Annotated in this window: 57 protein-coding genes and 2 pseudogenes (2 of these 59 cut by a window edge); 11 read left to right on the top strand and 48 right to left on the bottom strand. The window is 41.6% G+C overall.

Annotated elements, in window-relative coordinates; translation table 11 throughout:
- From AC1DVK_RS06045 to AC1DVK_RS06010, 8 genes and pseudogenes are all read right to left on the bottom strand, one after another.
- On the bottom strand, positions 1-1,036 hold the 5' portion of the coding sequence (locus AC1DVK_RS06045; protein ID WP_477626044.1) for an aldehyde dehydrogenase family protein. The gene continues 437 nt to the left of window position 1, outside the view; only the first 1,036 of its 1,473 coding nucleotides appear in the window; its start codon is at positions 1,034-1,036; its stop codon lies off the left edge, out of view.
- Positions 1,033-1,185, bottom strand: coding sequence for a hypothetical protein (locus AC1DVK_RS06040; protein ID WP_410860406.1), 153 nt, complete (start codon positions 1,183-1,185; stop codon positions 1,033-1,035). The genes AC1DVK_RS06045 and AC1DVK_RS06040 overlap by 4 nt, the downstream gene beginning before the upstream one ends.
- Positions 1,186-1,529: 344 nt before the next feature.
- The gene (locus AC1DVK_RS06035) at positions 1,530-2,690 is read right to left on the bottom strand and encodes a M20 family metallopeptidase (protein ID WP_477626043.1); all 1,161 of its coding nucleotides are present in this window, start codon (positions 2,688-2,690) and stop codon (positions 1,530-1,532) included.
- A gap of 75 nt (positions 2,691-2,765) precedes the next feature.
- Complete coding sequence (locus AC1DVK_RS06030; protein ID WP_477626042.1) at positions 2,766-3,095, bottom strand: hypothetical protein; 330 nt, start codon at positions 3,093-3,095, stop codon at positions 2,766-2,768.
- A 99-nt stretch (positions 3,096-3,194) separates the two neighbouring features.
- Positions 3,195-4,868, bottom strand: a complete 1,674-nt coding sequence (locus tag AC1DVK_RS06025; protein ID WP_477626041.1) for a thiamine pyrophosphate-binding protein — start codon at positions 4,866-4,868, stop codon at positions 3,195-3,197.
- 471 nt (positions 4,869-5,339) lie between these two features.
- Positions 5,340-6,389, bottom strand: coding sequence for an aromatic ring-hydroxylating oxygenase subunit alpha (locus AC1DVK_RS06020; protein WP_410860400.1), 1,050 nt, complete (start codon positions 6,387-6,389; stop codon positions 5,340-5,342).
- A gap of 141 nt (positions 6,390-6,530) precedes the next feature.
- A pseudogene (locus AC1DVK_RS06015) lies at positions 6,531-6,814 on the bottom strand (ferredoxin).
- A gap of 27 nt (positions 6,815-6,841) precedes the next feature.
- Positions 6,842-7,867, bottom strand: coding sequence for an NAD(P)/FAD-dependent oxidoreductase (locus AC1DVK_RS06010; RefSeq protein WP_410860398.1), 1,026 nt, complete (start codon positions 7,865-7,867; stop codon positions 6,842-6,844).
- A gap of 286 nt (positions 7,868-8,153) precedes the next feature.
- Here AC1DVK_RS06010 and AC1DVK_RS06005 point away from each other — a divergent pair, with 286 nt between their 5' ends.
- Positions 8,154-9,524 carry a sigma-54 interaction domain-containing protein gene (locus AC1DVK_RS06005; protein WP_410860397.1) on the top strand — a complete coding sequence of 457 codons (1,371 nt, stop codon included), beginning with the start codon at positions 8,154-8,156 and terminating at the stop codon, positions 9,522-9,524.
- A gap of 144 nt (positions 9,525-9,668) precedes the next feature.
- Complete coding sequence (locus AC1DVK_RS06000) at positions 9,669-9,746, top strand: helix-turn-helix domain-containing protein (RefSeq protein ID WP_252432727.1); 78 nt, start codon at positions 9,669-9,671, stop codon at positions 9,744-9,746.
- 72 nt (positions 9,747-9,818) lie between these two features.
- Here the strand turns inward: AC1DVK_RS06000 and AC1DVK_RS05995 are convergent.
- A pseudogene (locus AC1DVK_RS05995) lies at positions 9,819-10,471 on the bottom strand (IS6 family transposase).
- A 112-nt stretch (positions 10,472-10,583) separates the two neighbouring features.
- Here AC1DVK_RS05995 and AC1DVK_RS05990 point away from each other — a divergent pair.
- On the top strand, positions 10,584-11,009 hold the full coding sequence (locus tag AC1DVK_RS05990; protein WP_477626040.1) for an Ohr family peroxiredoxin: 426 nt from the start codon (positions 10,584-10,586) through the stop codon (positions 11,007-11,009).
- Between the two features lie 42 nt (positions 11,010-11,051).
- On the opposite strand, the gene AC1DVK_RS05985 is transcribed toward AC1DVK_RS05990, so the two are convergent.
- Positions 11,052-11,480 carry a MarR family transcriptional regulator gene (locus AC1DVK_RS05985; protein WP_089361454.1) on the bottom strand — a complete coding sequence of 143 codons (429 nt, stop codon included), beginning with the start codon at positions 11,478-11,480 and terminating at the stop codon, positions 11,052-11,054.
- A 164-nt stretch (positions 11,481-11,644) separates the two neighbouring features.
- A complete protein-coding gene (locus AC1DVK_RS05980) occupies positions 11,645-11,905 on the bottom strand; it encodes a YqkE family protein (RefSeq protein WP_477626039.1) in 261 nt (86 codons plus the stop codon).
- Between the two features lie 132 nt (positions 11,906-12,037).
- On the opposite strand from AC1DVK_RS05980, the gene AC1DVK_RS05975 reads away from it, so the two are divergent.
- Positions 12,038-12,937, top strand: coding sequence for an alpha/beta hydrolase (locus AC1DVK_RS05975; RefSeq protein WP_477626038.1), 900 nt, complete (start codon positions 12,038-12,040; stop codon positions 12,935-12,937).
- Positions 12,938-12,977: 40 nt separating this feature from the next.
- Here AC1DVK_RS05975 and AC1DVK_RS05970 read toward each other — a convergent pair whose 3' ends face one another.
- The 3 genes from AC1DVK_RS05970 to AC1DVK_RS05960 form a co-directional block, all read right to left on the bottom strand.
- On the bottom strand, positions 12,978-13,301 hold the full coding sequence (locus AC1DVK_RS05970) for an iron-sulfur cluster biosynthesis family protein (protein ID WP_089361456.1): 324 nt from the start codon (positions 13,299-13,301) through the stop codon (positions 12,978-12,980).
- Between the two features lie 204 nt (positions 13,302-13,505).
- A complete protein-coding gene (locus AC1DVK_RS05965) occupies positions 13,506-13,838 on the bottom strand; it encodes a YolD-like family protein (protein ID WP_477626037.1) in 333 nt (110 codons plus the stop codon).
- Between the two features lie 26 nt (positions 13,839-13,864).
- Positions 13,865-15,124 carry a Y-family DNA polymerase gene (locus AC1DVK_RS05960; RefSeq protein WP_410860393.1) on the bottom strand — a complete coding sequence of 420 codons (1,260 nt, stop codon included), beginning with the start codon at positions 15,122-15,124 and terminating at the stop codon, positions 13,865-13,867.
- A 413-nt stretch (positions 15,125-15,537) separates the two neighbouring features.
- Here AC1DVK_RS05960 and AC1DVK_RS05955 point away from each other — a divergent pair, with 413 nt between their 5' ends.
- Complete coding sequence (locus AC1DVK_RS05955; RefSeq protein ID WP_410860392.1) at positions 15,538-16,197, top strand: C40 family peptidase; 660 nt, start codon at positions 15,538-15,540, stop codon at positions 16,195-16,197.
- A gap of 93 nt (positions 16,198-16,290) precedes the next feature.
- Here the strand turns inward: AC1DVK_RS05955 and AC1DVK_RS05950 are convergent, their stop codons facing one another.
- From AC1DVK_RS05950 to AC1DVK_RS05940, 3 genes are all read right to left on the bottom strand, one after another.
- On the bottom strand, positions 16,291-16,818 hold the full coding sequence (locus AC1DVK_RS05950; protein ID WP_477626036.1) for a hypothetical protein: 528 nt from the start codon (positions 16,816-16,818) through the stop codon (positions 16,291-16,293).
- Between the two features lie 156 nt (positions 16,819-16,974).
- Complete coding sequence (locus AC1DVK_RS05945; protein ID WP_061463956.1) at positions 16,975-17,790, bottom strand: SDR family NAD(P)-dependent oxidoreductase; 816 nt, start codon at positions 17,788-17,790, stop codon at positions 16,975-16,977.
- Positions 17,790-18,758: an MBL fold metallo-hydrolase gene (locus AC1DVK_RS05940; protein ID WP_061463957.1), complete on the bottom strand. Its 969-nt coding sequence runs from the start codon at positions 18,756-18,758 to the stop codon at positions 17,790-17,792. Before AC1DVK_RS05940 ends, AC1DVK_RS05945 begins: the two co-directional genes overlap by 1 nt.
- 520 nt (positions 18,759-19,278) lie before the next feature.
- On the opposite strand from AC1DVK_RS05940, the gene proC reads away from it, so the two are divergent.
- Positions 19,279-20,124, top strand: a complete 846-nt coding sequence (gene proC / locus AC1DVK_RS05935; protein ID WP_061463958.1) for a pyrroline-5-carboxylate reductase — start codon at positions 19,279-19,281, stop codon at positions 20,122-20,124.
- 141 nt (positions 20,125-20,265) lie between these two features.
- Here proC and AC1DVK_RS05930 read toward each other — a convergent pair whose 3' ends face one another.
- Positions 20,266-20,697: a VOC family protein gene (locus AC1DVK_RS05930; RefSeq protein WP_410860390.1), complete on the bottom strand. Its 432-nt coding sequence runs from the start codon at positions 20,695-20,697 to the stop codon at positions 20,266-20,268.
- Positions 20,698-20,983: 286 nt separating this feature from the next.
- On the opposite strand from AC1DVK_RS05930, the gene AC1DVK_RS05925 reads away from it, so the two are divergent.
- Positions 20,984-21,538, top strand: coding sequence for a MerR family transcriptional regulator (locus AC1DVK_RS05925; protein WP_089361463.1), 555 nt, complete (start codon positions 20,984-20,986; stop codon positions 21,536-21,538).
- 174 nt (positions 21,539-21,712) lie between these two features.
- On the opposite strand, the gene AC1DVK_RS05920 is transcribed toward AC1DVK_RS05925, so the two are convergent.
- From AC1DVK_RS05920 to rnz, 5 genes are all read right to left on the bottom strand, one after another.
- Positions 21,713-22,507: an ABC transporter ATP-binding protein gene (locus AC1DVK_RS05920; RefSeq protein WP_061463961.1), complete on the bottom strand. Its 795-nt coding sequence runs from the start codon at positions 22,505-22,507 to the stop codon at positions 21,713-21,715.
- Positions 22,482-23,513 (bottom strand): ABC transporter permease, encoded by a 1,032-nt coding sequence (locus AC1DVK_RS05915; RefSeq protein ID WP_089361464.1) that lies wholly within the window; start codon positions 23,511-23,513, stop codon positions 22,482-22,484. The genes AC1DVK_RS05920 and AC1DVK_RS05915 overlap by 26 nt, the downstream gene beginning before the upstream one ends.
- A gap of 32 nt (positions 23,514-23,545) precedes the next feature.
- On the bottom strand, positions 23,546-24,541 hold the full coding sequence (locus AC1DVK_RS05910) for an ABC transporter substrate-binding protein (RefSeq protein WP_061463963.1): 996 nt from the start codon (positions 24,539-24,541) through the stop codon (positions 23,546-23,548).
- Positions 24,542-24,747: 206 nt separating this feature from the next.
- Positions 24,748-25,566 (bottom strand): squalene/phytoene synthase family protein, encoded by an 819-nt coding sequence (locus AC1DVK_RS05905; RefSeq protein WP_477626035.1) that lies wholly within the window; start codon positions 25,564-25,566, stop codon positions 24,748-24,750.
- Positions 25,567-25,638: 72 nt separating this feature from the next.
- A complete protein-coding gene (rnz, locus tag AC1DVK_RS05900) occupies positions 25,639-26,571 on the bottom strand; it encodes a ribonuclease Z (RefSeq protein ID WP_477626034.1) in 933 nt (310 codons plus the stop codon).
- Between the two features lie 230 nt (positions 26,572-26,801).
- Here rnz and zwf point away from each other — a divergent pair, with 230 nt between their 5' ends.
- A complete protein-coding gene (zwf, locus tag AC1DVK_RS05895; protein ID WP_318686025.1) occupies positions 26,802-28,301 on the top strand; it encodes a glucose-6-phosphate dehydrogenase in 1,500 nt (499 codons plus the stop codon).
- A 50-nt stretch (positions 28,302-28,351) separates the two neighbouring features.
- On the opposite strand, the gene AC1DVK_RS05890 is transcribed toward zwf, so the two are convergent.
- The gene (locus AC1DVK_RS05890; RefSeq protein ID WP_155727338.1) at positions 28,352-28,513 is read right to left on the bottom strand and encodes a hypothetical protein; all 162 of its coding nucleotides are present in this window, start codon (positions 28,511-28,513) and stop codon (positions 28,352-28,354) included.
- 303 nt (positions 28,514-28,816) lie between these two features.
- Here AC1DVK_RS05890 and AC1DVK_RS05885 point away from each other — a divergent pair, with 303 nt between their 5' ends.
- Entirely contained in the window at positions 28,817-28,990 is a 174-nt protein-coding gene (locus AC1DVK_RS05885; RefSeq protein ID WP_089361468.1) for an asparagine synthase, read from the top strand.
- Positions 28,991-29,045: 55 nt separating this feature from the next.
- Here AC1DVK_RS05885 and gndA read toward each other — a convergent pair whose 3' ends face one another.
- The 5 genes from gndA to mce all read right to left on the bottom strand — a co-directional run bounded on the left by gndA (position 29,046) and on the right by mce (position 35,674).
- Positions 29,046-30,458: an NADP-dependent phosphogluconate dehydrogenase gene (gndA, locus tag AC1DVK_RS05880; protein ID WP_477626033.1), complete on the bottom strand. Its 1,413-nt coding sequence runs from the start codon at positions 30,456-30,458 to the stop codon at positions 29,046-29,048.
- Between the two features lie 41 nt (positions 30,459-30,499).
- Complete coding sequence (locus AC1DVK_RS05875) at positions 30,500-31,774, bottom strand: DNA polymerase IV (RefSeq protein ID WP_410860386.1); 1,275 nt, start codon at positions 31,772-31,774, stop codon at positions 30,500-30,502.
- Positions 31,775-32,355: 581 nt separating this feature from the next.
- On the bottom strand, positions 32,356-33,477 hold the full coding sequence (locus tag AC1DVK_RS05870; protein WP_477626032.1) for a tripeptidase T: 1,122 nt from the start codon (positions 33,475-33,477) through the stop codon (positions 32,356-32,358).
- A gap of 227 nt (positions 33,478-33,704) precedes the next feature.
- Complete coding sequence (locus AC1DVK_RS05865; RefSeq protein ID WP_410860385.1) at positions 33,705-35,255, bottom strand: acyl-CoA carboxylase subunit beta; 1,551 nt, start codon at positions 35,253-35,255, stop codon at positions 33,705-33,707.
- A complete protein-coding gene (gene mce / locus AC1DVK_RS05860; protein WP_089361472.1) occupies positions 35,252-35,674 on the bottom strand; it encodes a methylmalonyl-CoA epimerase in 423 nt (140 codons plus the stop codon). Before mce ends, AC1DVK_RS05865 begins: the two co-directional genes overlap by 4 nt.
- 170 nt (positions 35,675-35,844) lie before the next feature.
- On the opposite strand from mce, the gene prli42 reads away from it, so the two are divergent.
- Positions 35,845-35,940, top strand: coding sequence for a stressosome-associated protein Prli42 (prli42, locus tag AC1DVK_RS05855; protein WP_155727341.1), 96 nt, complete (start codon positions 35,845-35,847; stop codon positions 35,938-35,940).
- Between the two features lie 43 nt (positions 35,941-35,983).
- On the opposite strand, the gene AC1DVK_RS05850 is transcribed toward prli42, so the two are convergent.
- The 16 genes from AC1DVK_RS05850 to AC1DVK_RS05775 form a co-directional block, all read right to left on the bottom strand.
- Entirely contained in the window at positions 35,984-36,499 is a 516-nt protein-coding gene (locus tag AC1DVK_RS05850) for a L,D-transpeptidase (RefSeq protein WP_061463972.1), read from the bottom strand.
- 31 nt (positions 36,500-36,530) lie between these two features.
- Positions 36,531-37,520, bottom strand: a complete 990-nt coding sequence (locus AC1DVK_RS05845; protein ID WP_477626031.1) for an aromatic acid exporter family protein — start codon at positions 37,518-37,520, stop codon at positions 36,531-36,533.
- Positions 37,521-37,713: 193 nt separating this feature from the next.
- The gene (locus AC1DVK_RS05840; RefSeq protein WP_061463974.1) at positions 37,714-38,436 is read right to left on the bottom strand and encodes an amino acid ABC transporter ATP-binding protein; all 723 of its coding nucleotides are present in this window, start codon (positions 38,434-38,436) and stop codon (positions 37,714-37,716) included.
- Entirely contained in the window at positions 38,429-39,088 is a 660-nt protein-coding gene (locus tag AC1DVK_RS05835; protein WP_061466139.1) for an amino acid ABC transporter permease, read from the bottom strand. The genes AC1DVK_RS05840 and AC1DVK_RS05835 overlap by 8 nt, the downstream gene beginning before the upstream one ends.
- Before the next feature lie 129 nt (positions 39,089-39,217).
- Positions 39,218-40,021 (bottom strand): transporter substrate-binding domain-containing protein, encoded by an 804-nt coding sequence (locus AC1DVK_RS05830; RefSeq protein WP_176431790.1) that lies wholly within the window; start codon positions 40,019-40,021, stop codon positions 39,218-39,220.
- A 327-nt stretch (positions 40,022-40,348) separates the two neighbouring features.
- Entirely contained in the window at positions 40,349-40,786 is a 438-nt protein-coding gene (locus tag AC1DVK_RS05825; RefSeq protein WP_477626030.1) for a BrxA/BrxB family bacilliredoxin, read from the bottom strand.
- Between the two features lie 208 nt (positions 40,787-40,994).
- The gene (gene meaB, locus AC1DVK_RS05820; protein WP_477626029.1) at positions 40,995-42,122 is read right to left on the bottom strand and encodes a methylmalonyl Co-A mutase-associated GTPase MeaB; all 1,128 of its coding nucleotides are present in this window, start codon (positions 42,120-42,122) and stop codon (positions 40,995-40,997) included.
- Positions 42,122-44,314 carry a methylmalonyl-CoA mutase gene (gene scpA / locus AC1DVK_RS05815; protein ID WP_410860384.1) on the bottom strand — a complete coding sequence of 731 codons (2,193 nt, stop codon included), beginning with the start codon at positions 44,312-44,314 and terminating at the stop codon, positions 42,122-42,124. Before scpA ends, meaB begins: the two co-directional genes overlap by 1 nt.
- A 1-nt stretch (position 44,315) precedes the next feature.
- The gene (locus AC1DVK_RS05810) at positions 44,316-46,148 is read right to left on the bottom strand and encodes a methylmalonyl-CoA mutase family protein (RefSeq protein ID WP_477626028.1); all 1,833 of its coding nucleotides are present in this window, start codon (positions 46,146-46,148) and stop codon (positions 44,316-44,318) included.
- A 7-nt stretch (positions 46,149-46,155) separates the two neighbouring features.
- Positions 46,156-46,284, bottom strand: coding sequence for a hypothetical protein (locus AC1DVK_RS05805; protein ID WP_289320083.1), 129 nt, complete (start codon positions 46,282-46,284; stop codon positions 46,156-46,158).
- A 254-nt stretch (positions 46,285-46,538) separates the two neighbouring features.
- Positions 46,539-47,825, bottom strand: coding sequence for a dihydrolipoamide acetyltransferase family protein (locus AC1DVK_RS05800; protein WP_284470254.1), 1,287 nt, complete (start codon positions 47,823-47,825; stop codon positions 46,539-46,541).
- A 26-nt stretch (positions 47,826-47,851) separates the two neighbouring features.
- The gene (locus AC1DVK_RS05795; protein WP_477626027.1) at positions 47,852-48,835 is read right to left on the bottom strand and encodes an alpha-ketoacid dehydrogenase subunit beta; all 984 of its coding nucleotides are present in this window, start codon (positions 48,833-48,835) and stop codon (positions 47,852-47,854) included.
- Positions 48,836-48,847: 12 nt separating this feature from the next.
- Positions 48,848-49,843 (bottom strand): thiamine pyrophosphate-dependent dehydrogenase E1 component subunit alpha, encoded by a 996-nt coding sequence (locus tag AC1DVK_RS05790; RefSeq protein ID WP_061463983.1) that lies wholly within the window; start codon positions 49,841-49,843, stop codon positions 48,848-48,850.
- 23 nt (positions 49,844-49,866) lie between these two features.
- Positions 49,867-51,288 carry a dihydrolipoyl dehydrogenase gene (gene lpdA, locus AC1DVK_RS05785; protein ID WP_125160628.1) on the bottom strand — a complete coding sequence of 474 codons (1,422 nt, stop codon included), beginning with the start codon at positions 51,286-51,288 and terminating at the stop codon, positions 49,867-49,869.
- A 128-nt stretch (positions 51,289-51,416) separates the two neighbouring features.
- On the bottom strand, positions 51,417-52,514 hold the full coding sequence (gene bcd, locus AC1DVK_RS05780) for a branched-chain amino acid dehydrogenase (protein ID WP_061463985.1): 1,098 nt from the start codon (positions 52,512-52,514) through the stop codon (positions 51,417-51,419).
- A 371-nt stretch (positions 52,515-52,885) separates the two neighbouring features.
- The gene (locus tag AC1DVK_RS05775) at positions 52,886-54,943 is read right to left on the bottom strand and encodes a sigma 54-interacting transcriptional regulator (RefSeq protein WP_410860380.1); all 2,058 of its coding nucleotides are present in this window, start codon (positions 54,941-54,943) and stop codon (positions 52,886-52,888) included.
- 203 nt (positions 54,944-55,146) lie between these two features.
- Here AC1DVK_RS05775 and AC1DVK_RS05770 point away from each other — a divergent pair, with 203 nt between their 5' ends.
- The gene (locus AC1DVK_RS05770) at positions 55,147-55,383 is read left to right on the top strand and encodes a DUF2627 domain-containing protein (RefSeq protein WP_061463986.1); all 237 of its coding nucleotides are present in this window, start codon (positions 55,147-55,149) and stop codon (positions 55,381-55,383) included.
- A 57-nt stretch (positions 55,384-55,440) separates the two neighbouring features.
- Here AC1DVK_RS05770 and AC1DVK_RS05765 read toward each other — a convergent pair whose 3' ends face one another.
- From AC1DVK_RS05765 to spo0A, 3 genes are all read right to left on the bottom strand, one after another.
- Positions 55,441-56,175, bottom strand: coding sequence for a glycerophosphodiester phosphodiesterase (locus tag AC1DVK_RS05765; protein WP_477626026.1), 735 nt, complete (start codon positions 56,173-56,175; stop codon positions 55,441-55,443).
- A 151-nt stretch (positions 56,176-56,326) separates the two neighbouring features.
- Positions 56,327-56,467: a hypothetical protein gene (locus AC1DVK_RS05760; RefSeq protein WP_410860378.1), complete on the bottom strand. Its 141-nt coding sequence runs from the start codon at positions 56,465-56,467 to the stop codon at positions 56,327-56,329.
- 568 nt (positions 56,468-57,035) lie between these two features.
- On the bottom strand, positions 57,036-57,671 hold the 3' portion of the coding sequence (gene spo0A, locus AC1DVK_RS05755; RefSeq protein ID WP_061463989.1) for a sporulation transcription factor Spo0A. It continues 156 nt past the right edge of the window; the window shows 636 of its 792 coding nt (coding positions 157-792); its start codon lies off the right edge, out of view — the gene reads right to left on this strand; it ends in the stop codon at positions 57,036-57,038.

The following is a 57,671-nucleotide window of genomic DNA, read 5'->3' as shown; positions in this document are numbered from 1 at the left end:
CTTCTACTTTTCCAATCCGAATGTAGTCTAGTATGCTCTCGAAGTGCTTTTCGCTGACAATGGCTCCCATCTGGGATTGCTTGTCATTTCCGGGACCAACTCTTATCCCTTTTGCTTTTTCTACATACTTTTCCACAAATTCATCATAAATCCCCTCTTGGACAAGAATGCGGCTTCCCGAAGAGCAAACTTGCCCAGAACCCATGAAAATGCCAAATAAGGAGTAATCGACGGCTGTTTCCAAATCTGCATCATCAAAGATAATGTTCGGAGATTTTCCTCCCAGCTCAAGGGACACTTTTTTCATATTGCCTGTTGCGGCCTGCATGATATGGCGACCGACCCCTGTGCTTCCAGTAAAGGAAACAACGTCCACATCATCGCTTTCAGCAATCGTCTGGCCAACAACCGATCCAGATCCCATAAGGAGGTTAGCTACTCCCTTTGGTAAATCGGACTCATCAATCAGCTCAAACACTTTTACCGCTGTCATCGGAGTAATTTCTGCCGGTTTTAAAAGAATGCTATTACCTGCTGCCAAAGCTGGAGCAATCTTCCAAACACTCATCAATAAAGGGAAATTCCAAGGAACAATCAATCCCGCAACGCCTATCGGTTCCTTTACGATCAATGTCTGCATATCCCCGGAGGTTTCATACGTTTGGCCATTAGGCATATTAAGTAGACCTGCATAATAACGAAATGTACTAGCGGCCTCTTCAGCATCCGACCGTGCTTCTCTTCTCGTTTTTCCGTTATTTTGTACTTCCAACTCTGTTAACTCATCAATGTTTTCCTGCAATTTATCAGCAATCTGAAGTAAAACCGCCGCTCTTTCTTGCGGAGAACGGTCAGACCAGACACCACTTTCAAATGTTCTCTTCGCTATTTTGATTGTTTCTTCTGTTTCTTCTTTTGTTGCTTTCGCGGCTCTAGCAATGACTTCCTGTGTAGCAGGATTAATGATATTAAGTTTTTCCGGGTCACTTGATTCTACCCATTGCCCATTTATATATTGTTTCAATTCTTTTGTCATAACTTTGCTTCCTCCCCACTTGTCAGCTTCCAGTCTAGCAAATGCGAAATCAAGACTGTGTTGCTGATGATGACAGTCATACACCCTTGATTTGCAGCACTTAAATAATTCAATCCTGCGATTCCGAGCAACAAATTCAATCTGGCCAATTATATCCACACTCTACAACATAGCCGCATTCCGGAAAGTGATCCATTTACAGTGCTTTAACAATTCACACCACTGTTTTCTACAGTTTTTTCAATGATAATTTATGCAAATTTCATGCCAACTTCATTCTTCAATAAAAGCTGATAATGATAAGCTTTCATTCATAAGGTTGAGTACGCTCATACTCAAAGAGGCTCTTTTAAACTCACCTGGTAGTAATCGATGACCTTGGTTGGCTTATTGCAATCAAATGTAAGCGCTCTATTAAAATAATAAACACTACACAATCTTTTGATAGGCTTGCTGGAGATAGCTATTCTTATCACGATCAAAAGCGAAAAAACTATTTACTCTTTTTAAATTCTTTCTTAATATTTTCCAATAAGTTTTTATCTGTAAAAACATCGTATCCCGTATAAGCTAATGCTAGTGCACCATTAACAAGTGCTCGACTGCCTTCTTCTGATACTGTTCTATCAGCAAATTCCTGGGTATGTAATACTAACTCTGTATCATTCAATCCAATAAATGGATGAATTGCTGGTACGACACGACTTACATTTCCCATATCAATAGATGCATTACTATGTTCAGCAGTTAGAACCGGTTGAACGATGATTTCTTGTAAATTTTTAGTGAAAGCTTGGGATAGATATTGATTTGTAACCATATTATCGTAGCTTATTTGATAATTTGATATTTCAAGCTCAGAACCTGTCATAAGGGCAGCACCATTTGCGATATTTTTTATTTTTTTTACAATTTCATCTAATGTGGAACGTTGTTTTGCTCTAATATAAAATTGAGCGACTGCTAAATATGGAACAATATTCGCGGCTTGACCACCCTCAGAAATAATCCCGTGCACACGAACATCTGTCGGCAAATGCTCTCGAAGTGCATTTATACCATTAAAAAGTTGGATAACACTATCCAGTGCATTAATTCCATGTTCAGGAGCCGTTGCTGCATGTGATGCTTTTCCTTTATATTTGAATTGAAGTGCATCTACCGCCAAAGTTGTTCCACTTTCAACGGATACATTATTAGGATGGAGAATCATCGCAACATCTACACTTTCGAATACTCCTTCTTGACTCATCGGAACTTTGGCACCATTCGTTTCCTCTGCCGGAGTACCTAATACGACAACACTTCCTCCTACTTCACTTATCAGCTTGCTAAGAATAATACCAGCGCCCACACTCATCGTGCCGATCAAATTATGTCCGCACCCATGGCCAATTTCAGGCAAAGCATCATATTCTGCTAAAAAGGCTATTGTAGGACCATCTTTTTCACCTTTAAATTCAGCTTTAAAAGAAGTTGGACGGTCAACCAATCCTGTTTCAATCCGAAAATCGTGTTCAGACAATAAGTTTGTCAGTAGTTGCATTGATTCAAATTCCTTGTCACCGAGTTCAGGGTTTCTGTACATCTGATCACTGATTTCCCATAATTTTGACTTTATTTTATCTAATTCATGTTTAAGTGTATCTTTCACTATTAACATCACCTTCCTTATATTTCAGATTATGTTTTCTAAATATATTGTTTGTTACAAGAATACTCCCGCTTCCTAAAATGGTCCATAATTGATCAATTGGGCTATTATTAAGAAAATTACTCCGATACTCACTATGAGAAGGAAATAAGGAAAAACCCATCTAATCCATGTTACATACGGAATACCCGCAATAGTTAAGAATAACCCGATTGCATTCAACGCTGGCGGGAGGATTCCAGGTAATCCCATCCATAGAAAAAGAGCGAGTTCCGCAATTCCTTGAGCAACTCCTACATTATATGGGTTGGTAATACCTGTTAGGAACCCAGCCATCGCTCCAAGACATACCATTGCATAACCAGTCATTGCATCGTAACCAAGCGCAATTGCCATCGGAATCATAATTCCAATATGGTAAATTGATGGCCATATTACTTCATATGGCCATCCAATCTATCTAACTTTTAATAGACACATAGGCTCTGGTTAATCAGCTAAAACTTATCCGTGATTGGGACGGAAAGATGCGATGTATTCCTCCGAATCTTTGTATTCCAATACTCCTACTGCTTCTACATCTACTACAACCATATAAGGTTTCTTGCTTGCGATTGCATTCGCTAACCCTTCCTTGAACTCATCGACCGAGCGTACTTTCTCTGATTCGAAGCCCATAGATTTTGCCATCATGACGAAGTCTGGGTTTTTCAAGTCTACAGCTGTACGTCTGCCATAAGCTGCTTCTTGGTAGTATCTTAAGATTCCATATCCGCCATCGTCGAATAATAGAACGATAATCGGCGTATCTTCTTGAATCGCAGTGATCATCTCACCAGCATTCACCATGAATCCGCCGTCTCCTGCAATAAGAACGACAGGCTTTTCTGGTTGACCAATTTGGGCACCGATTGCCATTGGCAAGCCTTGTCCGATACCTCCGCCGGTCATGTAGAGGTAATTTCTTGGTTCATAAATGTCGAACAATTTATTTCCCCAAGTGTATCCAGGAATGGTTACGTCAGTCACCAAGATCGTATTCTCAGGCAGCTGTTCACGCATGATATCTGCAACTTCTCCGTAAGGCCCAATTTGGCTACGAAGGTCATCACGAACTGCTTGACGGGCAGACTTCACTTCATCTACAAAAGCTGCATCTGGATTAATCTCCTTATTTTTTAAAGCACTGTTAATCTCGTGTAAAACTGCTTTGGCATCTCCTACCAGTGTATACAATGTATCAAAATTGCGGTTAAATGCATTTGGATTCAAATCGATATTAATGTGATTTTCAGGTACTGGGAGCGTCCAGCTATACGTTTCACTACCGCGGAAACGGACCCCGATACTAATGAGTAAATCTGATTTTTTCAATAGTTCCTCCATTTGAGGTGTAACCGCAAAGTTGCCGATGCAAAGCGGATGATTTTCAGGGATAGACCCTTTTCCGGATTCACTTGTAACGACAGCAGGCTGAATTAGATCTACCAACGCTTGGAGTTCCTCGGATGCTCCCGAAGCAATAACTCCATTTCCTGCCCAGATGACCGGTCTTTTTGCAGTGGCAATTTTTTCAACCACATCAGCTGGAATGTTGATTTTCACTTCTGGATTTTGAACGGTTTCCACATCGATCAATTGATTTTGCGGAATAATTTGCGCTTGGAAATTTGTTGGAATGGAAATAGTTACCGGCCCTGTAGGAACAGACAGTGCCTCTTTGATCGCTTTGCGCATAAAGGGTGTGATTTGCTTTGGACGCTTCAACAAATAAGCTGTTTTGTTCGCGCCCTCCATCATTTTTAACTGGTCTTTAGCTTCGTGGATATAACGTTGATCCGTTCCAATATAATTAGAATCCGCTTCCCCCGTAATGTGCAATAACGGAGTCCCGGAGTTCCATGTTTCTGTCAATGAACCTGCACCGTTCCCTGCCCCAGCACCAGTACTTGTTAATACAACGCCCAATTTTCCTGTAGCACGCGCATAGGCATCAGCCATGTTGACCGCTCCACTTTCACCGCGGGAAGTGACCATGCGGATGCTTCCTTCACGCAGCATCGCGTCATAAATCGGCATATTGTGGATACTAACGATCCCGTATACTACGTCCACTTCTGCTTGTACAAGCTCTTTTACGATTGCATCTGCAACTGTGAATTCTGTTTGATTGTTCATGGTAATATCCTCCCAAAATGTCTAATAGTATTTCTAAGAAGCTTACTCCGTTAGTTTAAAGGAAAATCCAATCCGGTTACTCCATCCTGAATTCTCCGGTTTAAATAACAAATCCCCACTGTCTTACGGAGATTTCCCTTAAAGCCTTCTCCTTCAATCCCTGAAACAAATGGTCCTCTTCCTGACTCCTTCAACTTTTTCATTTTTTTTGTACTAAACTTACGTCATATGTAATGACAAAGTTAATGACCAAAATGACTAAACCTGTATCGAAGTCCTTGATTTATGCCCAAAGCTTCTAAATAATGTGACCATTGTCGTATCAGTAACGATGAGCACCCCTGAAGGCATTCTTGCCATTCGGAGTGCTTAAGCTTTGTGCCCCTGGTACCTGAAGACGGATAATCACTTATTCCTGAGATTTTTTGCTTTCTTTAAAAAAGAAGGAGTTCCGCTATCTAGTTCCTTCTTTCACTCACCATTGATGGCGTTTTCATAAAGGCCGTGGAAAAATTTGATTGCATACTCAGTCGGAGAATAAACTCCGTATTTGAAGGCATTCGTGTGGAAACCTTTTTGCAATAACTCCACAAGGTCGAAATCTTCTTTTCTGACCTGATCCACGAATCGAATCAGTTCTTTCTGCTCCTCATTAATTTCATCTGATTTAAAGTAGTAGCTATAGATAGCCAGCGATTTATCCGGAGTCAGCGGCAAAATTTGGCTTGTCGTCATATTTCCGGCTTCTCCAGGATAGATGCTCACCATCAAGTTCGGCCATACCCAATAGAAATTGGCGTGCTCCTCTTGATCTTCATTTGTTTTGTTGGTCAGTTTGGAATATTGACATGAAAAATTGTCATACAAATCAATGTGGTAATTTTTCATATCGAAGGTTTTTGAAAACTCAGGGTGTGCAATCGTACAATGGTCACACTCCAAGTAGTTATCAACAACCGCTTTCCAGTTGGCATCAATGACTCTTTGTGTTACGCGAACTTTTTTCAAGGAATCCAAGAACGTGTATTTTTCCAAGTTGGCCATCAATTCTCCATATGTTTCCGCCATCGGCCTTGCCTCTGGGTTCAAATTTATGAAGATCAATGACTGGAATACTTCAAGCTTCACTTGTGTCATGCAGCTATGGTTGCCTAATTCATTTGTATCAAAGTTTGGTGCCCTATTCAATTTTCCGTTCAATTGAAATGTCCAGCCGTGATAAGAACACATGAAAACCTTTTTATTCCCTTGTTCACTTTTTTCCACTTTCGATCCTCTATGAGGACAAATATTGTAAAAAGCATTCAATTCATTATTTTTATCTCTGCTGATGATTAATGGCTGATCTGCTATATCAAAAGTGAAGAAGTCTCCAACTTTTTCCACTTGGCTTGTATGTCCGGCTAAAATCCAGTTGTTTTGGAAGATTTTTTTCTTTTCCTCTTCAAATATTTGCGGGTTCACATAATTACCGTATGGAAGAGTGTGTTCCAAGGTCTGATTTGTTGGTAACTTTTTCATTTTTTCCATTCCCCCTTCTATCATTCAAATCCCTGAAAATGTTTTCTCCTAAAATTCATTGCAAATTTCATGCCAACTACTTTTTTATATAAAAGCCGATATTGACGAGGTTTTAAAAAATGAAAGCGAGTTCATTAGCGTTCAGAGTGTGTACCTAAACTCACTCACTGGCACTAAACTGCTTCGTCTTTTAAAGAAGCTGCAAAACGGTTCTTCTTCCACTTTGATTGAGTTTGTAGGGCAGCCATCGCAGGCATCCTCCAATCATCAACAAGATCTTCCGAGACTGGCATGGTTCCTTCATTAAAATTCAAAAGGCTAAAAGAAATTCCTCTTTCATCATAATCAAGGATATCAGGAGCCACTGCCCCGCAGGCTCCGCATCCAATGCAAGTATCCCGGTCTACTTTTACATATAATGCCATCGATAGCCCCTCCTGTTAAAAATTACTTTAAACTAATGATTTTTCTTTCTTCGTTTCTTTTTCTTCCATTAATGTTGTACTGTGCACCGTATGCAATTTAGTTTTCGGATCCAAATACACTTTTGCGTTGCTGACAGCAATTGGTGCTTCGCCAAAACCGGTCGCTATCAATTTCACTTTTCCTTCATATGTGCAAATGTCACCAACTGCATAAATACCTTCTATGTTCGTTTCCATTTTGGAATTCACTGCAATCGAGTTTTTCTCGAATTCCAATCCCCAATCTTTAATTGGTCCAAGTGAAGAAATAAAGCCGTAATTTACGAGTACATCGTCAACATCCATTTCGATTGTTTCGTCATATTTCGCATGTTTGACTATCACTTTTTCTACTTCCTCATCTCCGACAAGTTCAACCGGAACATATGGAGTCAATATCTCCACCTTCGACCGATTTAATAAATCTACACTGTGCTCATGGGCACGGAATTGATCTCTGCGGTGAACGATGGTTACTTTTTCTGTGATCGGCTCCAACATCAACACCCAGTCAACTGCCGAATCTCCTCCGCCAAACACGGACACTTTTTTGCCTTCAAACTGCGCTAAGTTTTGAACGGAATAATGTAGATTCGTTTCTTCGAATTTGTCTTCCCCTTCAAGCTTCAGCTTGCGTGGTTGGAAAGCACCGTTTCCTGCGGTAATAATGATTGTTTTCGAATAGTGAACTTCCTTATCTGTTTCAATGGTGAAAATGCCTTCTTTATCTTTTTCCACATGCTCAACCGATTGTCCGAGACAGGTTTGAACTTCGAACTGATTCATTTGTTCAACCAGGTTGTTGATGAGTTCTTGTGCCTTCACTTTTGGGAATCCAGCAACATCATAAATAAACTTCTCGGGATAAAGAGCCGATAATTGCCCACCTAACTGTGGTAAACTCTCAATAATTTTCACGGTTGCTTGGCGCATGCCTGCATAAAAAGCAGTGTATAATCCCGCCGGCCCTCCGCCAATAATGGTAATATCTACAACCTCACGATGGTCTCCCATTTAAGTGCCCTCCTTCATCTATTTACAGTTCAAAATATTTCAACTATTATTAAGTGCAAAGTAATAAGATTCTATCGGCATAACGAATCATTATATGTAAGCGCACACACAACCTCCCACTCTTATTACTGTACTCTATAATACTTGCAATAACCGTGCCAACTTTTAAAGAGCGGCGAAACCACATGTTGATTCACTAAATCGCCCAACATTCATTTTTTTTGAACGTTCTTGTACTCAATTGAGTTCTCTCAAACTCACATTATGTTTTTCAGGAGGTCACAACATGATTCTATCCAACTTTTTAACCAATTTCGATTTGGATATGGAAACGCTTATTAAAATTTTGGATTATTCTTCTGATGAAATTTTTGTTTTGGATAAGAATATGAAAATTATTTATGTAAATGATGCCTGTAAGAAGCATTACGGTTTAAATAAGGAAGAAGTTATAGGGAAATCAAGCTTGGAATTAGTCGATAAAGGCTATTGGTATCCCTCAATTTTTCCCGATATATTGGAAAGAAAAGAGCCGATTATGATTAAACAAACCACTGTCCTCGGTGCAGAGCTGCTCACTTCTGCTATCCCTATTTTAAATGAAAAGAAGGAAGTGGAATTGGTTGTTACAACCGCAAGGGAATTACAAAGCTATAAAATGCTGAAGGTAAAAGAAAAGGATTCAGATCAAAGTAAAGAAACGGAAGACCCATTCGCCAGCATCATCACTAATAATGAAAAAATGAAAAATGTACTGAAGTTTGCCAAGAAGGTAGCGGCTGCAAACTCTACTATATTAATTCTTGGTGAGTCCGGAACAGGTAAAAGCGTTTTGGCCCAATATGTCCACGAAAACGGTAGCAGAAAGAACGGTCCCTTTTTAACAATCAACTGTGCAGCCATTCCAGCCGAATTAATGGAGTCCGAGCTTTTTGGCTATACACCAGGAGCTTTTACCAATGCAAACCGATCCGGAAAAAAAGGGCTACTAGAAAGTGTTGATGGAGGTACACTATTTCTTGATGAAATTGGGGACATGCCTTTATCTCTTCAGGCCAAAATACTGCAAGTCATACAAGAGAAAAAATTCATTCCTATTGGTGGAAATAAAGAAAAGGTGGTGGATATCCGTATTATTGCCGCGACCAATAAAGACTTGAACGAAATGGTGGCAAATAAAACGTTTCGGGAGGATTTATATTACAGGCTGAATGTAGTGGATATCACAATGCTTCCCCTTCGAGAACGACAGGAAGATATCAGCCCACTCACTTATTATTTCTTATATAAATTTAACCGAAAAAATGAAATGAACAAATTAATTTCGAAAGATTGCCTCCAATGGCTGACCTATTATGCCTGGCCCGGAAACGTAAGGCAATTAGAAAACCTCATTGAAAGGCTTGTCATTACAAGCGATGAGGTCATCGGTATCGATGACCTACCCGAAGGAATTTATAACCATAACCAGCAGAAGATTGGAAAAAACGCCTCCACTTCCCTCAATGAGGCTATAGAATTGGCAAAAAAGGAGATGGTTCTTACATCTTACAAACTGAATCGAAGCTCCAGGCGCGTCGCCAAGGATTTACAAATCAGCCAAACACATGCAGCCAAATTGATCAGAGAGTATTGTCAGGACTTGCAAGAGGATTGAACAGCCAGGCGGATGTTACGAAGCTTAGCTTGTTGTCTGGGGTAATGAAATATAAGCTACGGATACGATTCAAAAGCACTCGGCTTCCTTAACTTCGTGGAGATTTAATTTCTAAAACATTTTTATTTATTGGATTTAGTTTCGATGATCCAAATTAAAGACGTCGCAGAAAAATGGGGTTTATCTCGAACAACGATTTATCGGTATTTAGAAAAACAGTAAAATGAAGAAATCCGGTTCTGGTGCAAAAAAACAATAGAGACATAGAAGATACATGGCTTGTTTAATGCCAGATTATGATGCAATTCCAAACAACTTATGTATGAATTTGACTTCATTTTGGACAGACTTCACCCGTTGGTAAAGTTGTCCTTTTTTCATCATATGCATCGCTTCAATGCCACTCAATATAGAAGTGCTGTTTCATACGACTTGAATCCAAACATAGAACGCACACGTTTCTTAATGAAACGATGATTTTGTTCCACTATATTGTTAAGGTACCATATTGGTCTGATTTTAACGCCTTCAGGCATCATCTTTTCCTTTTTAACTGCTCAATGGCTAAAGGATACGCTCGATTTTTATCAACCGTAACGACATGTGGTGTTGTAGAATGACAAACAGCCAAGGCTTTTTTGAAAAAGCGCTTGGCTGCTTTGGTATCTCTTGATTTACTTAAATAAAGGTCAATTGTATTTCCTTCAGAATCCACAGCACGATATAGATACATCCATTGGCCTTAGACTTTGATACGTTTCATCGACTCTCCAGGAGTCATTTGTTGGCTTAAGATGACTCCATACTCTTTCATCTAATTCAGGCCCGTATTGATGAACCCAACACATACTGGTTGTGTGAGCCATGGATAAGCCGTGTTCCTCCATCATTTCCATCAAATCACGAAAACTAAGGCTGTACCGTAGGTACCATCTAACCGTTTCCAAATCACTTTAACTTCATACCAACGTTTTTAACTTTTTCATTGGACATCCCAAAATTAATATTGTACAATTCAGTTGCACACAATTTAAAGGTAAAAAGATAGGAGAAAAAATGATGACAAAAACATTATTTACAACGTCTGTAACAGTTGATGGCGGAAGAGAAGGAACGGCAATTTCTGCTGACGGCAACTTCACGGTTGATATTGCGATGCCTGGAACACCTAGGGCTAAACAAATGCCTGAAGCATCTAATCCGGAACAGCTTTTTGCAGCTGGATATGCTGCATGTTTTGATAGTGCTTTACAATCAGTTGGTAAAATCGAACGCGTTTCTTTCGATTCCAAAGTCACTGCAAGCGTCAGTCTTTTGATGGGTGAGATGCATCAGTACAGCTTGGCTGTAACTTTGGCTGTGAAGGGATCCGGGATTGATAAAGAGACATTTGAGACCCTTGTTCATAAAGCACATCAAATGTGTCCTTATTCAAAAGCAATCAATGGCAATGTGGACGTCGCCTTTGAAATAGATGTAGATTAAAATCCGACAAAAAGACGCTTGGGGTTACCAAGCGTCTTTTTGCTACAATTCCTGTAATGTTTTCAATAGTTGGATCAGCGAAGCTTTCAAATCTTCAACCACCCTCTTATCCTCACCCGATATAGCCGAAATGCGATCGGGAATGAAACAGGCCTCTTCCTGTAAACCAAGTCCCTTTTCCGTCAACTTAATCATGACAGACCGTTCATCTTCAATGGAACGTTCACGGACAATCAAGCCATTCTGCTCCATTCGTTTCAACATGGGGGTAAGCGTTCCTGAGTCGAGGGCAAGCAGCTCCCCTAGCTTTTTTACTGTAAGTGTATCCTGTTCCCATAGTAGAAGAAGAACGAGATATTGAGGATATGTCACTTCGAGTTTATCAAGCAGAGGTTTATATTTCTTCGTCATTTCCCTTGAACTTGCATAAAGAAGGAAACATAATTGATTTTCCAACATTTTACTTTCCATCACATCACCAGCTAGTAGTAGTCCATCCGATATGAATGCATATCGAACTTACCTTAAATATAATCGTTATGCTTTATAAAATAAAGGAATATCAGTAAGGGATGTTCCCCTATCCGTTTAAAATGGTTCTTCCTGTGGATCGGCTACACTGCCCCCTTTTTTCTTTATTTATAGTTCTTCCAGTTCATATCGCTTTCACCCAATAGCTCCTCGAATGATTTGTTCTTCTCCCGCTGCTTTCTTTCTTCGCGTTTTCTTTCTTCCTCTGCTGCCCTTTTCTCCTGTTCAGCCTCATTCAGTTCCTTTTGCTTTTGACGAAGCTGGGACATGATATCTTGATTGATCATATCACCAAGTTTCAATGATGATGAATCTTTATCTTGGTTTTTGCTTTGATTTTGTTTTCGCGGCTGTTTCTTTTTCATCCTTAAAACCTCCTGGCCATTTATTTGAAATTATTATATCACGACTGCCGTTTTCCTCGTTATGGTTTTCAAACAGTGTTTTCCCATTTCCCTCATGGTAAAATAAAGAAAATCAACCGAGGAGGACCCTTCATGAAAAAATGGTGGTTTGCAATAGCTGGAATCCTAACCTATATCATCGGCGTCGGCATTTATTTTTCCAATCGGATCATGTACATGAAAAAGAAGGAAACCGATTATATCCAGAATCGTGAAATCATGGCTAAACGCCTGATCAGGGAGGATTTTGATAATCTGCCTAAAACGGAAATTTGGGTACCCTCACCATCCGGATATTCCTTGAAATGCTTGTTCATCGAACCGCATGAAACCAATAAATGGGTGGTCATTTCTCATGGTGTGACGGAAAACAAAGTCAATTCGATTAAGTACATGAATATTTTTCTTAAGCGCGGCTTCAACGCCGTCATTTACGACCACCGGCGGCACGGGGATTCTGGTGGCAAGACGAGCAGTTATGGACATTATGAAAAATTCGACCTGAAGGCCGTAATCGATGAATTGAAAAGACGTAAAGGTTCCGATCTTCATATTGGCATTCATGGAGAATCCATGGGAGCCGTAACCCTGCTTTTATATGCCGGAATGCTTGAAGATGGTGCTGATTTTTACATTGCCGACTGTCCATTTTCAAATTTCGAGGATCAGATCAAACACCAGCTCAAGCTTGAAATCCCATTTCCCTCTTGGACCGTGTTTCCGCTTGGGCGTACGTTCATCAAACTCCGTGATGGATATTGGACAAATGAAGTGTCCCCCATCGATTATATGAAAAACATCCGAAACCCTGTGCTCTTCATCCATAGTGAAAACGACAGCTTCATTCCCGCTTCCATGACAGCGGAATTATATGCAGCAAAAGAGGGCCCAAAGCAGCTGTACATCGCTAAAAAAGGGGCCCACGCTCAATCTTATAATGAAAATCCAAAAGAATATGAAGATCAAATCGATCAGTTTCTCAAACTTGTCTGAACAGAAAAAGAGAGGGTATCCACGATTCCCTCTTTTCTAGTTAGATTTTATTAAAATAGCTCATCCTCGGATTTAAGATTTGATTCGGACTTTTTAATTGAAAGCTGTTCGCTTCCGGAACAAAGTCTATTTTCATGACTTCATCCAGAAAAATCATTTTTGATTTCTCAACATATAGGGGAATTCCGTTCGTTTCCGCTTTTTCGGTACCTTCTTCAGGTTCGTTGACCAGCCATAGCGCGGTCACACCACTTACCACGCAGCCACAGCCATCAGTATCATATTTCAACTGTAAATATCCTTCTTTTCCCTGAACCTTATCGGCTATTTTCTCAGCGGCTCTTTCCGTCCATTCAATATACATGATCCATGCCTCCCGATATCTTTGCATTCCCCTATTATAAACGATAAAAATGTTTCTGTTAATGATACTGCTTCCTTCTGCAAGATCGCCCAGATTATCTTTTGCCCCGATGATCCCCTTTCACCAAGAAGAAAATACATTAAAAAGAACCGATATCGTTTCGAATATGAAAGGCTGTCCCTTGGGGAACAGCCCTTCCGCTCATCATTCCATTATCCTTACATCCGCTATATCGGAAAGCTTGATATAGTGAGCCTGCTGAAAGCGATCGACGATATGAAGCTTTTGGGTGAGCTCATTATAATAATGGATCCTGCCGATTAACAGCTGATACCGTTTTCCTTCATAATGAGCGATCGTGACATCCTTTCTTTCCTCCATCGCTTCCCCCATTACCACATTCATTTCTTCCAGTTGCTGCTCATCAAGGATGCGCTTCGTTTCATGGCCATCCTCCACCACCCAATCCCGGAGCATCTTCACATGCTCCGGCAACATCATCGATGTCCATTTGATACGGCCGCGATCACGAATCATTCTTTTCCCTCCCTTCAAAGTCGACCTTACGCCTTATGCCCACCAAGCAGCCTGCTTCGGTAAACGGCTGTACCCGCTTCCGTATACGAAACTGCACGCAATAACGATTTGGGTCCATATTTATGGCGGATTCGATCAACCGTGTAACTCAATTCCCGCTTTTTCCAGCGCGAAGCATCAAATAAAGTCAGCTGCATTTCGTTATCATCCACAATATTCGAGAGTGTGACCGCTATGCTCCGAACCGTTTTTTGCTTATAGTTCTCATGAAAAAGCTCCAGGCAAACTTTATATAACTCCATCGTAATGTTAGTCGGTTCACTAATCGAACGCGAACGATGGAAGCCTCCGCCAAACTCATCCTTGCTGTAACCAATGCTTAAGCTGACCGTCCTTCCTGCCTTGCGGTGGGTGCGTGCCCTTCTTCCAACCTCTTCGCAAATTTCCAGCATGACCTGCTTGACCTCATGCTCCTCCTTATAATCCCTTAGCAGGATTTGACTTTTGCCAAAGCTGACTTGCCCTTCGATGATTGTTGCCCCCATATCCGATAAATCGATTCCCCACGCATGGTGGTAAAGCTGATTGCCCATAATTCCGAACTTCGCTTCAAGTAATTCAAGATCATAATTGGCAAGCTGCCCGACCGTGAATATGCCCATTCCATGAAGGGTTTTTTCTACGCGCCTGCCGATTCCCCACATTTCACGAAGCGGGGCAATCGGCCAAAGTTTGTTCGGCACATCCTCATACTTCCATTCCGCAATCCCTTTATGCTTGGCTTCCAAATCAAGGCAAAGTTTTGCCATAAGCATGTTCGGACCAATTCCAATGGCACAGGGGAGCTGTAATTCCCGTTCGATTTCATCTTTTATCTTTTCAGCTATCACCTGGGCATCTCCCCATAAAGAAGCGGCACCATCGACTTTCACAAAACTTTCGTCCACACTATACACGTGAATCGCTTCTTTGGGCACATAACGGTTGAACAAGCGGGTGATTTCCGTCGAGACCCTTAAATAGGTCGCCATTTTGGGTTCAACGACGACAATCCTTGGATCATTCGGAATCTCAAACCTCCGCGAACCTGTCTTGATGCCAAATTCCTTCTTCATCTTTGGGGAAGCCGCAAGCACAACGCTCCCCGTCCTCTTCAAATCACCAACCACCGCCAGATAACAATCGAGTGGGTCCAGACCAAGCATAACCGCTGAACAGCTTGCATAAAAACTTTTCATATCGATACACATAATTGATTGTTTCGGCATTGACCCATAGTCCATCATTTCTTCACCCTAACAAGAATATACGTTCGCTTTTATTATATTCATAACTTTAACCGAATATACGTTCTTGTTCAATGGAAGTTTTCATACAATTTTCTACTTTTTAATGCAATTTCCTTTAAAAATATAACAAACCCTAAAAATGGATTAAATAACAATTTTAAACTGATTATCCATATAGTTTTTTAAAAACAGATCAATTAGGATCTTGAATAATCTCGAATGAATCAAAAGGCTTAGTTTTTTAAATCCCCCTCACTGCTTTCAACAGTCTTTCGTCCCTTTAATTTCAGTCTTACTACTCATTTTTTGTAATGAAACTGTAACCAAAATTATGTCTAATTGTCATAATGGTATTGTAGGATAATATTGTTAAGAATAAAAGAGAGATAGATAGAGAGGAAATGAACATTATGAAGAAATGGATCGCTTCAGCTGCTGTTGCATCTGCCATGATGCTAACCCCACTGCAAGCCTTTGCAAATATCGGAGATCAAACCCTCAGACCCGGAATGACACATAGCGATGTCAAACAACTACAACAACTTTTAAAAACCAAAGGTTATTTCACATATTCAGGTTCACTGACTACATATTACGGCACGTATTCCACATCTGCAGTAAAAAAATTCCAAAAAGCTAAAGGATTAACTGCCGACGGAATTGCTGGCCGAGGCACATTTAATGCGCTTGGTGTTTATAATGTCAATAATACAAGCCTAATCAGCTATGCAAAAACCTTAATCGGCAAACCCTACAAATGGGGCGGGACAACACCAACTGGATTCGACTGTTCAGGCTACATTTATTATGTATTCCAGAAATCACAAGGAATTACCTTACCACGTACAACATCATTGCTCTATTCAAATACAGGGTTAAAAGTATCTTCACCATCTAAAGGTGATCTTGTATTCTTTGATACTTCTTCTGGAAGAACAGGAGTATCACATGTTGGGATCTATATCGGAAATGGTCAATTCATTAGTGCTACATCTTCAAAAGGAATAGCCATCGCGGATATGGATAATACTTATTGGAAACCAAGATATTTAGGTGCGAAAACTTTATAAAATCCAGGACGTGAGCTCATTCTTGTGAGCGGATTCCCATAAAATAACCGGACAGAATTCATAAATGATTCAGTCCGGTTTTATTCATTTCTTTTATTTTATATATAGTATTTCATCCGTTAAATCCTCAACTGTCACCATGAATGAAAAATCTAAGTTGGAACGATTCATCATTTCGATATTATATACATGTTCTGAGGGCAAATGGCTGACCTCGAGAATCATGAATCGCTGACTTTCCGCTTTGCTGACATGATCGAGGGCAGCAGTGACCGCCCTTTGTTCGGCTAAGCTTTTTGCATCCGTCAAAACAAGAATCAATTCCGCTTCCGCTTTCCCAGGAAATGTTTTCTTGACCCCGCCCCGGTGCCATGGTTTCACTTTCATCCCGATTTCCRGGTCAGCATAATCGAGATCATTCCCATGTTGATCTTGAATATATGTATCATTGGTCACCTTGTAGTACGTCCCTTTAATCAAAATCCGTTTATCGTCAAGATCCGTAATGAAACCTTTTTCCCCCTTATCAATGGCCTCATGCATATTCCTATCAGAAGATTGACAGCTAGCCAGAATAAAGGCAACAATTATATATATATAAAGGTTTACGATCATCTTCATGAAAATCCCTCCTAAAAAATAGACGGTTTTCCCAATGAAACAGTTACCAATTTATTCAAATTTTTTTCAAACAAAGGGGGAATGTCATTAGACATTCCCCTTTTGTTTTATCTATTGCTGACCTTATTCGCCTTGTAGCGCTATAGAAAGTCTGGCCTACTTTTTGAAGAATGCTTTTTTCCCTAAAGATTCGGTTATCTTTGGAAACATGTTATACCATTTCCCAGCTAAATTCATCCAGCCAGGGAGATTGATTTCCCTCTTATTGGTCAGCATCGCTGCTACGATTTTGGTCGCGACATCTTCAGGGTTAAGCATGAATTTTTCAACATTCTTTAAATATGTCCCTGATTCATCCGCAATGTTAAAGAAATTCGTTTCTATGGGCCCAGGATTGACGGTGGTCACAAAAACATGATCTTCCATTAGCTCGAGCCGAAGTGCGTTTGAATAGCCAAGAACTGCGAACTTGGTCGAAGAATACAATGTTGATTTAGGAGTGGCAATTTTACCGGCCTGTGAAGCGATATTGATGATATGCCCCGATTTTCTCCGCTTCATATACGGAAGAACCAGCTTTGTGCAGGCCATTAATCCAATGACGTTAACAGCAAACATTGCTTTCGTTTCATTTAATTCCGTATCCTGGGCTTCTTTAAACGTGCCGAAACCGGCATTATTGACCAATACATCCACTTCACCTATTTGTTCATGGATGTCATTGAATACCCTTGTCACCTGATCAGTATCTGCAACGTCAAGCTTATAGGCATATGCGTCAATCCCATATTGGTTGATTAGTTCATTCTTTAGCTGTTGTAATTTATCCAGGCTTCTGGCCAAGAGGACGAGACGGCCTCCCTGCTTTGCACTTTGGATTGCAACTTCCTTGCCAATCCCTCCGGAAGCACCGGTAATAACAATAACTTTCCCTTGTAACTTATTCAAAAAAGTGAGCCTCCTTGAGAACATTAAGCGATTGAATACAGAATGACCCCTGATTGGATTTCTGTTTCGACTTCACCCAAATCTTCTAAATAATCCAGCTGACCAACCGTTTCCGAAAGTGTCAGGCCCACTTCCTGAAGGTAAACTTTCGGAAAAAGCTGCTGACACACTTCAAAGACCGATAAAGGTTTATCTTGAAGCATGCTTTTCACCTGCATGGCCCGGTTATGCTGCCGCTCGAATCTATATTGAATCAAGTCAGCAACCGCATCTCCTTCCACTTCAGTTCCATGTCCAGAGTATACAGTGGATATGGAAAAATCCAATAATTTCTGAAGTGATGCATTATATTGCAGTAACGGACGAGGCCTCTTACCGCCCAGAAGTAAAGGCGGTTCCATTAAAGGATTAGGTGAAATCTTAGCAAGCAAGTGATCACCCGCGATCATGACACCGTCACTTTCCCTGTAAAAGGATAAATGGCTTTGCGCATGCCCTGGAGTCTCGATCGCTTTCCAGCCTGGAAGACCAGGAAGCTCATCCCCCTCAGCCAAATATCCATGCAGCTTCCGTTGACTAAGGAAGCTGATTTCATCGCGGTTATGGATCAGTTTATTTTTCAGCTCTTCTGCCACTCCAAACTTCGTGGCATAATCAAGAAAAAAACGATTATGGGTTTCAAGGAACTCATCACTGATAGTCAGCCAGCGCTGATTGTTTTTATGTCCATAAACAGGGATATCCTTTTCAAAGAAATCGAGTGCACCTGCATGATCAGGATGATGATGGGTTAAAATGATTTGTTCGATATCAGTCAATTCCAGACCCAAATCACCAAGTCCATTAGTCAAGGCTTCCTTTGATCGTTTTGTTTTAACTCCAGTATCAATTAGCGTTAAAGCATCCCCTTTAACAACATAAACATTTACATCGCCCACTGCAAATGGCGTGGGCAATGCAAGTTTTGCGATATCTCCATTCCAATTCGCCATAATCTTTTCCACCTTAGAAATTATATTTATATAAATCTTTTTATACGCTAGACAGAATTTTTAGTACACTTATCAATAAAATGTAGGTATAATTACCATTTTACATGTATTTTTAATCACTGTCATTATTTTCACATAATTCATGTCTATTTTTTGTCGTTCATGCATATATTATCATTGACAGATTACTGATATATCCTTCATAATCACAAGTAATTAAAGACGGATGGCTTTGATTAAGGCCAAGTAAATTTATTGATGGCGTAAAGAGAGTGAAGCTCGGAATGTGCTGAAAGGCTTCATCGCCCCCTCATTATTGAACCTACCTTATGAGCCTTCAGGAAAACCTGACGTAATTCCCGCGTTAGAGGAATCAAGTGCAGCTTTTCTGTTTATTTGTTATGGAAAAGTTGAACAAAGGTGGTACCACGGAAGCTAGACCTTTCGTCCTTTATTGGATGAGGGGTCTTTTTGTTTTTAAAAAAAGACCGAAAATTTAAAAGAAAAAGGAGCGAGAAATATGAAAAAAATCGCATTTATCGGGGCTGGATCAATGGCAGAAGCCATCATTTCGGGGCTGGTGACTCAACAGGTAATTGATCCAGCAAATATTTTTGTAACAAATAAATCCAATGATGACCGGTTAAATTATTTAAAGAAAGAATACGGTGTAACTGCCACAAGATCGCTGCAGCAATTAGTACAGAATGCAAACCTTGTCGTACTGGCGGTGAAACCGAAAGATATTTTAGAAACGATGCAATCAATAAAAGAATACATTCGCGAGGAAATGCTGTTCATTTCCGTGGTGGCCGGGGTTCATACAACAAGTTTGGAAGGAGTCGCCAACAAACAGTTCTCAATCGTCCGAGCCATGCCTAATACATCGGCAGCTGTAGGAAAATCAGCAACTGCCCTTGCGGCTAATGGTCACACGAAAGAAGCGCAATTACAAACGGCGATTACCCTTTTTGAAACGGTAGGAACCGTAGCTGTCGTTGGCGAAGCCCAGCTAGATGCGGTAACAGGCTTATCAGGAAGCGGGCCGGCTTATATATATTACTTGGTCGAAGCATTGGAAAAATCAGCAGAAAAAATAGGTCTCGATTCCGAAACCGCGAAGCAATTGATTCTCCAGACACTGATGGGTGCGGCCGATATGTTACAGAAATCACCTAAAACGCCTGCCGTGCTAAGAAAGGAAGTAACTTCACCAGGCGGAACGACTGAAGCAGGTCTGAAAGCACTTCAAGCACATCAAGTGCAAGAAGCATTCATTGCCTGTGTACAAGAGGCGACTGAGCAATCGAGGAGAATGGGCAATCAAATAAGTAAAGAACTTGCCAAGCATGTAGTTTCACAGTAAAAGGCACATGATGATTACCAGCTGTTGCCTAGCCACTCCCGTATAGGCAGTGGCTAGGCAACAGCCCTTTTTATGATCCAACTCCTGAAGGCATAAGGAAGGCCCATGCCTTTTGATTTTCCAGCCCTTCCGAAGTGCGCGTTACTTTATAATGAGCATATCCGTTTCATCAAAACTCCAATCCTTCGAATACGCAACCTCCCAATAGTAACCATCGGGGTCTGAAAAATATCCGCTGTATCCTCCCCAAATAACATCTTGAGGTGATTTCTCGATCGTTCCCCCGGCCTTTTCAGCCTTGTTGATCACTTCATCCACTTCTTCTATTGATTTAGCATTATAAGCGAGCGTAAGCCCCGGGAAACCATGTTTCTTAGGCGGTGCTTTCTCATTAATGTCCTTTGCTAGCTCCTCTAAAGGATACAAAGCAAGTTTCGTTCCTGCATTATTAAAAAAAACGATTGCTGGTTCTTCCTCTTTTATCGATGTGCAAAATCCCAACCCATCCCGATAAAACCTTAAGGATTCATTGATATCCTTAACACCTAAAGTTATAAGGTTAATTCTGTTCATACTATTCCTCCTTTTTTCTTCTTCAAAGGGTAATTCGACATATGAATCATTTTCCCTTTATAGTTTGATTGACCATCAAGCCACACCATCACAAATGCTTCTTCTTAAATCTCCTAACAAGGCATACCATTTGCCAAAACCGGCTCCAAGAGTATTCCTTCTCGGATCGGTCCTCATGCAAATTACGTAGGAAATCCACTTTCTTTGCCGAATGAATACTTGTTTTGTCATCTGTAAAGGAATTGCCTCATACTTATCGAATTCAACAACAAAAGGGGGAATCTCGATGAATACAAGTGCAGTTGCCCGGTTACTGAATGTTTCCCATAGTACGATTCAACGCTGGGTCACCCAATTGAACATGGAGGTAGAACGGAATCAGCTTGGCCACTATCAGTTTTCAGATGAAGACATTGCATTATTGAGAAAAATCCAAGATCAGCTGAACGAGGGCATCATTCTCCAAAAGGTCAGTATATCAGAGAAAAAGATTAGAAAAGCAACCGTCCAGAAACACTCCGAAACGAATAAAGAACATGATCAACTGATAGAACGAGTCGTCAGGCTTGAAAATGGACTGAAAACAAAAGCGGACGATGTTGTATCCTATCAACTTTTACAGCACAGAAGTGAAATGGAAGAAATGCACAAGCTCGTTAAAAAGCTCGAAGCTCGTATCGAAGCGTTAGAAACACCAATTGTCCAGCCATTTGATTATTTCCTCGCGGCTGAAGAAGCTGCTGCCACTAAAAAGACGAAAAAAAGGCCATTCATAAAAATGATTTTTGGAAATAACAGAAGGAATGATAGTTCATCATGGAGCACAGCAGACAGCGATTAACATCGATTATATTCAAGATCGTTAATGAGCACCCCACCATAACCATTTTTCCTAGGCTCAAGTACTTCTTCGACATTCGTGCAGTGAATAGAGACCTGATCTGATTAATTACCCCAAAAATAAAAAGGCCAGGACCCAAGATTTATCTCACCTGGGTCGGGCCTTTTCATCATCTTAAATCAACACTGCACGGTCATTGAGCATTTTTTCGCCTTTGATGCGCTGGAATTCGTTAAGCAGTTTTTCAACGGTTAGCTTCTGCTTTTCAGCGCCTCTAGCTTCAAAAATGATCTGTCCCTTATCCATCATGATCAAGGAATTTCCAAGATCGATGGCCTGCTGCATATTATGGGTCACCATCAACGTCGTTAACTGGTTCTTTTCAACGATTTCCTTCGTCAGATTTGTCACAAGCTCTGCCCTGGAAGGATCGAGTGCTGCTGTATGTTCATCAAGAAGCAGGATTTTAGGATCGGTGAAGGTCGCCATCAGCAATGAAAGTGCCTGGCGCTCCCCACCTGATAATAACCCCACTTTTGCAGTCATCCGATTTTCCAAGCCTAAATGAAGGGTACCCAAACATTCTTTAAAAAGCTCTTTCCGTTTTTTTGTCACCCCGAAGCCCAAACCTCTTCTGTTGGTTCTGCCATATGCAATCGCCATATTTTCTTCAATCGTCATATGTGGTGCCGTCCCCAGCATCGGATCCTGAAAAACGCGGCCAATCATTTTAGCACGGGCATGTTCCTCAATGGCCGATACGTTTTCCCCATCAATGATGACTTCACCGGCATCAGGGAGAATCTTGCCGGATATCATGTTCATCAGCGTCGATTTACCTGCTCCATTACTCCCGATGACTGTTACAAATTCGCCTTTAGTCATCTGCAGTTCAAGATTCCCAAGGGCTAGCTTTTCATCTGGTGTCCCTTCATTGAAGACCTTATAAATCTGATTTAACTGAAGCATATCCTTCTCCCCCTTTCGATGAAGTACCACCATGGCGCATCTGTATTTCTTTGAGCCGCCTTTTCTTTCGGCTTTTTTCCTTTTGTTTATCGGTAATTTTCGGAATGACAAGTGCCCCGACCACAATAAGTGCCGTAATTAATTTAACATCACCTGTATTAAGGAAATCTACGCGGAGTGCCAAAGTTACGACGATTCGGTAAATGATCGCTCCTCCAATGACCGCAAGTGTCGCACGTGCAATCGTTTTTGAGCCAAATAATGCTTCGCCAATTATAACGGATGCCAATCCGATGACGATGATTCCAATCCCCATACCAATATCGCTAAACCCGTTATATTGGGCAACCAAGGATCCCGAGAAAGCCACAAGTGCATTTCCGATTGCAAGTCCCAGGATTTTCATGTTTCCTGTATGGGCGGAAAAACTCTTGACCATTGCTTCATTATCACCCGTCGCACGTAAAGCAAGACCGATTTCCGTTTTTAAAAAAGCTGACATTCCAGCTTGAATGATTAAAGCCACAATCAACATAACAATTAGTATGGCCCACGTTTTGGGCAAGCTATCACCGAGGCCCACGATCGTTAAAAGACCATTCAAGACATTGTCCACCCCTGTGCCAGCCCAGGCATCCTGAATATTCGTGATGATGGTTGTTTGGGAAAGCAACGGAATGTTGGATGCACCCATGATCCTTAGGTTGATGGAGTAAAGTGCGATCATCATTAAGATACCTGCAAGGAGTGGATTGATTTTCCCTTTCGTATGAAGGAAACCCGTTATTGTGCCAGCAATGAACCCGGCAACCATTGCACTCAACGTGGCTATGATCGGCGAGAAACCGTTAACGATCATAATGGCGGCAACAGAGGCCCCTGTCACAAAACTGCCTTCCACTGTCATATCCGGGAAGTCGAGAATCCTGAATGTTAAATAGACACCGAGTGCCATGATCGCATAAATCATTCCCGACTCAAAAGAGTTGAATAAGGCTGAGAACATATTTTTCTTCCTTCCCCGAACAAAAGCAGAGTTTATTTTACAAACTCAGCATCCGCTTTCCATTCTTCTTTTATTTCAACACCCATATCTTTTGCTGCCTTTTCATTGATGACCAATTTTAGTTTTTGTGGATATTGAACCGGGATATCTCCGGGTTTTTTGCCATCCTTCAGGATTTCAACCGCTTTTTGCCCCGCTTCATAACCAATATCATAGTAACTGAAGCCATAGGCTGCAAAACCACCCGCATTCACGGAATCCAGCTCGCCAACAAACAAAGGGATATCTTTATCATCTGCCACAGAAATGACCGATTCCAGTGCCGAAACAACTGTATTATCAGTAAAGATATAGAAAGCATCCGCTTTTCCGATTAATGATTCCGCTGCCTGTTTAACATCTGCAGAAGTTGAGACAGATGCCTCCACAACTTTCAATCCCGCTTTTTTCGCTTCCGCTTTCACATTTTTTATTTGGACGACGGAATTTTGCTCCCCTGTATTATAAACGGTTCCAATTGTCTTGGCGCCAAGTTCATCTGCTAGGAATTTCATTGACTTGGCAATTGCTTCAGGATGGGAATCCGTCGTACCCGTCACATTTCCGCCTGGCTTATCCAAAGATGTAACAAGCTCCGCCGCAACAGGATCGGTAACCGATGTAAAAACGATTGGAATATCCTTGGTCGCATTTAAAGCGCTTAGGGCACTAGGAGTGGAATTCGCAAAAATCAAATCCACTTTATCCCCAACAAAGTTATTGGCGATCGTTTGACTGTTATTTTGGTCACCCTGTGCAATTTGAAGATCATATTTGGCATTGATGTCGCTATCCTTCAATGCCGCCTGGAATCCTTTATATGCCTGATCCAGGGAATCATGCTGTACGAATTGTGATACCCCAATGTTGAAGGTATCCTTTCCGCCTTCATCCTTCGCCGCATCTTTTTCCTTGTCATTTCCACACCCAGCCAATAATAACCCTGCGACCAATGTCATAGCTGCAGTTGAATATAATTTCTTTTTCATATTTTCCCCCGCCTTTTTTCTTATTTAAGACTATGTCTTTCTAACGAAGCCAGCATTTTCGCTTTTATGTCCTAAATTATAATCGTTTAGTCCCAATTATCCAATATATATTTTAACTTTTTAGAATTTTTCGAGTTTTTAATGTAAAACATCAAAAAAAGCTGCTGTGAAAGGTATGATGACTTTCACAGCAGCTTAATGGAATATCAGTGTTCGACTACTTGATTAACAATTTCGGTAACTGTAGCACGATCAATTTTTTCTTTGCCTTCTTTTAAGGCCTTCAATGTGGCTTTTGTCAATTCCAAAGGTATTTTACAGAATTGGATGATCTCTTTCGTTTCAATTTCCCCAATGTACGCATCGGCTAATGCAAGATTATGTTCCGTATGGGCAAGCATCTCATCGAAACCCCAGCCATCCGGATAAAAGTTCACACCACGTTCTGCATCCTCCTCACGGTTACGCAGGATATTGACCGTTTGGAGTCCACGGCCAAATGCGATGGCAAGTTCACGGTCCGTTTCCGTTCCATCGTACCAGTTCCACATATCGGACAGCATGACGCCAACTAAACCCGCAACATAATATGTGTAATCATCGAGCTCTTCTTCATTATGAATTTGCCAGTCCTTAGTAACCCATTTTGCCATGCCTTCGGCCATTTCCTTTGTCGACTCCAAGACTTTGGCTTTTGCACCGGGAGGACAAAATTGAATCCAGTCCGAAAGAAGCAGGGTCACTTCGGGCAGAAAATCCTTATATGGTTCAAATAACGATTGAAGTTCTTCTTCCCTAGGATCCGCCCCAAGCAGCTCGCTTAGAGCATGTAACAGGGTAACCTTAGTATCTGCAGGCAGATCGGGGTGGTCTTCGATCTCATCGATGGCGCGCATGCAAAGGTATGCAGCTCCAATTGCCTCCTGTAATCCCTTCGGAAGATAGCTGATTGGAATGAAAAAAGTCCGGCTTGTTTTCAAGAGAAAATCCATTGCTTTAGTATGTAGGTTACTTTGGTCAGTCATATTAACACTCCTTTAAATATCCAATGAACAATTGATTAATTATATCAAACATTCTCTTTGATTTCAGCTACCCTATTCCTTTGAATATAAAGGAACTTTAATGGCCATTAGATCTTCAGCCAAGATCGTGTTTGCGAAGATAGCTTCGCTTTCCTTCCTTAACCTCTCCGAATCCTCTGGAGTATACCGTGAGCTGATATGGGTAAGGATTAGATGCTTAGCTCCCGCTTTCAAAGCCGTTTCTGCAGCCTGAACCGTGGTCGAATGATAATAGGCGGATGCCATTTCAGATTCTTCTGCTGAAAATGTAGCTTCATGAACAAGGTAGTCCGCTGAATCAGCAAGAATGAGAGCATTGCTGCACACACGCGTATCACCCAGAATCGTGATGATCCGACCTTTTTGCGGAGCACTTAGATAATTCTTCCCATTTAAGATACGGCCGTCATCAAGACTGACCGTTTGTCCATTTTTCAATGCTTTAAAAAGCGGACCCGGCTTCACACCTTCTTGCAGCAGCCGATCGACGAGCAGGCTTCCCTGGCGATCCTTTTCTACAATCCGGTAACCGATACTGTAGATGCCATGATCCAGCGCCATGGCCGTCACTGTGAATTGTTCGTCCTCAAATGCTACGCCTTCCTCTATTTCAATGATTTCCAATGGATATTTTAAATGAGTGCCACTCACCTGTAAGCTCGTCTTAATAAATGCATCAATGCCATGCGGACCATATACGGTCAATTTATCCACTCCGCCCTGAAAGGATCTGCTGCTTAAAAACCCAGGGAGTCCGAAGATGTGATCACCATGCAAATGGGTGATGAAAATTTTTTCAATTTTTCGCGGTTTGACTGCCGTTTTTAAAATTTGATGCTGTGTTGCTTCCCCACAATCGAATAACCAAACCGTCCCGCGCTCTTCCAATAATTGAAGAGCGATTGATGTCACATTACGCGCTTTAGCCGGAACGCCAGCGCCTGTACCTAAAAAAACAAAATCCACGATACTACCTCCGTTGCAAATACTTTATGACTTAACTATAGCATAATCAAAGGTGCTCTTTCATTTATGACCCATTAAAACCAAAACAACATTAAACTTTTAATGAAATATAAGAAAAAAATGCGCAAATTGATTGCTTTGAGGGAAAGCTAAACGTAGAATTAGAAATTGGTACACAATCGGGAATTCCAACTTTATAGACAGATTTAACGGAAAGTTGAGGTTTTAACATGACAGAAAACAATAAACCCACAGCATTGATTATGATTTTTGGTGCTACCGGAGATTTAGCGAAAAGGAAACTGTTTCCTTCCATATATCGACTATTTCAAAAAGAGAAAATCAATAAATTCGCCGTCGTTGGAGTAGCAAGGAGATCATTGACGAACGAAGAGTTTCAAACAAGTGTCAAGGACTCCATACTTAAGTTTGGACATGCGGAAGAAAAGGTAGACGAATTCATTTCCCATTTCCATTATCACTCCCATGATGTAACTAGCTCGGAATCATACCTCCAGTTAAAAGACATTGCCGAAAATTTAGACGGGCAGTACCATTTAGAAGGAAATCGGATCTTCTATTTAGCGATGGCACCTGAGTTTTTCGGAACGATTGCCGAACAGATTAAAGCTCAAGGCCTGACTGATTCGACTGGATATAAGCGCCTGGTCATCGAAAAGCCATTTGGGCACAGTTTCGAAACTGCTCAAAAATTGAATGAGCAGATTCGAACTGCATTCGCTGAAGATGAAATCTACCGTATCGATCATTATTTAGGAAAAGAAATGGTTCAAAATATTGAGGTCATACGTTTTTCAAATGCCCTATTCGAGCCGCTTTGGAATAACAGATATATATCTAACATCCAGGTTACTTCAAGTGAAACACTTGGCGTTGAAGAACGTGGGCGTTATTATGAAACTAGCGGTGCCCTAAGGGATATGGTCCAAAACCATCTGCTGCAAATGGTTGCCTTGCTTGCCATGGAACCCCCGATCGCTTTGACAACCGAAGAGATCCGAAGCGAAAAAGTGCGGGCATTGCGTTCACTTCGACCTATGAAGGTGGACGAAGTCAATCAATACTTCGTCCGTGGCCAATATGGTGAAGGAACGATAGGCGGTCAAGCGCTTCCGGCATACCGCAATGAACATAACGTAAATCCCGAATCCAACACAGAGACCTATGTTGCGGGTAAATTGATGATAGATAACTTCCGTTGGGCCGGTGTACCTTTTTATATCCGTACCGGTAAGAGAATGGATGTCAAATCAACGAATATCGTTGTACAATTCAAAGATATCCCAATGAATCTATATTATAAAACAGAAGAAACGTTAAACCCAAATCTTCTCGTTATCCATATCCAGCCAGACGAAGGTATCACATTGTACTTAAATGTCAAGAAATCCGGGACGACGTCCAATACAAAGCCAATGAAGCTGACCGTCTCGAACAAAGGGATCGAACACATCAATTCTCCCGAGGCATATGAAAAGCTATTGTTTGACAGTATGCGTGGAGATGCTACAAACTTCACTCACTGGGACGAGGTTGCCCTCTCATGGAAGTTCGTCGATACCATTTCCGATGCATGGGAAAATACTAAAGAAGAATCTTTCCCTAATTATGAAGCAGGATCCACAGGTCCACTTGCATCAGATGAACTCCTGGCAGAAGATGGACATATTTGGTGGCAAATCAAGAAAAGCGAAAATAATGATGATTGATAGGATATCAAGAAGGGATGCAGATTTGAATTCTGCATCCCCTTCTTCATTCATGAAACATTCTTCCTGACCAATTTCTCCCGGATAATATGAAACATTTCCTTGGGCTTTGACATTTCTTCATCTCTTTCTAAATTAAGCCAAAATGAAACACCCAGTTCTAAGACAATGAATAATAAAAAAATGGCTACAGCCAACCAGATGATGAACATTAGTCATCCGCTCCTTCTCTCTTATCTGCCTACTGTATCCTATGGTCCGTCCATGGCTTTCAATGTTTATATTTCCTTTTCCGCAGGTGTTTAAACCTAAAAAGATGGATGGATGAATGACATACATCATACTACATTTCCATAAAAAAGGAAATAAACCAACACTATTTACACCTAGTTCATTTTTACCCTTTCCAACCTTTTGGACTCTTTATAGAAAAAGAATGGTAAGGTCTTGCTGAGGTTACACTAGAAAAGGTGCAAGTAATGGCACCACTAACTTCGATGTGGGGGGATTATCGAATGGACATTCGTGAAGGGTTAATTCCAACAGCGTTGGGCACAGCCGTGACAGCTGCTGGTTATGCAATGAAGCAGAACCGGCGCTCAAACAAAATGGTGGCTAATACGGTATTTGGTTTCGGTTTGGCACATATTGTATTAGGGGTCATTGACCTTGTGGAGCATCGGAGATAGTTTTTTTAAAAAAGCCGGCTTAAAAGGGAATTCCCTTTTAGCCGGCTTGAACTTATTATTTTTCCATCCATTCGGTATGGAATGTTCCTTCTTTATCAATGCGTTGATACGTATGAGCTCCAAAATAGTCACGTTGGGCTTGAATTAGGTTAGCTGGCAGCGTTTCTGTACGATAGCTGTCGAAATAGGCAAGTGCCGATGACAAGCAAGGAACCGGAATTCCGTTCATCACTGCCGTTGACACTACCTCACGTAGAGCTCCTTGATAGCTTTCGGCAATCCCTTGGAAATAAGGATCAAGAAGCAGGTTGTTCAAGTTCGCTTTACGATCGAACGCTTCCTTGATTTTTTGAAGGAATTGTGCGCGAATGATACAGCCGCCACGGAAAATCATCGCGATTTCGCCATATTGCAAGTTCCAGTCATTTTCTTCTGATGCTGCTTTCATTTGTGCAAATCCTTGTGCATATGAACAGATTTTGCTCATATAAAGTGCTTTTCGGATACTTTCAATCAAAGCCTTTTTGTCGCCTGTAAATGATTCGGCTTTTGGACCACGAAGGATTTTACTCGCTTCAACACGCTCGTCCTTGATTGCTGAGATAAACCGGGCGAATACGGATTCCGTAATGATTGGAAGCGGAACACCAAGATCAAGCGCACTTTGACTTGTCCATTTCCCTGTTCCTTTTTGGCCCGCTTTATCTAAAATGATATCGACCATCGGCTTGCCAGTTTCTTCATCATATTTTTTGAAAATATCAGCAGTAATTTCAATTAGATAACTATCAAGTTCCCCTTCATTCCATTCAGTAAAGACTTCATGGAATTCTTCAGCGGACAGCCCAAGAAGATTTTTCAAAAGGAAATAAGATTCTGAAATCAATTGCATGTCCCCGTATTCAATACCATTATGTACCATTTTCACATAATGACCTGCTCCATCCGGTCCGATATACGTACAGCAAGCATCACCATCGACCTTAGCTGAAATATCCTTCAAGATCGGTGCAACCAGTTCATATGCTTCTTTTTGACCCCCAGGCATGATGGATGGACCTGTTAGAGCCCCTTCTTCCCCTCCTGAGACGCCTGTACCGATGAAATGGATGCCAAGCTTGCTTAATTCGTCATTACGGCGCTGAGTGTCCTTGAAGAAGGTATTTCCTCCATCAATAACGATATCCCCTTTTTCAAGTAACGGTTTTAATTGCTCGATTGTCGCATCTGTTGCAGCACCAGCTTTAACCATCAATAAAATTTTGCGTGGTGTTTCCAAAGAATCGACGAATTCCTCAAGCGTGTATGCGGCCGTTACGTTTTTACCTTCCGCTTCCTTCATCATTTCGTCCGTTTTTGATCCTGAGCGATTATAGACGGAAATTGAATATCCTCTGCTTTCAATATTAAATGCAAGGTTCTTGCCCATTACCGCTAGTCCGATAACGCCAATCTGTTGTTTTGTCATGATCATCTTTCCCTTCTCTATATCTTTACACAGCTTATACGCTATTCTTTTTCAAAAGAAGGATCATTCCTCCTGGATTGCTCAAAGAAATCTTTGCTGAAGCTAGTGTCCGTTCCAATCGAACGGTTCTTCAAGGGTAATCCCTTTTTAATAATATTTTCTCCGTACTTATTTTGCAAGTGTTCCATCGCTTCATACAGAGGTTCTTTTGCTGCATCCTCTTGAAAGGAGAAAATATCCAGCTGTTTGAAGGCTGACTCTTTCTCTATGACATCATAGGCAGTGACACCAAGGAGTCTGATCCCTTCCCCATTCCAATTTTTCATAAAGAGATCTGTAGCTCCATCCAGGATATCCTTTTTTTCAAAAACAGGATTAGGAACCGTCCTGCTTCTCGTTATAGTGCGGCGGTCTTTGTAACGGATCGTCACTCCTATTTTTTGACCAAGCAGGCGTTTATTTTTCAACCGGATGGCTACCCTCTCAGAAAGCTTTTCCAATACACCGATCAGTTCTTTTTGATTTGTGGAGTCATGTGGCAGAGTTGTTGAGTTCCCAATGCTTTTATGATCAAAAATCGCTTCGGGATCCACAATTCTGGGGTCAATTCCATTAGCCCTATCTTTCAAACGGATGCCATTGATCCCAAGAAGCTGTTTCAGTTGACTATCATTGGCAATTGCAAGGTCCCTGATCGTCATTATGCCGATGGTTTTAAGCTTTTCCGAGGTCTTATCCCCGATTCCATGCATTTCGTTCACTTGTAAAGGCCAGAGCTTTTCCGAAATATCCCTTTTCCTTAATATGGTGATTCCCATTGGCTTCTTCATATCAGAGGCAGTTTTGGCCAAAAATTTATTAGGGGCAATCCCGATGCTGCAAGGGAGATCCATCGTATTCAAAATTCTTTCCTGAATGCTATTGGCTATATCTAAAGGTGAACCCAATTCGGCGCATTCACTAATATCCAGATACCCCTCATCTATCGAAACCGGTTCAACCATCTCTGTATATTGCCTTAATACATTGAAAATAGCCAGTGATGCCCTTCGATAACGCTCGAAATTCGGTTTCTGAATGACTAATTGAGGACATAGTTTTTTCGCCTGCCAAATCGGCATGGTCGTTTTAACCCCGAACTTCCTCGCCTCATAGCTGCAGGTGACGATTATGCCTCTTCTCTCTTCAACATTGCCTGCAATCGCAAGCGGTTTGCCTTTCAATGAAACATCATATGACATTTCAACTGAAGCATAGAAACTATTCATGTCTACATGGAGAATGACCCTGCCATTTTTGGGATACATGTCCTTCATGTTTGACCGTCACATCCTTGTAAAAATAAAAAACACCGGATAATAGGGCCAATAAAAAACCATTTCTTTTAAGATACCCCTATTTATCTTTGGTAACCACAGTGAAAGATAATGCAAATCCAAGAAAAACAGCCATCATGTCATTGATGACTGTACATAAATTCCAGCAATACTTGAACAAAGATGATACGAGTTTTTAAGGATCAATGATTGTAATCAAACGGCTACCCCATTGGCAACACCCTGCATATATTCAGTTTATTGATTGCCTGGCTGGACTATGTGTCCGGTGGGGAGGACATCCGTCCATTTTGCAATCCACCTCTGTTCATCATTGCCGAGAGCTGATTTACCTGGATATAATACCTCATTCCTATATCAGTGGTAATAATTCATTCCTGACATTGCCCATTCCAGCAACAAATCCTTGCTAGGGGGAATCAATTATATGGCATCAGATTTCTCGATGGAAATCACGGATTGAAATCGGTAAAGCACATTCCTCATTTCCAACAAGAAATACGGCCACCTTCTTTAGATTTACTCAGGAAACTCTCTTCCGGATCTATTTTTCGATTTAATTATTCCCCGGATACTTCTTTGATGATACTGACAACCATTTCAGCAAGCTTCGTTAATTCCTCAACGGGTATTCTTTCATTCGTAGTATGGATATCTTCATACCCCACTGCGAGATTGACAGTAGGAATCCCAAAACCTGCAATGACATTGGCATCGCTTCCGCCGCCGCTTTTAACCAACTCGCATGGACGACCGATTTTCTCTGCTGCCTTTCTTGCGACTTCGACTACATGATCGCCAGCCCCATATTTAAAACCAGGATACATGACGTTAACTTCAACTTCAGCCCGTCCGCCCATTTCAATGGCGGCAGTCTCGAATGCCTCTTTCATTCTCGCCACTTGTTTTTCCATTTTTTCAGGAATCAAGGATCTTGCTTCCGCAAGGATTTCAACATGGTCACAAACAATATTGGTTTGCTGTCCACCTTGGAAACGTCCGATGTTGGCTGTCGTTTCCTCGTCGATCCGGCCTAACGGCATTCTTGAGATCGCTTTGGCAGCGATCGTAATTGCCGAAACTCCTTTTTCAGGGGCGACACCAGCGTGAGCAGTCTTGCCTAAAATTATCGCAGACACTTTCGCCTGAGTAGGTGCAGCAACGACGATATTGCCAACTTTTCCATCACTATCAAGAGCAAAACCGAATTTTGCCGTTACAAGTGAGCGATCCAATGCCTTTGCCCCTATCAAGCCAGATTCTTCACCGACTGTTATGATAAATTCGATTGTCCCATGCTCGATATTCTGTTCTTTCAACACTTTAAGCGTTTCTAACATGACCGCTAATCCAGCTTTGTCATCCGCTCCTAAAATGGTCGTTCCGTCTGACACTATGTATCCATCTTTGATGGAAGGCTTGATTCCATTACCCGGTACAACCGTATCCATATGGGAGGTGAAATAAATGGTATCTACGCCTTCTTTCATTCCTTTTAAAGTACATACTAAATTGCCTGCACCATGACCCGTAACTGCTGTTGTATCATCTTCAAAAACCTCTACACCCAGTGCCTCGAATTTTTCTTTCAGCACTTTGGCGATGGCTGCTTCATTTTTCGTTTCGGAATCAATCTGGACCAATTCCATAAATTCACTAACTAAACGTTCTTCATTAATCATAAAATAAAACCTCCAAAAAAAGTTTTCCTCTTTAATTATACTTCTAAAAGCGGCGCCCCGGCAAATAATGTGAAATTGAGGAACCGTGCTTAAATGGAATGCTGGTCATCCCCCGTCCAAAGTTCCCCTTAAAAATGGTGAATGATAACATATAAATGGGTTTACGAATTCTTCCCAGTATGGAAAAGAGCCCAAAATAGATATATTTCGGGCTCCTTGCAGTTGGATCATAACGGGATATTGCCGTGTTTTTTCCATGGACGTTTTTCTTTTTTGTTGCGAAGCATTTCAAGTGATTGAATGATCTTAATCCTTGTTTCCCGGGGATCAATTACATCATCTACCATTCCAAGACTTGCAGCAACATATGGATTAGCGAATTTATCACGGTATTCTTCTATTTTAGCCTCACGAGTCGCTTCAGGGTCTTCACTATTTTGAATTTCACGGGCAAAAATGATATTTGCCGCTCCAGCCGAACCCATTACCGCGATTTCCGCATTTGGCCATGCAAATGTTAGATCAGCACCGATGGATTTACTATTAAGGGCCACATAAGCTCCTCCGTATGCTTTACGCAGGATGATCGTCAATTTTGGTACTGTTGCTTCTGAATAAGCGTATAGCAGCTTTGCACCGTGACGGATTATCCCGCCATGCTCTTGTTTAACGCCCGGGAAGAAGCCTGAAACATCTTCAAACGTAATTAACGGAATGTTAAACGAGTCACAAAAACGAATAAAACGGGCAGCCTTATCAGATGAATCAATATCCAGTCCCCCTGCCAATACTTTTGGCTGGTTACAGACAAGTCCCACTGATTTCCCTTTGATTCGCGCTAAGCCGACCACTATGTTTTTCGCAAAGCCCTCTTGCACTTCCATGAAGGAACCCTCATCGACAATTTGCTCCAATACTTTCCGAACATCATATGGACGGATCCCTTCATATGGGACTACATCCGTTAAGTCCGGACGGTAGTCATCTCCATCGTCCGTTTCCAAAACCGGCGGCTTCTCTTCATTGTTTTGTGGAAGATAGCTCAGGAGACGTCTAACGTCGGCCAATACTTGTTCTTCTGTCGCTCCCTTGAAATGCGCATTACCGCTTATGGTATTATGTACAGTCGCTCCACCCAATCCTTCAGATGAAATCTTTTCACCCGTAACCGTTTCAATGACTTTAGGTCCTGTTATGAACATTTGGCTCGTTTTTTCAACCATGAAGACAAAGTCGGTTATGGCTGGAGAATAAACGGCTCCGCCTGCACAAGGTCCCATAATAACGGAAATTTGTGGAATGACGCCTGAATAAATGGAGTTCCGATAAAATATTTGTCCATAACCGTCAAGGGAAACAACACCTTCTTGAATACGCGCTCCACCAGAATCGTTCAAACCTATGAAGGGGGCCCCATTTTCCGCCGCCAAATCCATAACATTGGCAATTTTCAGAGCATGCATTTCCCCTAGTGCACCGCCAAATACAGTAAAGTCCTGGGAAAACAGATAAATGTCGCGGCCGTTTACCTTTCCATAACCGGTGACGACCCCTTCTCCCGGTCCTTCTTCCTTTTCCATGCCAAAATTAGTATTACGGTGTTTGATGAAAGGATTAAGTTCAATGAAAGTTCCCGGATCAACTAAAAGCTCGATTCTTTCCCTTGCAGTAAGTTTGCCCTTTTCATGCTGCTTATCGATTCTTTCTTCACCGCCGCCCATTTCCACTTTGCGGCGTCTGTCATATAAGTCATTGATCGTTTCATATATGTCTGTCATTCCTGCTCCTCCTTTGATCCGGCTCGTTCACAAAGCTCAAACAATACACCTGCAGTAGACTTGGGATGAACGAAAGCAACATCTGCTTTGTGTGCTCCCTTTCTTGATGAATCGTCAATCATGCGCAATCCTGATTCTTTAATTTCTTTAATTCGATCTTCGATACTATCGACACCAAGGGCCACATGATGAATCCCTTCACCGCGTTTATCAATGAATTTGGCGATTGGACTTGACGGTGACAACGCTTCCAATAACTCCAAACGGGTATTGCCTGCCAAGATAAAGGCCACTTTTACGCCTTGGCTCTCCACTGTCTCTATTCCTTCAAGTTCCAAGTTCAGCGTTTCCGTGTAAAGTGGTAAGGTTTCATCAAGTGACTTGACGGCAATACCAATATGATCGATATTTTTAATCATCATTCATCCCCCCATGTTATGCATTATGGATGACTCTATTAAAATACTATTAATCTTCCATTGAAGCCTTTCAAGATTCGGAATAATATGAACATTGTACTTTTACTTGTTTCTACTAAACGTTCAAGTTAAAATAAAACCAATTAAACTGTTTGAGGGAGAGAGAGCATATGGGAAATAAAAAAATAAGAAAGATCGTCGTGTATTTAATGCTTATCTCGATGTTGTTGACGACCTTATTATCAGGTATCGCATTTCTTTTATAATAAATATCGGAATGAGAGGGAAGCAAAGACTTCCCTCTCTTTTTTATTTTATCGCTCCGTTTTTCTTTGCCAAAGTTTTGAAATCATCGTTCGACTTGGTGATTAACACCTTTGTGCCGATAGGGACTTTTTCATACAAACGCTCTACATCGGCTTTATGCATCCGTACACAGCCATTTGAAATGAATTTACCGACTGACGACGGTTGATTCGTACCATGTATCCCGTAAATCCTGCCATCGGTATTTCGTGCATCAAATCCAATCCACCTCGATCCCAAAGGGTTCCTGGGATCGCCGCCCGGAATATTCTTTTTTCGATAATAGGGATTGACCGCTTTTATTTTAACCGTGAAAATCCCTTCAGGTGTCAATTCCTGACTCTTCCCAGTGCCGACCGGCAGAATCTCCTTGACCTCGTTATCATCAATGAACGCCAATTTATTGTTGGCTTTATTGATGATGATAAAAGGATCTCCCGGCTTAACCGATTGAGGTTGAGCTTGTACCTGTAGCGGCCACAAAGATAGCATAAGCAACAAAGAAAGGATCCATTTCATTTATATCAATTCCTTTACTCTTTTGCTTAGTTTAAGCCATGTGCCTCTTTTTCATTCGGTTATTGGCCAGCTTGGGTAACCCCTTGAAGGAATGCTTTAACAATAAATAGCGTTCCATTTCCTTCATGAGCTGCAGTAATGCGGCCCTTGATTCAAACTCTTCCCGTGTCTGTGGAAGTGCCATTCCCCTAAAATGCAGCTCCATTTCTTCAAGCTTTTTCAGATAAAGAATGGCCGTATTTTGTGGATGGACGTTTTCTGCCAGGTCCTCAATAAAATCAGCCACTATCCCGCTTTGCTTGACGACCAATGGAATATTCGTGACTAGAGGAAGAATGCGTTCAATTATTTCAAATTGCTTTTCACGCATTTTGAAATAATGGTAATACAGGTCTTCTTCCCTTAAGAAATGATTTTCCACGTCCCTGAAGGCAAGGCTTTTGGCTTGGTTAAGAAGATTGRCTGTTTCAGTAATTTCCTTACCATCCCATGTGTGGTCATTATCCCTTAAATAGCGGACAATCCCCATCAAGATCGCACTAAAGTTAGTTTCGATACTTTCCTGATAGGCAAGCAGTTTTTCATCGACACTGGGCATGTACAGATTCATGACAAGTGCAACTCCAACTCCAACGGCAATTAATATCGTTTCATTGATCAGCAGGGAAAAAGTGATGTTGCCAGCTCCATAAAGATGCATGATGATGACGCTGCTCGTTACAATTCCCTCATTAATCTTCAAGGCAACTGTCGTAGGAATGAAAATCAAAAGGATCAACCCTATTGTCAGCGGATGGAACCCGATGAAATGAAAAAATAGGGATGCATAGACCATTGCGATCAAACAAGCTAAAAACCGGTGCCAGGAGGCATCCACCGACTTCTTTTTTGTAACTTGAATGCATAAGATCGTTATGATTCCCGCAGCCGAAAAATATTCCAGGTTAAGCATTTGCGCGATAATAATTGCCAGGGTAACCCCCAAAGCAGTTTTAATCGTCCTGTATCCGATTTTAAACATTGTTATGTATCACCTGGCTCTTTCGCTATCTATTATAATACTATCAGGATTTCAGATGTTTTTACAGTCCTTTGTGAATGAAATTCCCAATTTTTCAAAATCCATTCACTCAAAAATACATTATAGGAATAAAATAAAAAAAGGTAACCTAGTCGTTACCTTTTTTTTATAATTATATACTATTTGCCTTGGCTTATAAAACTTTTTCCAAGAAGTCTTTTGCACGCTGGCTTTTCGGATTGGAAAAGAATTCTTCCGGAGCACTTTCTTCGACGAGAAGACCCCCGTCCAAGAAAAGTACACGATCGGCCACTTCTTTGGCAAATCCCATTTCATGCGTTACGATAAGCATGGTCATCCCAGTATGTGCCAGTGACTTCATTACCTCGAGCACTTCTTTTACCATCTCAGGATCAAGAGCTGAGGTCGGCTCATCGAAAAGCATCACTTCCGGATTCATTGCCAATGCCCGCGCAATGGCGACCCGTTGTTTTTGTCCGCCTGATAGACGATTCGGATATGACGATTCTTTATCGGCCAAACCGACTTTAGTCAAGAGCTCCCGAGCTTGTTTTACTGCTTCAGCTTTTGATAATTTTTTCACCTTCATCGGTGCATATGTCAGATTCTCCAGGACGGTTTTATGAGGAAATAAATGAAAATGTTGAAAAACCATTCCTACATTTTCACGCACTTTCATGATATTGGTCTTTTTTTCAGTGATGTTTTGATCTTTAAACCAAATTTGACCATCAGTTGGAGTCTCAAGCATATTGATGCAACGCAAGAAAGTTGATTTTCCCGAACCGGATGGGCCGATGATCGCTAACACTTCACCCTGCCCTATCTCGGTGCTGATGCCTTTTAATACCTCGAGCTTACCATAATTTTTTTTGAGCTCATCAATTTTAATCACTGCGTCTCATTCTCCTTTCAATCACTTTGCCTAAGATGGTAAGAACCATAACCATCACATAATAAATGAGACCGGCAAATAAAATCGGCTCGAAGAATTTATATGTCTCACCGCCGACAATATAAGAACGGCGCATGATATCCCCCAACCCAATAATTGTGACAACGGCTGATTCCTTCGTTAAGGAAATCACTTCGTTCACAAGGGACGGCAGGATATTCTTGATGGCCTGCGGAAGTATTATATTAAGCATCATCCCTGAATAGGGTACCCCAAGTGCAAGTGCAGCCTCACGTTGCCCTTTATCTACCGCTAGAATGCCTCCCCTGATAATCTCAGAGATGTATGCGGCAGAGTTTAGCCCGAATGCTAAAAATGCTGCTTGGAATGCTTCGATTTGAATCCCTAATATTTGCGGTGAACCAAAATAAATCAGCATTAATTGCAGCACTAAAGGGGTACCGCGGAAAATGGATGTATAAAAGTCAGCAATCCAATTTAAGGGCTTGATTCTACTGATTTTAAGTATAGATAATAATATTCCCAAAACAAAACCGATTACAGCCGCAACCGCTACAACCTTTAATGTAGTCGGTATTCCCTCCAGGATATATGGAAGGGAGGGTATAATCCTATCAAATTCCAGATTCACTCCATTCATCCTCTCTTATGAAGGCCGTTATCATGGGCCTTCCTCCTGCTTCATTTAATGTCAATAAAGCGCGGAAAAACGTTCAGAAGGCATATTGCATCTCTTCTGAACGCTTTTCCTCTCTCTGTATTATTCGGTTTCGCTGCCACCGAACCATTTTATTATTAATTTTTCCATTTCACCATTCTGTAACATTTTTTTCAATTCGGCATTGAATTCGCCAGTTAACTTGCTTCCTTTTTGGAAAGCGATTGCCGAACCGGCATCTTCTTCACCAGATTTGATCACATAGCCCACCAAATCTTTATTATCTTTCAAATAGCCTTTTGCCACAGTATCTTCCATGATTGCGGCGTCAAAACGTCCTGTGGACATTTCTTGAACAACCTCTGGAATACGATTCCGTTTTTCAATTTTCATCCCAGTCTTTTTGGATTTATTCAAGTCGTTTGCCAATGTCTCCTGAATGGATGCAAGCTGTACCCCTACCGTTTTCCCTTTTAAATCTTCAACAGTTTTGATTTTACTGTCCTTTGTCGTGATGATCATGTTTTTAGCTGTATAGTATATATCACTGAAATCAACGGATTGTTCACGTTTTTCTGTTGGAGTCATTCCAGAGATAACGAAATCGACCGATTTATTTTCCAGAGCTGGAACAAGACTATTAAAGTCAATGTCCTTCACTTGAACCTCATAACCTAATTTTTTACCGATTGCTTTAGCGATATCAATGTCAAATCCTTTTATTTGATCACTTTTAGATGTTTCAACATATTCAAATGGCGGATAATCCGCAGATGTTCCCATTACCAGGACCTTTTTGTCTTCTTTGCCAGCTGTGTTTTTATCTTTTTTCTCAGATGTTCCGCATGCTGCTAAAATACCTACTAATAACACAGAAGTAAGCAACAATGCTAACTGCTTTTTCAACTTCATTATTATTCCTCCAAAATGATATTTTCAATTCTCTTGTTATTAAATTTGGTTTTAGGTTATATAAATTAATTAATTTGCATAACTAATATTCATACACTAATGTGTATTTTAACACACTCTAATAATTATTCAATAACGTAAAAAATAGATTTACTTTTCGAAATATTCACTCAATTAACCCTCCCCATTTCGCACTTTTTCTCCAGAGGGGATATATCTGGCTTCCTTATCTATCTTCTTTCCTAAATGTTCCTTATTTATGCAAGTTCATGAATAAAAAAAACCCGTCGATTGGCGGGTTTTTTTGCTTATGGCTATAGCTTACACTTCTTCGCAATATTGATCGAAGTAGTCTTGTAATTTTTCAACTACGGACATCGGGTGGTGCCCTTCAATTTCATGGCGTTCTATCATAGTGATGATTTTTCCATCTTTCAGCAATGCAAATGATGGGGATGACGGTGGATACCCTTCGAAGTAATCACGGGCTTTTTCCGTCGCCTCCTTATCTTGCCCAGCAAAAACAGTTACAAACTGATCAGGGCGTTTATCATTATGAATCGCATGAGCTGCTGCAGGTCTAGCTATTCCCCCAGCGCAGCCACAAACGGAGTTGACCATAACAAGTGTCGTTCCTTTTTGTGCAAATACCTCTGCTACTTCCTCGGGAGTAGTCAATTCTGTATATCCAGCAGTCTTAATCTCATCGCGAGCCTGTTTGACTACGTCGTTCATTAAAAAATTAAAATCCATATTCATGGTATGTGCCCCTTCCAAGTTTTCTCTTCAATCCTATCATAACAATTGCCACTTCGTGATTCAATAAATTTACCTGCTAAAAGTGGATAAAGGGATCCGAAACATGTTTAAAACGAAAAGGAAGCGGGAACCATGTGTGTAACAACAAGAAAACTTCTTACAAAGGGATGGGGCATGAGAAACAATTCAAGCCCCACCCCTTTCCTGTTTAATTTGACTTAAACGTATCAGTAAAAAATTGAAAGACTTGCTTAACAGCAGTGGTGACCGTTTTATTCCCTGACATCACTTCATTCTCCAAAATAGGGAGAAGACCTTTGACGGTTTCATTTTTATAGAACATCGTTTTAAGCTGGTGATCCATTAATGAATAAAGCCATTCCTTAGATTGCAGTCTTCTCCGTTCTTGAAAAACACCAGATTCCTTGGTCATAGCGGAAAATTCATTCAATACATCCCAAAGTTCTGGAATTCCTTTACCGGTTATGGCAGAACAAGTATATGCCTTTCCTGCCCATCCCTTTGTTGCCGGCTGAAGGAAGTGCAAGATTCTACTATATTCGGACTTTGTCCTAATCGCCAACGGAATGTTCTCTCCGTCCGCTTTATTGACCACAATTCCGTCCACAAGTTCCATGATCCCTTTTTTCATCCCCTGTAATTCATCCCCGGCACCGGTTAGGACAAGGAGCATGAAGAAGTCGACCATGCTTCGTACTATAGCTTCACTCTGGCCGACACCAACAGTTTCTATCAGGATGACATCAAATCCCGCCGCTTCACAAAGCAACATCGTTTCCCTTGTTTTGCGGTGAACTCCTCCTAAGGTGCCTTCGGATGGTGAGGGCCTTATGAAGGCACGGGGGTTTCTTGCCAGCTCCTCCATCCTCGTCTTATCACCTAGGATACTTCCCCCGTTGATAGAAGAGCTTGGGTCGACGGCTAGAACAGCAACCTTATGGCCCCTGGCACATAAGTAGGATCCAAACGTCTCGATAAACGAGCTTTTCCCTGCACCTGGCACTCCGGAAATCCCGATTCGAATCGAGTTCCCTGTATGAGAAAGGATGGAATGTAATAATTCCTGTGCAGGATCGAAGTGGTGGGGTGCATTGCTTTCAATCAGTGTAATCCCTTTAGCAAGATTGGCCCTGTCCCCTTTTATGATTCCCTCTTTAAGTTCATGGATCGGTATGCTTACATTTTGTTTTTTGATGAATTTGCTTTTTGAAGCTTTGTTATGACTGGCTGCTAATTCTACACCTGGCTTTAATGAAGAAGCAAAACCTTCCTGATTGTTAAGATCGACCCATTCCGGCTTCTTGTCTTCACTCATTATTGGACCACTTCCTCATATCCGAGGCGATTGTATATTTCCTGAAGCACTTTTTTCGCTGCCTGTGGAATGACTGTACCAGGTCCAAAAATGGCTGAAGCGCCATTTTCCATTAAGTAATCATAATCCTGTGCAGGGATGACGCCGCCGACGATCACTATGATGTCTTCACGGCCCAATTTCTTCAGTTCCGACATAAGCTGCGGCAACAATGTTTTATGACCGGCAGCAAGCGAACTCATTCCGACAACATGCACATCATTTTCCACGGCCTGTAAGGCGGTTTCTTCCGGTGTTTGGAATAATGGACCGATATCGACATCATAGCCTAAATCCGCAAACCCCGTTCCTACTACTTTAGCTCCACGATCATGACCGTCCTGACCCATTTTAGCCATTAACAAACGCGGTCTTCTTCCTTCATTTTCAAGGAACTCTTCCGTCATGCGGACGACTTCCTCAATTTCCGCTTCTTTTGAGTATGCCGAGCTATATACGCCGCTGATAGAACGGATCGTTGCTTTATGACGTCCAGCCACCTCTTCGACCGCATCGGAGATTTCACCTAGTGAAGCCCGTACTCTTGTAGCTTGCACAGCCAGTTCAAGCAGGTTACCTTCGCCTGTTCTAGCAGCCCTGGATAGCGCCTGAAGAGCTTCATCCACCTTTGCCTGATCACGCTTCGCTTTTAATTCGCCCAAACGCTTAAGCTGACTTTCGCGAACTGCGGTATTATCTATCTCCAGTATTTCAATCGGATCTTCTTTTTTCAAACGATATTTATTGACGCCGACAATCGTTTCATCCTGAGAATCGATTTTAGCTTGACGCTTTGCAGCCGCTTCCTCGATCCTCATTTTTGGAAGGCCGGTTTCGATTGCCTTTGCCATTCCTCCAAGACCTTCGATTTCTTCTATGTGAGCCCAAGCCCTTTCGATTAATTCATTAGTGAGCGATTCTACATAATATGAACCCGCCCATGGATCGATTACCTTTGTGATACCGGTTTCCTCCTGCAGATAAAGCTGTGTGTTACGTGCAATGCGGGCCGAGAAATCAGTTGGCAGTGCAATGGCCTCATCCAGTGCGTTCGTATGCAGGGACTGTGTATGTCCCAGTGCGGCCGCATGAGCTTCAATCAGGGTCCTTGCGACATTATTAAACGGATCCTGCTCGGAGAGGCTCCAGCCGGAGGTTTGGGAATGAGTCCTCAATGCCATCGCTTTATTATTTTTCGGTTCGAACTGTTTCATCAGTTTTGACCAAATGAAACGAGCCGCCCTCATTTTCGCCACCTCCATGAAATAGTTCAATCCTACAGCCCAGAAGAATGACAGGCGTGGTGCAAACTTATCGATATCAATACCTGCCTTCATGCCGGTACGTGCGTACTCAAGACCATCAGCCAATGTATAGGCCAGTTCGATATCCGCCGGCGCCCCCGCTTCTTGGAGATGATAACCCGAGATGGAAATGGAATTGAATTTCGGCATATATTTGGAGGTATACTCAAAAATATCAGCTATGATTTTCATGGACATTTCAGGTGGGTAGATATACGTATTCCGGACCATATATTCCTTTAAGATGTCATTTTGAATCGTGCCCGAAAGCTTATCCTGCGTAACGCCTTGTTCTTCAGCTGTCACGATATAAAAAGCCAGGATAGGTAATACTGCACCGTTCATAGTCATTGATACGGACATCTGATCCAGCGGAATCCCGTTGAAAAGGATTTTCATGTCAAGGATGGAATCAATGGCAACTCCCGCTTTCCCCACATCACCGACAACGCGTGGATGATCGGAGTCATAACCACGGTGTGTGGCTAAATCAAAGGCAACTGAGAGCCCTTTTTGCCCCATCGCCAGATTACGTCTGTAGAACGCATTGGATTCCTCAGCAGTCGAAAAACCTGCATACTGGCGTACCGTCCAAGGACGATTGACATACATCGAAGGATAGGGCCCCCTTGTAAACGGAGCGATGCCTGGGACACTTTCCATATGCTCCAATTCGCGATTATCTTCTTTAACATAAAGCGGTTTGACTTTTATTTGTTCATTGGTTTCAAACAGAAGGTTATCGATATTTTGCCCAACGGCTTTTTCGGCTTCTTTTTTCCATGCTTCTACCGTCCCTTTAATCTTAGCCTTGGCAGGATTTATAGCAGAAAAATTCGGTTTTTTCATTTCAGTTCACCCCTAGCTCATGCAATAATTCCAATAAAATCGCTATTACGTTCGTTTTAACATGGATAGAATCTTTCATGCCGGCTTCACTTAGTGTGATTTCCAATTCTTCTTGCTGCTTGCCAGCCAAATAAATATTGATTTCAGGGAATTGCTTTTTAATTTCTTTAATTGTGATTGGGGCTAATTCCGCGTAGTCACCATCACTGCCGCAAATACAATAGATAGGGAAATTGGTCGAAGCCACGTAATCGACTGCTTCCTGAATGGTTTGACACCCCTTACTACCTACTGTTTCAATACCTCCTGCTGCAGCCAGACTTTTAACGAAATCTGCACGGGGTTTATAGGATTTAAGGTTTTTCAAATTAATCAAACCGATTGTTGGAGCTGTTCCATTTATTTCTTTATAACTTTCACTGCGCAGTCTTATTTGTTCGAACTGAATGGATACCCGTTCCAAGGCAATTGGGGTAATGCCAACCGGCTTCTCAACTTTCATGTATGACACATGTTTATCCAGTGTCGGGGTTTTAATCTTATCAGCTGGATTCGGATATACATTCGTTCCGATGATACTATCTTTTCTGAAAGCCGCATTTTGAACTCTTCCTAGGTATACTTCAGCTATGTCTTTCTGCAGGGTGCCTTGCTTAATAAGCTCTAAAATCCCCCCGGCTTCATCGATTTCAAGGAATTTCGCCCAAGCCTTTTCAGCCAATTCATCCGTTAATTGTTCAACATACCAAGAACCGCCAGCAGGATCGACCACGGTGGTGATATTTGTTTCCTCTTTTAAAATCAAATGAGTGTTACGGGCGATTCTTTCTGAAAAATCATCAGATTCACCAGTTGCATGAGTAAATGGATGAATTTGAAGATATTGAATGCCACCGATAGCTGCAGCAAAAGCTTGGTTTGTGGTCCGAAGAATATTGACGTGCTGGTCATATAGCGTTTCTGTCAATTCGGAAGTAACAGCATGTATGGCCATTTTAAAATGATCCGGAGCTGTATCGAAGGCTTCAGCAAGACCTGCCCAAAGCCTCCTGGCAGCCCGCAGTTTGGCGATGGACATGAAGTAATTGGAATCGACTGCAAACGAAAATACTATTCTTTCGGAAACTGAAGAAATGGAAAGCCCTTGTTTTTGCCCTTCCAATAGATATTGGACGGCTGCCGATAATCCGTACGCGATTTCTTGAACGGCATTCGCTCCTCCATTATGATAGACTGCCGTATTAATCAGGACTGTCTTTAAATCCCGGCCTACCTTCTGATAATCTTGGATCGTCTTAAGCCAGTCTGCAAAATAATGATCCGTATCCTCTGGCAGCTGACCGCCAATGAGCCATTCTGCAATGGGATCTTCTGCAACTACGCCTGTCAATTGGGCATTTTGCGATTCAGCAACGGCTTTGAATTGCGGGAATAATCCTTTTTGTTTTCCCTTAAGGTCAATGAAAACCGGGATTTCCCTTAATGGGATATCTTTAAACAATTTTTCAGCCCTTGCTCCCTCAGCAAGCAAACTTGCAGGGTATGCCACGACATTTTGACCGCGCTTGAATGACACCTTCATCTTTTCATTTGCCTCTTCAGCCGTGACACCGCTTACAGGTTGAACGACCAGCCAAGGTTTTTCATAATAACCCGTTGGAAACGTTCCTCGGGTATAAGGGAAGAACCCTGGCAATTCAGCTACATTTGCCGTTGAATCCGCCGTTTCTGTATAAAGTGGATATAAAGTGATGCCCTCATATGTATTCGTTTTTAATTTTTCTATACTTTTTCCTTTTAAACTGACTTCCGCAGCTTCTTTCCACTCTTCCAAAGAAGGCTTAGGAAAGGTTATGTTTTTTACATCTTTCAGTTCCATCTGTAATCGCTTTCTTATCGTCTGCCGCCTCAATCGCCATATCCATTCTTCGGGAGAACGAACGCTCAGTCAGTTCAGATAAGAAAACCACCCTCCCATCAATTTGATCTGGATTATACTAACATTCTATCATAATTTTCTTGAAATTTAAGCCAATAGAAATTAGCAAAGGAGTTCTAAGAGAAGCTGATAGCCTTTTTCGTCTCTTTGAAATAAAGTACAGCCCTGTTCTGTGCTAGAACAGCTCTCAATAAAATAATAGCAAAAATAAAATTTTTGTCGATGTTTTTCTAAAAAGAAGTACAAAAAAAGGAAGGAACCTACTGTCCTTCCTTTTTCTTCATTTTAGTATATGGAAGTGTTTTCCTTGGAAATCTTTTCGATGATTTCTTTAACTCTTGCGAGGAACCGTCCACATACCAGGCCGTCCAAAACACGATGATCAAGTGATAAACAGAGATTAACCATATCCCGTACTGCAATCATGTCATTTATGACCACTGGCCGTTTCACAATTGTTTCAACTTGTAAAATGGCTGCCTGTGGATAATTGATGATTCCCATGGATTGGACAGAACCGAATGAACCAGTGTTATTGACAGTGAACGTGCCACCTTGCATATCCTCTGCTTTTAACTTACCCGCCTTCACTTTGGATGCGAGTTCCTGTATCTCCCTTGCAATACCTTTGATTGATTTTTCATCTGCATTTTTTATTACCGGTACAAATAAGGCATCTTCAGTTGCAACGGCTATTGATATATTGATTTCTTTCTTTTGTATGATTTTTTCGCCTGCCCACATCGAATTGAGCTCTGGAAATTCCGTAAGGGCTTGAGCAACCGCTTTTACGAAAAAGGCAAAGTACGTTAAATTATAGCCTTCTTTTTGTTTAAAGTCGGATTTTAGATTATCACGCAACTTCACCATATTGCTTGCGTCAACTTCCACCATCGTCCAAGCATGCGGAATTTCGTGCTTACTTTTCAACATATTGGACGCAATTGCCTTACGGATGCCGGTAACAGGTATTTCCTTGTCACCAGCCGCAGTCGTAACGTTTGTTACTGGGCTGGTTTGCCGATCAACTTGAGGAGCGAGCACTTCAGGAGCCGAATCGGGCATTGCCGAAGGCTCATCCGCCTTAGGAAGATTCCCTGATTCAACAAGTTTCAGTAAATCTTTACGGGTGATCCGTCCCTCATTCCCCGTTCCTTTCACTTTTGAAAGATCGATTCCATGCTCCTGGGAAAGTTTTAACACTGCTGGCGAATAGCGAGCTTTCCTTGATGGTTCGGCCGCTTGCTGTACATTTCTTGTAACAGGTGCATCAACTTTTTCTACACTATGAGAAACAGCTTGCCCTACATTATCGTTATCCGTCTTTGCCGTTTCAACTTCAATCGAGCAAATGACTTCCCCGACTGCTAACGTTTGATTCTCATCCGCTTTCAATTCCTTGATGATGCCGGTGAAGGAAGAAGGAACCTCAGCATTTACTTTATCCGTCATCACTTCAGCTAACGGGTCGTATTTCGTGACATGATCCCCAGGCTTTACAAGCCATTTACTGATGGTTCCCTCTGTGACACTTTCGCCTAGTTGAGGCATCTTCATTAATTCCATAGCCATAAATCGTTCCTCCTTCTTAACAGTCATTAATACTCAGCCAATTCCCTCATGGCTTTTTCCACCTTATCTGGATTCACCATAAAATGTTTTTCCATCGTAGGCGCATATGGCATGGCAGGTACATCAGGTCCGGCCAACCGTTTTACAGGAGCATCCAAATCAAAAAGGCAATGCTCGGCAATGATGGCTGCGACCTCGCTCATAATGCTTCCTTCTTTATTGTCCTCCGTAACCAGTAAAACTTTCCCCGTTTTAGATGCCGCTTCTATGATAGCATCTTTATCTAAAGGGTAGACGGTGCGCAAGTCAAGAACATGTGCAGAGATTCCATCTGCAGATAATTTTTCTGCTGCCTGAAGGGCAAAATGCACACAAAGGCCATAGGAGATGACAGTAATGTCCTCCCCTTCCCTTTTCACATCCGCCTTACCGATTGGAAGTACATAATCTTCAGTGGGTACCTCACCCTTGATCAAACGATATGCGCGTTTATGTTCAAAGAAAAGCACTGGATCTTCATCGCGAATGGCAGCTTTAAGCAAACCCTTTACATCATACGGAGTGGAAGGCATCACAATTTTCAAACCCGGCTGATTGGCAAAGATTGCTTCAACCGATTGTGAATGATAAAGAGCTCCATGAATTCCTCCTCCATATGGGGCACGGATCACCATAGGACAGCTCCAGTCATTATTGGAACGGTATCTAATCTTGGCTGCCTCTGAAACAATTTGGTTAATGGCAGGCATGATGAAATCAGCAAATTGCATCTCAGCTATCGGCCGAAGCCCATACATGGCGGCTCCAATTCCCACTCCTGCAATTGCAGATTCAGCGAGCGGTGTATCGATGACCCTGGCTTCACCGAATTGGTCATATAAACCATGAGTCGCTTTAAAGACCCCACCTTTTTTTCCAACATCCTCTCCCAATACGAATACACGGGAATCACGTTCCATCTCTTCCCTCATTGCCATTGTTACAGCATCTATATAAGAAATCACTGGCATTCTATTACCCCCTTACTTTTGTGCATACACATGATTCATTGCACTTTCAGCCTTCGGATATGGAGCATTTTCAGCATAATCAGTAGCTTCGTTGACTATCTTCATGACTTCATCATTCATTTGTTTCTCAAGATCCTCATCCATGATTCCCACTTCTTTTAAATACGCTCCAAATGTCTTTATGGAATCCTTTGTTTTAGCTTCGGCCACTTCATCCGCTGTCCGGTAGCTTCTGTCATCATCATCACTTGAATGTGGAGTGAGCCTATATGAAACGGTTTCTACAAGGGAAGGCCCCTCTCCCCTTCGTGCACGGTCAGCCGCTTCTTTCACTGCAGCATACACTTCCAATGGGTCATTGCCATCCACCGTTATTCCAGGCATCCCATAGCCAATCGCCCTATCGGAAACATTTTCACACGATAGCTGTTTCTCAATAGGAACGGAAATCGCATATTTATTATTTTCACACATGAAAATGACCGGTAGCTTATGCACACCTGCAAAGTTGGCCCCTTCATGAAAATCGCCCTGATTTGATGAACCTTCCCCAAACGTTACGAATGTTACTAAATCCTTACCTTCCATCTTCCCAGCAAGGGCAATTCCAACTGCATGCGGGACCTGTGTCGTTACAGGTGACGAACCGGTGACGATCCTATTTTCCTTTTGACCAAAATGTCCAGGCATTTGACGTCCCCCGGAATTGGGATCTTCCTCTTTCGCAAAACCTGAAAGCATCAAGTCTTTTGCGGTCATTCCGAAGGTAAGAACCACACCAACATCCCGATAATAAGGCAGTACATAATCCTTTTGCCTATCCAGCGCAAAAGCTGCTCCAACCTGTGCAGCTTCTTGCCCCTGGCAGGAAATTACGAAGGGAATTTTCCCGGACCGGTTTAAAAGCCACATACGCTCATCAATCCTGCGGGACAAAAGCATTGTCCTGTACATATCTAAAACCATTTCCTCAGTTAAGCCTAATTGTTCATGACGTTTTTCTACCATCATAAAACCTCCTGACCTTATTCTTATGAATGAATGGCAAGTCCATCGATAGCAAGCGCCGCCTCGCCGATTGCTTCAGAAAGACTTGGATGTGGATGAATTGTCTTGGCTACCTCCCAAGGTGTCGCATCAAGTACTTTTGCAAGTCCAGCTTCTGAAATCATATCCGTAACATGTGGTCCGATCATATGAACGCCAAGTATATCATCCGTTTTCTTATCTGCAATGATTTTGACAAAACCATCTGCTTCCCCGAATACAAGGGCCTTACCAACTGCACGGAATGGGAATTTCCCAATTTTAAGTTCATAGCCTTCCTTGTTTGCCTGCTCTTCCGTCAAACCTACGCTGGCAGCTTCAGGGCTAGAATACACACATTTTGAAATTAGCGAATAATCCAACCGTTCTGGTTTTTGGCCTGCCATATGCTCAACGGCTGTAATACCTTCATGGGAGGCAACATGAGCCAATTGAAGACCGCCGATACAATCACCGATCGCATAGATATGTGTTTCCTTCGTTTGGAAGAATTCATTGGTTTCAATAAAGCCTTTTTCTTTCACAATTTCCGTATTTTCAAGGCCGATCCCTTCAACATTTGCTGATCTGCCCACGGAAACCAGCATTTTTTCAGCTGTGAATTCCTCTACCGATCCATTTACTTCAGCAGAAATAGTTACTGAAACATCCGTTTTCAGGGTTTCAGGCAATACCTTGGCACCTGTAACGAATTTGACGCCTTTTTTAGTTAGGAGACGAAGCATCTCACTAGAAATATCATGGTCTTCAGTCGGGATGATTCTATCCGCATATTCAAGTACTGTTACTTCTACACCAAAATCATTCAGCATCGAGGCCCATTCAATTCCGATAACTCCCCCGCCTACAATAATCAATGATTTTGGCAGGCTCTCAAGCTTTAGGGCTTCATCCGATGTTAAGACCAATTCCCCATCAATTGGTAAACCTGGCAGTGTCCTCGGACGCGAACCGGTAGCTATGATAATATTCTGAGGAATAAGCATTTCATTTTCACTGCCATTATTCATTTCCACGGAAATTGTCCCAGGCATCGGTGAAAATATAGATGGACCAAGTATACGTCCTAATCCTTCATAAACGGTTATCTTCCCTTGTTTCATCAAGTGCTGAACACCTTTATAGAGTTGATCAACCACTTTATTCTTTCTTTCCTGTACCTTAAGGAAATCCAACTTTACATCCCCGGTAATAATACCGAATTCCTCGCTCTTCACTGCAGTCTGATAAACTTCTGCACTTCTTAAAAGTGCTTTTGAAGGGATACAGCCTTTATGTAGACACGTTCCGCCGAGCTTGCCTTTTTCCACGACAGCCGTTTTCAATCCTAATTGTGCAGCCCTTATTGCTGCCACATACCCACCTGTTCCTCCTCCGAGGATAACGAGGTCAAATTCTTCAGCCAAAACCACTCCTCCTCACAATTACAGATTGTCACCTTTTTACTTGCACTATGTTTATTACGTTATCCATGTTGAAAATTCCTGTGTTTATTTTAAAAAAACACAGGAATCTATAACTTGTATAACTACATTCATTTTCTTCCATTCAAGATATGCTTTTCATTTTGTAAAAATTGACTTCTTGAATTCCTCATACGAGCAATGCGCTCCTCTGCCATCCTGTCCGCTGCTTTGTAAGTTGGAATTTGATCACGTTTTGCAATCTCCATGACCCGTTCAATGGTATCATAAACCGTTTCCACTTTCTTAAGCGCTCTTTCCCGATTATACCCTAAAAGCTCATCAGCCACGTTTATGACTCCACCTGCGTTAATTACATAATCAGGAGCATATATAATACCTTTTTCATGAATTTGATCGCCATGAACAGGATCCTTCAATTGATTATTGGCTGCACCTGCAATGACTTTCGCCTTGATTTTATTGATTGTTTGATCATTTATGACAGCCCCTAATGCACAAGGAGCATAGATATCACATTCAACCCCATAAATTTCATCTGGATCCACTGCTGTCGCCCCAAAGGATTCAACTGCACGGGCCACGCTTTCTTTATTGATATCAGTCACGATCAGTTTAGCGCCCTCCTCATGAAGGTGACGGCATAAGTTATAAGCTACATTCCCGACGCCTTGGACTGCAATTACCTTGCCTTCTAAAGAATCATTGCCGAATGCTTCTTTTGCAGCAGCTTTCATACCGCGGTATACCCCATAAGCAGTTACAGGGGAAGGGTTACCTGAGGAACCGAATGCAGGGGAAATCCCAGTGACAAAATCCGTTTCCTCGTGGATGAGATCCATGTCTTCAACTGTCGTCCCTACATCTTCAGCTGTTATATAACGCCCATTCAGCCCTTGGATATACCTTCCGAACGCACGGAACATTTCTTCATTTTTATCCTTGCGCGGATCGCCGATGATGACGGTTTTTCCCCCGCCTAAATTCAAGCCGGCTGCTGCATTCTTATATGTCATTCCTTTCGAAAGCCTTAAAGCGTCTTCTATGGCATCTTCTTCAGAAGCATACGTCCACATCCTTGTGCCACCAAGTGCAGGTCCCAATGTCGTATCATGAATGGCAATAATCGCTTTCAAACCCGATTGTTTATCCTGACAGAATAGCAGTTGTTCGTAATCATACTTCTCAAGATATTTAAAAATTTCCATAAAGGAATCCTCCCTAGATGTTTTAATCGTTTGTGTCAGATATGAGGATGCTAAATTACTCCTCATTCTTACTGGTTACTACGTTCATTTTAAATAAATTCCGCTAAACACATGATATTTTTCCCATTTGGAATGGTTCCCTTGAAAAATCCATTCACTTTTAAATATGCAAATAACATGCCAATAAACTGAAAAGTGAGAGCCTTTTTAACCAAAAAAAGGAGATGCTGGTTAATAAGTTGGACTACTATAGCCTATAACAAATTTAAAAAAATTTCATGTTAGAAGTGGACTCTCACTCAAATTAAAATAAATCAGAAAATTCCGTGCAGTTTTTTTCATAGTGCGCAAATTTTAACGTGCAAAGAATTTCATAGTTCGAATTTTTCCATTTTGTAATACAGATTTCTAACTGATATCCCCAGCGCTTTTGCTGTAAGTGTTTTATTTCCATTGTGTGTATAGATCGCTTGCTGAATGATTTCGGCTTCATACTGGTCTATTATCTCCGAGAGCGGTTTACCCGATACGTAGCCAGAAGAAGGCCTCATTAATTTCTCCTGTTTTAATGGAACCTCTTCGATAAAATCGGGAATATGCTGTATATCAATGATCGTCTCGTTCAATTTCATGAAAATGATCGCCCGTCCTAAAATATTCTCCAGTTCCCTCACATTCCCTGGCCAGTTATAGATTTGCATCTTATGTATAGCATCTGCAGTGATTCCCTCTATGCTCCGTCCATACTCCTGATTGATTTTATGAATTAAATGCTCCGCCAATTCTTTCAAATCTTCTTTTCGCTTTCGTAAAGGAGCAATGAAAATGGGCATGCGGTTCAGCCTGAAATATAAATCTTCCCTGAATGATCCGCTTGATATTGCCTGTTCAAGGTTGATATTCGTAGCTGCTATGACACGGACATTGATGGGAATCGGCTTTGTTCCCCCCACTCTGATGATTTCCCGTTCTTGTAAAACCCGTAATAATTTTGCTTGGATGTTGGCTGGTAATTCACCAATTTCGTCCAAAAAGATACTCCCTTGATTTGCCTCTTCGAAAAAACCGACCTTTCCGCCTCTGCTTGCCCCTGTAAAGGCCCCCTCATCATAACCAAACAGTTCACTTTCAAGTAATGATTCTGAGATGGCCGCGCAATTTACACGTACGAATTTATTGAATTTCCTATCGCTCGCATTATGGATGGCGTGGGCAAACAACTCTTTTCCTGTCCCTGATTCCCCTCTCAATAAGACAGTAGCGGGTGTCCTTGCCGATAATTTCGCCTGTTCAATCGGAAGCTTCATCTCTTCGGAAGCTCCTATTATATCATCAAAGGAATATTTAGCCTGCAGTGTCCGGATAATTTGTCTCGCCCGATTCAATTCGTGAGTCAATGCTTGAATTTCAGATACATCATGAATGACGCCAACACTGCCTTTCAAGCACCCGTCCACAATGATTGGAGCTACATTCACAATCACTTCCTTATGTTTTGGGCCGACACGCATATTGACACCCCGAACAGGTTTTTTTGTCTGGAGCACTTTCATATGCATACTTTCACCTTCGTAAATATCGATGGAAGCCGGCTTACCAATCACTTGGTTCTTTGTTAAGCCAGTGATTCTTGTATATGCCGGATTGATCAATAGTCCCCTCCCTTGATCATCCACGACCGATATGGCTTCATCACTGGATTGAATGATTGCCTGGAGCATCGTCTGTATCTCTTTTAAATCAGTGATCTGCTCCGCCAATTGCACAGCTTCCGTTTTATTCCTAAACACGGAAAAAGCCCCTATGATTTCCTTATCGGCATTTACCAGAGGAATCCTTGTCGTTATGAGCTCCATCCCATTAGTAAGGGTGATCTCCTGATTTACTTCTTTTTTGTTCATTTCCATCACTCGAATTAATCCAGTTGAAGGGAAGAGATCCTTGATATGTCTGCCAATCACGTCCTCGCGCTTTGTGTCAGATGCTCGTTCCGCACTATCATTGAACATGATGATGAATCCCTCATGATCAATCACCACCATCCCTTCACTGGTCGTATTCAGGATCAAATCCATTTTTGCCGAGGCATTCTCCAATTTATTTATTAAACGATTTTTCTCTTCAAACAGCTTAGTCATAATGAGGGCAACACTTCCAGGAATGAGTATCGTTTGATCATCCATATCCCTTTTTATCTTTTTATAGACGGACGGGTCTCCAGTCGTATCAAAAATGATGTCCAAATCCCAATCCAATCCCTTGCTCCAATTAGTCACTGTAGGAATCCTTCGCTCTTTTGCAGCAAGCATTCCTTCAGCCGATTCATTTGTATCAGCCATACAAACAATTGAGAATACTTCACTTTCCGAAAGGAGTTTCAACACGGTTGTCCCTCCCACTCCTCCCCCCACTATCATGACTTTTTGCATGAGCCATCCCCCTTAAATAATTACCCATTTATTATTTCTATCCCTGCAATTTTTTTCATACTCCACACCTCATCTTACCATATTGGTATCCTTTAAAAAAAGCCACCAACTTCCAGTCATTTTCTAGATTCCCGAAACTTGACAAATATTTTATATCTATTATCATTTTTAAAAGATGGAATTTTCGGAAGGGATTTGACAGCATGAAACGTTTAATCGCTTTTTTGATTCTTTTTATACCCGGGGCCTTCGCTGCCTATGGCATAAAAATAATGAGGGACATGGTGTTCGGTATTTTACAGCCTCCCTATCCAGTCCTTTGGCTGCAGTTTTTAATCGGACTGCTTTTAGCGATTGCCGGGATAGCCTTTATCGCAGGCTTCGTCCTTCATCGAGATCGGAAACAAAATAAGGTCCAAAGCAGGTTCAATAAATTTTAAACACTAAAAAGAACACAAAAAAAAGAAGGTGCCATGTAATTATGGCACCTTCTTTCTTTATCTCGATCTAAGTCCTTCTCTGGCCCGTACGGCTGCCTCAGGAAAATCGGTTATGATGGCACTGCACCCCAATTTGAATAATCTTTTCATCTCGGCTTCCTCATTGATGGTATATGGCCGTACAGCAATCCCCATGCTCAACGATGCTTGAATAACAAAATCAGGGGCAGCCCGAAAATTTGGATGGATTGCGCTCCCGCCTATTGCCTTGGCATATATCCACGGCATGTACAGACCATCCCTATAAAGCGGTGCCGTTTCCAGTTCCGGTGCCAATTGATGGCATTTAACCAAACTGTAATGATTGAATGATGAAAGGATAATCCTTTCATCCATTTCGTAGGCACGGGTGAGCTGTATGACTTTCTCTTCTAAACCTGGATACAGAAAAAGCGTGTTTTTCAGTTCAATATTGCAATAAAGCTGATTGTCGTTAAGCCAGATAAATAGTTCTTCAAGCGTCGGAATGTTTTCTTTACCCAATTTCCCCTTAAAGTTTGGGGACGCATTAAGTGTTTTCAACTCCATCAAGGTCCTGTCTTTTACATACCCTGAGGCATTCGTGGTCCGATCGAGCTTTTCATCGTGAATGATGACCACTTCTCCATCTTTCGAGAGCTGGACATCCGTTTCGATTCCGTCCGCCCCTACACGTGCAGCTTCTTTGAACGCAGACATCGTATTTTCCGGATGTGTTCCTGCCGATCCTCGATGTGCAAAGATTAAGGTCATGATGAAATCTGCCCCCTCTCCCAAAAATCGTTATATCCCAATTTTATGAACAGACACAGCAAATTATTTTCATCTAGATCAATCATTTATCGGAAACTTTCAAAATGCAGGTGATTATTTTCGGCATAGAAGGTTCCTTTCGTTAAACAACTCAATTTCTTTTCCAAACTTTTGATTTGCCAGCAGGTATCCGGAAAGGCATTTGACCAATCGTTATTTCACCTTCCCCTTTTGATTCAAGCATATCTATGATTGACTTCCGTTTCTCATCCAATTGAAGGATTTGAGCCATCAACCTCTCCAATCAACATTTTGTTTGTTCATATTCCTTTTTTGATTCGAGTTCCTTTATTTTTGATTTATATAAAGGCAAAGTATCATTCAATTCTTTTTTTAAAGATTACGGTCAAACCCCTTGTCATTAATTATCGTTTTCCCTCCATACGACTCCCGATAACTGCCGCTCTAACTTTTCCATCCGMCTCAATAACGACGCCGATTAATTTTCCCATCTTTTCATCCGTTAAGATATTCTTGGCTTTTTAGGAAACTCCCCGGCGAATATGTCGCTAACCTAAAAAAAAATTAATGATTCAGATAATGAATCCCGCTTTTTCGACCAAACAAAAACGCCTTTTATTTATTGGATTCTTCCTGCAAAATCCAATAAATAAAAGGCGTTTAATTTTTTTTAATCGGCAGCGTAAAAAATTGAAGTTGCCGATTATAAAAAATCACAAAGCAACTTCTTCCTGTCCCCTTACCACCAGACGGAGAGTTCTTATTTATATTTAGCGGCTCTAGCCTTTATATGGTCAATGGTTACCCTGAATCTTAACAACCGTTTCCCCCTACCCCTGTCAAGATGCTTTATGCTCGAGACGGAGCTTATCGGCCACCATAGCAATGAATTCGGAATTTGTAGGTTTTGCCTTAGTCATGCTAACGGTATAACCGAAAAGGGATGAAATGGATTCTATATTGCCACGGCTCCAAGCCACTTCAATCGCATGTCGGATGGCACGTTCCACACGGCTTGCTGTAGTATTGTACTTTTTTGCAATATCCGGATATAAAACTTTGGTGATTGATCCCAATAGTTCAATATCATTATATACCATGGATATGGCTTCCCTTAAATACAAATAGCCCTTGATATGTGCAGGCACTCCAATTTCGTGAATGATGCTTGTGATGCTGGCATCGAGGTTTTTAGGCTTGGGTTCATTTTGGGGACGATAGCTAAACTGACTATGATTTTTTAAAACCGCCTGCCCTTTACCGCTTACCTGACGAATATGATTGGCTAGATTTTCCATATCAAAAGGTTTTAGGATAAAATAAGACGCGCCCAAATCAACTGCTTTTTTCGTGACATCTTCTTGACCAAAGGCAGTAAGCATAATTACATTAGGCATAGCACCCCGTTTTAATTCACGAAGTTTTTCAAGTACACCTAACCCATCTAAATGAGGCATGATAATATCGAGGATCAA

The organism is Peribacillus sp. P4_B1, from assembly GCF_056402395.1.
The sequence above is the reverse complement of the archived record's forward strand: the minus strand, read 5'-3'. Positions and strand labels throughout refer to the sequence as shown.

Bases quoted from the DNA above. Each gene is read 5' to 3' on its own strand.
- AC1DVK_RS06030 (WP_477626042.1), bottom strand. From the start codon at position 3,095: ATGATTCCGATGGCAATTGCGCTTGGTTACGATGCAATGACTGGTTAT.
- AC1DVK_RS06025 (WP_477626041.1), bottom strand. From the start codon at position 4,868: ATGAACAATCAAACAGAATTCACAGTTGCAGATGCAATCGTAAAAGAG.
- AC1DVK_RS06020 (WP_410860400.1), bottom strand. From the start codon at position 6,389: ATGAAAAAGTTACCAACAAATCAGACCTTGGAACACACTCTTCCATAC.
- AC1DVK_RS06010 (WP_410860398.1), bottom strand. From the start codon at position 7,867: ATGGGAGACCATCGTGAGGTTGTAGATATTACCATTATTGGCGGAGGG.
- AC1DVK_RS06005 (WP_410860397.1), top strand. From the start codon at position 8,154: ATGATTCTATCCAACTTTTTAACCAATTTCGATTTGGATATGGAAACG.
- AC1DVK_RS06000 (WP_252432727.1), top strand. From the start codon at position 9,669: ATGATCCAAATTAAAGACGTCGCAGAAAAATGGGGTTTATCTCGAACA.
- AC1DVK_RS05990 (WP_477626040.1), top strand. From the start codon at position 10,584: ATGACAAAAACATTATTTACAACGTCTGTAACAGTTGATGGCGGAAGA.
- AC1DVK_RS05985 (WP_089361454.1), bottom strand. From the start codon at position 11,480: ATGGAAAGTAAAATGTTGGAAAATCAATTATGTTTCCTTCTTTATGCA.
- AC1DVK_RS05980 (WP_477626039.1), bottom strand. From the start codon at position 11,905: ATGAAAAAGAAACAGCCGCGAAAACAAAATCAAAGCAAAAACCAAGAT.
- AC1DVK_RS05975 (WP_477626038.1), top strand. From the start codon at position 12,038: ATGAAAAAATGGTGGTTTGCAATAGCTGGAATCCTAACCTATATCATC.
- AC1DVK_RS05970 (WP_089361456.1), bottom strand. From the start codon at position 13,301: ATGTATATTGAATGGACGGAAAGAGCCGCTGAGAAAATAGCCGATAAG.
- AC1DVK_RS05965 (WP_477626037.1), bottom strand. From the start codon at position 13,838: ATGATTCGTGATCGCGGCCGTATCAAATGGACATCGATGATGTTGCCG.
- AC1DVK_RS05960 (WP_410860393.1), bottom strand. From the start codon at position 15,124: ATGATGGACTATGGGTCAATGCCGAAACAATCAATTATGTGTATCGAT.
- AC1DVK_RS05955 (WP_410860392.1), top strand. From the start codon at position 15,538: ATGAAGAAATGGATCGCTTCAGCTGCTGTTGCATCTGCCATGATGCTA.
- AC1DVK_RS05945 (WP_061463956.1), bottom strand. From the start codon at position 17,790: ATGTTCTCAAGGAGGCTCACTTTTTTGAATAAGTTACAAGGGAAAGTT.
- AC1DVK_RS05940 (WP_061463957.1), bottom strand. From the start codon at position 18,758: ATGGCGAATTGGAATGGAGATATCGCAAAACTTGCATTGCCCACGCCA.
- proC (WP_061463958.1), top strand. From the start codon at position 19,279: ATGAAAAAAATCGCATTTATCGGGGCTGGATCAATGGCAGAAGCCATC.
- AC1DVK_RS05930 (WP_410860390.1), bottom strand. From the start codon at position 20,697: ATGAACAGAATTAACCTTATAACTTTAGGTGTTAAGGATATCAATGAA.
- AC1DVK_RS05925 (WP_089361463.1), top strand. From the start codon at position 20,984: ATGAATACAAGTGCAGTTGCCCGGTTACTGAATGTTTCCCATAGTACG.
- AC1DVK_RS05920 (WP_061463961.1), bottom strand. From the start codon at position 22,507: ATGCTTCAGTTAAATCAGATTTATAAGGTCTTCAATGAAGGGACACCA.
- AC1DVK_RS05915 (WP_089361464.1), bottom strand. From the start codon at position 23,513: ATGTTCTCAGCCTTATTCAACTCTTTTGAGTCGGGAATGATTTATGCG.
- AC1DVK_RS05910 (WP_061463963.1), bottom strand. From the start codon at position 24,541: ATGAAAAAGAAATTATATTCAACTGCAGCTATGACATTGGTCGCAGGG.
- AC1DVK_RS05905 (WP_477626035.1), bottom strand. From the start codon at position 25,566: ATGACTGACCAAAGTAACCTACATACTAAAGCAATGGATTTTCTCTTG.
- zwf (WP_318686025.1), top strand. From the start codon at position 26,802: ATGACAGAAAACAATAAACCCACAGCATTGATTATGATTTTTGGTGCT.
- AC1DVK_RS05890 (WP_155727338.1), bottom strand. From the start codon at position 28,513: ATGTTCATCATCTGGTTGGCTGTAGCCATTTTTTTATTATTCATTGTC.
- AC1DVK_RS05885 (WP_089361468.1), top strand. From the start codon at position 28,817: ATGGACATTCGTGAAGGGTTAATTCCAACAGCGTTGGGCACAGCCGTG.
- gndA (WP_477626033.1), bottom strand. From the start codon at position 30,458: ATGACAAAACAACAGATTGGCGTTATCGGACTAGCGGTAATGGGCAAG.
- AC1DVK_RS05875 (WP_410860386.1), bottom strand. From the start codon at position 31,774: ATGAAGGACATGTATCCCAAAAATGGCAGGGTCATTCTCCATGTAGAC.
- AC1DVK_RS05870 (WP_477626032.1), bottom strand. From the start codon at position 33,477: ATGATTAATGAAGAACGTTTAGTTAGTGAATTTATGGAATTGGTCCAG.
- AC1DVK_RS05865 (WP_410860385.1), bottom strand. From the start codon at position 35,255: ATGACAGACATATATGAAACGATCAATGACTTATATGACAGACGCCGC.
- mce (WP_089361472.1), bottom strand. From the start codon at position 35,674: ATGATTAAAAATATCGATCATATTGGTATTGCCGTCAAGTCACTTGAT.
- prli42 (WP_155727341.1), top strand. From the start codon at position 35,845: ATGGGAAATAAAAAAATAAGAAAGATCGTCGTGTATTTAATGCTTATC.
- AC1DVK_RS05850 (WP_061463972.1), bottom strand. From the start codon at position 36,499: ATGAAATGGATCCTTTCTTTGTTGCTTATGCTATCTTTGTGGCCGCTA.
- AC1DVK_RS05825 (WP_477626030.1), bottom strand. From the start codon at position 40,786: ATGAATATGGATTTTAATTTTTTAATGAACGACGTAGTCAAACAGGCT.
- meaB (WP_477626029.1), bottom strand. From the start codon at position 42,122: ATGAGTGAAGACAAGAAGCCGGAATGGGTCGATCTTAACAATCAGGAA.
- scpA (WP_410860384.1), bottom strand. From the start codon at position 44,314: ATGAAAAAACCGAATTTTTCTGCTATAAATCCTGCCAAGGCTAAGATT.
- AC1DVK_RS05800 (WP_284470254.1), bottom strand. From the start codon at position 47,825: ATGGCTATGGAATTAATGAAGATGCCTCAACTAGGCGAAAGTGTCACA.
- AC1DVK_RS05795 (WP_477626027.1), bottom strand. From the start codon at position 48,835: ATGCCAGTGATTTCTTATATAGATGCTGTAACAATGGCAATGAGGGAA.
- AC1DVK_RS05790 (WP_061463983.1), bottom strand. From the start codon at position 49,843: ATGGTAGAAAAACGTCATGAACAATTAGGCTTAACTGAGGAAATGGTT.
- bcd (WP_061463985.1), bottom strand. From the start codon at position 52,514: ATGGAAATTTTTAAATATCTTGAGAAGTATGATTACGAACAACTGCTA.
- AC1DVK_RS05775 (WP_410860380.1), bottom strand. From the start codon at position 54,943: ATGCAAAAAGTCATGATAGTGGGGGGAGGAGTGGGAGGGACAACCGTG.
- AC1DVK_RS05770 (WP_061463986.1), top strand. From the start codon at position 55,147: ATGAAACGTTTAATCGCTTTTTTGATTCTTTTTATACCCGGGGCCTTC.
- AC1DVK_RS05765 (WP_477626026.1), bottom strand. From the start codon at position 56,175: ATGACCTTAATCTTTGCACATCGAGGATCGGCAGGAACACATCCGGAA.
- AC1DVK_RS05760 (WP_410860378.1), bottom strand. From the start codon at position 56,467: ATGGCTCAAATCCTTCAATTGGATGAGAAACGGAAGTCAATCATAGAT.